A 57671-nucleotide genomic window follows, 5' to 3' on the forward strand; every position below is an offset into this window, starting at 1 on the left:
CAAAAGTTCTGCGTATGCGTTTCGGGATCGATATGAACACTGACCATACCCTTGAGGAAGTCGGTAAACAGTTCGATGTAACCCGTGAACGAATTCGTCAGATCGAAGCCAAGGCGCTCCGCAAGCTGCGTCACCCGACGCGAAGCGAACACTTGCGTTCGTTCCTCGACGAGTAAGCTGCACGTAAAAACCAAAACCCCCGGCATTGCTGGGGGTTTTGCGTTTCAAGGAATAAATTTCCGGCAAAGTGCCATCGTTGATCAGTCCGGCTACACTCGACGAATTGTTAACACTCAATCCTTGAGGCTGCCATGGTTTGGATGCCCACCATTGCTCTCCTGTGCTTTCTCATTCCGACTGCACTGCCCGCCCAGTCGCTGGCTCTCGATGAAAACATCGGGCAAGGACCGAGTCAGGCCTCGCCCACCGGCATATATGCCAAAAACGCACCTGCATCTGAGGCAACCGACGGCCCGCCTCCTCCGTTGATCACCAACCGCTTTGTCGGCGTCGACACCGCGCGCCAAGCCGATCGGCTCATCAACCCGGATGACACGCTACCCATATCGCCCGCAATCATCCAGACAAGCGAACACAGCAAGCTGTGGCAAGAGTTTCTGCTGATCGGGCTTCCTGGACTGCTGTTCCTCACAACTGTCTTGGCCATCGTGGTGCGAATCAACCGGCGCCTCAGCTCCGAAATCTCCAGGCGCATCGCGCTCGAGCAAGAGCTGCGAAGCAGTGAGTATCACTACCGCGGCATGATCGAGAGCCTTTCGGCTATCGCATGGGAGGCCAATACGCACGACTATTCCTATAACTATGTTTCGCCGCATGCGCAGGACCTGCTGGGCTACCCGCTGCATCAATGGCGCAGACCCGGGTTCTGGCAAAGCATCGTCCATCCGGATGACATTGCCGACGCTCAGGCCTATTGCGATCAGGAAGTAGCCAAAGGCAACGATCACAGCGTTGACTATCGCGTACTGACTGCGGACGGCAGAGTCGTCTGGATTCGAGACATCGTGAGCATGATCGGCTACGGCAGTGAGCCGGTAATGCGCGGGTTGATGATCGACATCAGCGAAGCCAAGCAGACCGAAGAAGCACTGCGCTTGTCGGAGGGCAAGTTTGCATCGGTGTTCGCCCAATGCCCCGACATGCTCGTCATTGCACGCCTTTGCGACGGCTGTCTTCTGGAAGCCAACCCGGCGTTCGTCGAGCAGATCGGCATGAGCCCTGAGGAGGTCGTTGGGCGCGTCCCCTCCGAGCTGAATATCTGGGGCATTCCGGACATCGGCCAGAGTCTGTTGCAACGGCTACAAAAGGGCAGCATCCGTAATCTGGAAATGCCGTTCCGGCGCAGTGACGGCCGACTCTTCACTGGGCTGCTGTCTGCAGAACCCTTTGACCTGGATTCCACTCCCGCCGTGGTGTTGGTGGTGAGGGACATCACGCCGCTCAAGGAAGCCCAGCAGCAGCTGCAAATGTCTGAAGAAAAGTTCGCCAAGGCCTTTCACTCCTCGCCCGATGGGCTGCTTATCACACGGCAGAGTGACGGCCTGCTGGTGGAAGTGAACGATGGTTTCAGCCGGATCACCGGCTACCACAGCTCACTGTCGCTGGATCGGACTACCCTGGACCTGGGCATCTGGGTAGACCTCAAAGAGCGAGAGGAATTGGTTGAACAATTGAGCCGTGACGGCTTTGTGAAGGACTTCACCAGCCACATCCGTCGCAGGGACGGTCAGATTCGACTGTGCGAAATCTCCGCGCGCCCGCTGCCGATTGCCGGCGAAGACTGCATGCTGACCATCGCGCGCGACATCACAGACCGCCAGCAGATGCAGGAAAAACTTCAACTGGCGGCGACCGTCTTCGAAAGCACCGCCGAAGGCGTACTGATCACCGACACCCGCCAGCGGATCAATGCGGTCAACCGGGCGTTCAGTGAAATCACCGGCTACAGCGAATTCGAAGCGCTCGGCGAGACGCCCCGGCTTTTGGCGTCCGGCGTTCACGACAGCGCTTTCTACGCAGCGATGTGGCACCAGCTCACAGCAGAAGGTCACTGGCAGGGCGAAATCAGTAACAGGCGCAAGAATGGCGAGGTCTACCCGAGCTGGCTGACCATCAGCGCTGTGCGCAACCGCGACAAACTCATCACCCACTTCGTCGCAGTGTTCGCGGATATTTCCAGCTTGAAGCAGGCTCAGGCTCGGCTGGATTACCAGGCGCACCACGACCCGTTGACCGGCCTGCCCAACCGGACACTGTTTGAAAGCCGTTTGCACGGCGCGCTGCTTCACTCAAGGGAGGCCCAAAGCCTGGGCGCTGTCCTGTTTCTGGATCTGGACCGCTTCAAACACATCAACGACAGCCTCGGCCACCCCGTCGGCGATCTGCTGCTGAAGAGCATCGCGCTGCGCTTGAAGGAGAGCCTGCGCGACATCGACACGGTGGCACGACTGGGCGGCGACGAGTTCATCATTCTATTGCCTGGTCTGCAGCATGCGAGCGACGCACAAGCTGTCGCCACCAAGCTGCTCAACAGCTTCGCAGCGCCCTTTCAGGCGGGCGAACACGAGTTCTTCATGAGCACCAGCATCGGCAGTGCGTTGTTCCCTACAGACGGGGCAGATGTCGCGACGCTGATCAAAAATGCTGATGCGGCGATGTATCGATCCAAGGCCAAGGGTCGCAACCGGGTCGAGCACTACACCCGCGACCTGACCGCCCAAGCCAGCGAGCGAATTGCCCTGGAGCATGAGCTGCGTCGCGCCATCGAGCGTGACGAGTTCACCCTCTCCTATCAACCCAAACTCAGCCTGCTGACACAACGACTCGTCGGCGCCGAAGCGCTATTGCGCTGGTTCCATCCCACCTTTGGCGACGTGCCGCCCGAGCGGTTTATTCCGCTGGCGGAAGAGAACGGGATGATCTTGCAGATTGGTGAGTGGGTGCTCGAAAAAGCCTGCCAACAAATGCATGAATGGAATCAGCGGTACGACGTGTTTGGCCCGTTGTCAGTCAACCTCGCAGGGGCGCAGCTGCGCCAACCCAATCTGGTTAACCGCATTGAGCGCCTGCTGCTTCAATACCAGCTGCAACCTGGATGCCTGCAACTGGAGATCACTGAAAACTTCATCATGTCGCAGACCGAAGAAGCGCTTTCGGTCCTGCATCGACTGAAGAAACTTGGGGTTCAACTCGCGATCGACGACTTCGGCACGGGGTATTCTTCGCTGAGTTACCTCAAGCGTTTGCCACTGGACATCCTCAAGATCGATCAGTCGTTCGTACGCGGCCTGCCCGATGATCCCCACGACGCAGCCATCGTGCGCGCGATCATTGCGCTGGGCCGCAGCATGCAGCTCACCGTGATCGCCGAAGGCGTCGAAACCTTCGAGCAGCAGCACTTCCTGGCGGACGAAGGCTGCGAACAGATCCAGGGCTACCTCGTCAGCCTGCCCCTGCGCGCGGATGAATTCAGCGCGACGTTTCTTCGTATGAGCGTTTCAGACTTTTCGGATAGCACAGCGAGTAAACCGTCGTTATAATCCGCGGCCTACTGAGGGCCTATAGCTCAGTTGGTTAGAGCAGGGGACTCATAATCCCTTGGTCCACGGTTCGAGTCCGTGTGGGCCCACCATACTCAAAGCCGCGCATTGCGCGGCTTTTTGCTGCCTGCGAAAAAACATGTAGACCAGTCCTATGGTCCACAGGTACAAAATCAGTACAGTGCCAAAACAACGGTACGTTTTTGGAGCAGAAATAACATGGCCACCATCGTCAAAACAGACGCTGGCACCTGGAAAGCCCTGGTGCGGAAAACCGGCTGGCCCGCCAACGCGAAAACCTTTCGCACCAAGCGTGATGCCGAAGACTGGGCCCGTCGCACAGAAGATGAAATGGTCAGAGGCGTGTACATCCAGAGAAGTGGGTCCGAACGCATGACTCTGGCCATGGCATTGAAACGCTACCTGGCTGAGATCAGTCCGACGAAGAAACCGACGACCCAGCGCGCTGAGGCAACCAAGGCTCAACAATTGATCAGCCATCTGGGGAAGTACTCGATGGCGGCGCTCTCTGCAGAGATCATCGCCAATTACCGAGATACGCGCCTAGCCTCGATCACCAATCGCGGCAAGCCAACAAGCAACAACACAGTGCGCTTGGAACTTGCCCTTCTGAGTCACCTGTACACCGTGGCAATCCAGGAGTGGGGGTTGGGGCTAAGTTTCAACCCGGTGCTGAACATCCGCAAGCCAAGTCCCGGCGAAGGTAGAGATCGGCGACTATCTGCCGAGGAGGAACGCCGGTTGCTGGCTGCAGTGAACGCGCACAGTAACCCGATGCTTGGCTGGATCGTTCGAATCGCTCTGGAGACAGGCATGCGCTCGTCGGAGATAACATCTTTGCGTCGGCATCAGGTTGATTTGAAAAAACGAGTGGTGCGCCTCTCTGATACTAAAAACGATAGCGCACGTACCGTGCCGCTGACCCGGCTGGCCACTGACACCTTCCAACTAGCGATGAGCAACCCTGTTCGCCCAAGCGACTGCGACCTGGTGTTTTTTGGGGAGCCTGGCAAAGATGGCAAGCGTAGCGCTTATGCCTTCACCAAGACTTGGGGCAAGCTGAAAACTAAGCTAGGAATGCCTGACCTACGCTTTCATGACCTTCGTCATGAAGCAGTCAGCCGTTTGGTAGAGGGCGGCCTTTCTGATCAGGAGGTGTCAGCCATCAGCGGGCACAAGTCGATGCAGATGCTGAAACGCTACACTCATCTGCGAGCTGAGGATCTGGTAGGCAAATTGGATAAGCTGGAGGCGAGAAACTCCAATTGAGTAATTGCATGGACTTGCCCACCCGTTTGCACTCGACGTGACTAGTCATTTGCGTTGCTATGACCGGGAGAACGACCCAAATCTGCTTTCGGGGAGGGCAACTAACGGCAACGAGCAGATAGTCGATGCTTCTGGCTCCGCCCGATCCGTAGGGCATTTGAGCTTGCGCTATAGACGACTATCGCTAACGGGAGAGTCGCGCGCCTATTTGGGGGCAATCACTTTCGCGATATTTTTTAAGCTGGCAGCCTTGTGAATCCAATCCCCTTGCTATCGCTTTCCAATAAACGAGCCGCCAAATAGATGGCTTTTGGCCGGATGGATGATTAACATCGGGATGCCTCGCCTGCTTGCTGGTGCAGCCGCCTCACCGCACTGAACCAAGTTTGACAGACGCCAGCCATCTCTCTTGGGAGGTTGCTGTCCGGGTCGCGACCAAGATCGCCGTTAAGGCTTCGCGGTCTCCCGAAGGTATAGAGCGCCACTCGACTGCTGCGTCAATAACCGTAACTCTGTCTGCACGTTGGGGTCACCAGACGGTTAGCAGCTTTATTTCCAGGGTGGGGCTCGGTGTTCAGCCGCATGGCGCGCGCTTGGCCGCAAAGCCCAAAAAGATGCGATTTGTGCCCCGGCAGGGTCTTTGAGGGAAAGTATGCACCCATGTAAAAACGTGCCAACCTGGCGCATGGCGCGGGATTGACCGCGAGGCCGAAAAAGCTACGATTTATCGTGTTTTGACGGAATCCTTGGGGGAAATCATGCGTTCATGCAAAAACGTGCCAGTTTGGCCCGAGCCGCATCACGGTTTGTCGTGACTGCGCTCAGCCTCGCCTGCTTGCTGGTGCAGCCGCCTCACCGCACTGAACCAAGTTTGACAGACGCCAGCCATCTCTCTTGGGAGGTTGCTGTCCGGGTCGCGACCAAGATCGCCGTTAAGGCTTCGCGGTCTCCCGAAGGCTGAAGGTCCTCTGTAGCAGTTGGGTGAGAGTTCGCTGGTGTCTCCCGACAAACAAGGAGTTTTTGTGGCCTCGCCGCTCTATCGTCGTATCTACAGCATGGAGTCGCTGCATTCAGCCTGGAGAAAGGTTAAAAGCAGCGCCCTTTCCTCCTCTTCAGAATCGATCCGAAATGAAGCCAAGGATTTCGAGAGTCGACTTCCCAAGTCACTTTCCGACATCCAGCGAGCGCTATCCAAGAAGACTTTCACATTCCAACAGCAGACCGGCGTGGCGAAGACCAAAGCCAATGGGAATTCGCGCCCAATTGTGCTTTCACCTATTCCCAACCGGATCGTTCAGCGAGCTCTACTCGACGTCCTGCAATCCCGCATCAAATTCGTAAAGGAAGCTCTGGCTACCCCCACGAGTTATGGGGGCATCCAAAACAAACGGGTCGCAATGGCGGTAACGGATGCCAAAGAAGCCATCTCCAAAGGGGCCGCCTTCCACACCAGATCGGACATCGCAGAGTTCTTCACGAGAATCGACAAGGCCCGCGTGATGGCACTTGTAGCCCCTCACATCAAATGCACAGATACAGTTGCTTTGTTCCAAGCAGCAATCACCACGGATCTTGCGAACATTGATGTGCTTCGGCGACAGAAACTCGATGACATTTTCCCCATTGGGGTGGAAGGGGTAGCTCAAGGGTCCCCCTTATCGCCACTCATAGCCAATTTGTACCTGCATGACTTTGACAAAACCATGAACGATGGTGAGGTCATCTGTCTTCGCTATATCGACGACTTCCTGATCCTCGGAAAAGACATGGGCTGTGTAGACCGCGCTTTCAACAAAGCGCAAGCCGAGCTCAAAAAACTTTCACTTCATGCGTACCAACCCTCGTCCACAAGCGATAAAGCATCAAGGGGGCTGACAGCTAACGGATTCGATTTCTTGGGCTGCTTTGTCTCGGCTGGCTTACTCCAGCCCTCTAAAGCCACGAGGGAGCGATTCAAAAAACGAATAAAATCCGATTTAGACGCATCGATCCGCGTGATGAAATACAGCATTGAAGCCGGAAATATTTCTCCAAAGGGGAGCTACTCAGGCGCGCTACAGAATCTGGATCGAGTGATCTTGGGATGGGGTAAGGCCTTCTCCTTTTGCAGCAATGGCCAGTGGATAAAGGGCTTGGATGAATACATCACAGAGGCTCTGACGCAGTATGAAGTAGATAAAAGGAGCCTCTTTCAAAGATCAAGTGGCACGGATCAGCGCAGGATGCTGGGAGTAAGACTGCTTGCAGCGGTCCACTCTGAGCGCAGAGAAACGGAGTGACCGCTTCTGACCGTTCGCGGAAGGCTGCTTTCGTCCTGCGGGCGGTCACAGGTCAGCTCGCTAACTGCTGCGATCAAAAAGAGTCTTGCCGAGAGGCGACTGCCCCCCCTACGCAGTGCGCTGGAGGCCATGCTATAGAAACTCGAGGCAGGCCATTCCCCCAGCTTCCCTTACGTGCACGTTCTAGATGACGACGCTGAACGCTGCATAGACAGCAGAAGGGCGCCAAAACGGCTTACTCCCAGGCCTTTGACTCAAGCAAGGGATGGTTTCAGGCTGATCCTCATCACTCTAGAGTCATTCAACATCTCGCCTTTCATCCACTGATTTTATTAAAAACAGGCGACGCGCAGTTTAAATTGAGTCAGACCAAGATCTCAGGCTCAATGGAAGTGGCTATCAAGTTGGAGATTTCCGTGTAAAGCCGTACATCTTCGCCCTCGGATGAGATAGATACCACTAGACTATACCTAGCTTGAGAATTGTATTTTCCTAGATGGTGACGATAGCGCCACCAACCGGAAACCGGTGATATTGCAATTTTATCTCTCGCAGCCAAGTCGATCGCGGGGCCCACCCAGACATCGCTATGAACTGATCCTGCAGAAACATGCTTCGAGCCAAACGTCCAATTATCATCGCTCTCTGTCTTTGGAGGTTTTTGCTCAAGAGACTCTAGCTTGTTTATTCGGTGACGGAATGCGGGTTCCGTTTCTGATTTTCGCTTCAAATCGAACCGCAGTCCAAACGACTGGTATCGAGCGGGTACGACCTGCGCTAACTCGCTGGGACTCGGCTCTATAAAGTACGACAGAGTTATTTTCAACTGAACAATACGGTTTTCAAGACGCTCCAGCTCTGCTTTTGGCCAAGGCAGATCATAATAGTGGACTTCATTGAAATGAGGGTCACCGCTTTCTTTTCCTTGGGCATCACAATCCTTCATAAAAGGTTGGATATGAGCTTCGGAAATGAGAGCCAAGTCGTGCTCAGCCGATGCGAGGGCACGTGCTAACTGCGGAACTCCATAACCAAAATGCCGAGCAAGCAAAATCCGCTCCTTTTTAGTCTTACCTCGCAGCTTTCCAAGCATAGCCGGTGTCCATTGCGCACTATGGATCATCAGCGCTCGAACTGTTTCTGGCCAAAAGTTCGGATGCTCTGCCATGATAGCTGCGGCCATCCCTGCAGCCTGGGCAGTTGCGGAGCTAGTCGCCCAAAACTCTTCAATCGGATTTCGTGTGAAGTGCTTGCCAGTTGTTAAGATCGACAGTGCTGGCACACCTGAGTAGAACTGTTGGCCATCTGGGCTCAAAGCTTTATTACCAGCTTCGAAAACAACCTCAGGTTTGATCGGGCAGCGGCCGTGTTCCCAATCTACCGATGATCGGCTGTAAGGACTATGGTCGCCAGCCTCTGCGAATGTACCCCATCCCTCATATCCAGGCTGCTCACCCAAGTCAGTTTTGTTGGTGAAGCCGCCTACCGCTATCGCATTCCAAGATTGCGCAGGATCTTCGATTGGAAAATCGTATGGGTCAGCTACATCCTCAGGGTTCGTTGTGTCGGGAATGTTGCCTGCCGAAAGAATAAAAAGGCGTTTTGGGCCGGGCTGACCTGCCTCGTCGATATCACCGATCATGGTGCCAGAACATACCTGGTCGATCGCAGAGCTCCAAGTTGTCGGGCGTTCGCCGGAAACATGCTCATTCGATACCGCCATACAGAACACTCGACCTCTATTTGGAGCCCTGGTCTCCGCTAGGCTGACGGCTGACTGAGTAATAATTCCATAACTTGCAGGGGTATTACGCGCCCATCCAGGCGGGGGGTAAAAACTTTATAGACTCCAGCTTATAATTAAGCGTTAAGTCTCTCCGATCAGCCATCGCATAGGTCATATCACCAAACAAAGCTGCCCCCGCCATATTAGTGCCATGCCCGTTATGATCATCGCTCCCCCACTCTTCGTTTACTGCCTGGCAATCATCAGCATGCAATGCTGGCTGCAACAATGGATGAGCGAAGCTTACTCCGTTATCTAAGATGCAGACTGCGGGGCTACTACTGTTAGGCGCGAGAATCCGTCCAAGTAAATCCCTACTCCAATCTTGTTGTTCTCGAGGCGCTAACCTTGTAAAGAAGTACGGGCTATCAGAAGCCCGGCGAAGCTCTTGGATACCGCAAGCGTTATCCACCAACATCGAAACCTCGACCGCGTTCGCATAAATTAGCAATACTACAGTGTCTGGAAAAATGAGCATATTCTCATTAATTCTCAGCCTAAGTTTAGTCGCTATGCGCCGTACGAGGTCGACTTGGGCGGAGCTGCACCAACACTCCCACCATAGCTGTTGCGTGCTGTTGGGGAACGGTCGAGAATCAGTCCAGAGGCTCTGCACGGAACCGAGAGAAAAATAGTTGAGTGAAGAAAATCTTGAATCGTTCTTCGGTTTGCCCCCTGGTGTTCTCTGCTCGGCATACTCAGCAAGTTTTTGATCAAAAAAAGGTATCGAGTTTTCAGGGAGGTACAGTGCACCAACAGTAACTCCGTCCTCTAGGACACGCAGAGCTGATAACCGGATGTTTTGAGTTTTCCAATTCAAGTCGGGCGGAGGAGCACCCGCCTCAATCTCCACATCGATGTAGACAGCACGCGGGCTTTCGCTAATTTCATTGCTAAAATAGCCGTTCTGCCCCGAATGAGCCGTTATAGAGAGGTCAAACCTCTCACGAAGACGCCGCCCGTGTCCGGCCTCTCGCTCATTGGAAGCAGAACTCATGTCCATCTGCCTTTTTTATAAGGCTGGCCGGATTTAAATCTCTCAAATCTGAAGTGCGGGAGTTCGTACGACGCCATGTTGGAATTTTTCCATAAATCCAGAAACCAAGACGCTTAAGGTATTAGCCAGGGCTTAAACCTACAAGAGTATCTTTGAGTACATGCCTTTGCTGAAGCGCAGCCGTTATTTGCTCTAAAGTTGCCTGCTTAGCATCGTGGAGAATTAAATCCTTAATGACTTCAGACACGGCCCGGCTGATCTCGGCTTGACTAAGGCCAGAGGCCACGGCGCCGATCTTGGCCCATGGCAATCTTTTCGGCAGATATGCATGCATACACATCTCGATGACGGCCTTTACGGCTTTAGCATCCGGTAGAGCATATTCAATTACTTCGTCAAAGCGCCGAAAAAGTGCTTTATCAAGCAGCTCTGGATGATTAGTGGTTGCCACAACTAGGCTATCCGTACTGTTAGGCTCTTCCAAAAACTGAAGGAAAGAGTTCAGAACGCGGCGCATTTCGCCTACATCATTGTCGGCGTTACGCCGCCCCCCAATCGCATCGAACTCATCGAAAAGGTAAACGGCCCGTACTGTGTTGAGATGATCAAAAATCAAACGAAGCTTGGACGCTGTTTCGCCCATGTACCTGGTTATGAGTGTTTCTAAGCGAATGGTAAATAGAGGCAGTTGGAGTTCGCCTGCTAATACAGACGCAGTTAAAGTTTTACCGGCGCCTGGTGGTCCTACTAGCAATATGCGCGAGCTAGGGGGCATGCCATGTGCTCTCAGTTTATCCCGCTGGCGCTGTTGATGGATCAACCTCTTCAGACGGTTGCTCTTCGACTCATCTAGAATCAACTCTTGAAGCTGAGTTCTGGGGTAGGCAGCCGATAGAAGGTTTTCCAACTCGCCGCGCGGTTTAGAGATAGGAATCGCGACCGACTCAGAGCGAAGCGCCTGATTCGATTTGCTCTGACCACGTTTACGTGCAGTATCAACGAGGGTTTTCAGCTCGGCCGCAATATCACTCCGACCGCGTCTAGCTTCAGCGGCGGCAACCTGCAAGGCTATCGATAGGAATTGCTCCTCATCACCTTGGTTGTGGCTGCTCAGAAGAGCAATGATTTGTTGAGCCGTAGCCATTTGAGCGATTTCCCTATCCTATCAGCGGGGCCACTGCATTTGATAGCATTCTAGTCTATTCACCCTTGCTTGGCCTACCTACGCCCATCTGATTCCACTCCTCACGGCTGCTCCATCATTGCTAACGTCTGCAGAGTCGATTTCAGCCGGTTACGACAGGCAGCTATCGGCCGATCTCTGTTAGTCGCCAATACGCCGTGCGCTGGTCAGACTGGATGCAAATGAGTGATCAAATGCAGTTACGCACCTGACCCGACACCATCGTCACCAATCAAACCTTCAGCCGCTTTTGCCCCGGCTGAAAATCCGCCGGGACAAAAGCGGCTAGCACTATGATTTCGCATGCTCAGAGATCCCCATCAGACGTACCAGTCCGTCAACTGTACCTTTGCTAAGCCCCACTTCCTTAGCGATTACCGTGATCGATAGCCCTTTCATGGCGGCATCCCTTATCGCCTTTCTAATTGGTTCTGGAACCTGCGCCTCGCCGGTTAGCGGGTTGATGTAGCTGCCTGCATGGTGCGTATTCATCAATAACTCTAGGCTTTTCTTGGCTTTTGATATCGCCTGACGCGATATTCCCAATCGCCTCGCCATCTCTGATTGGCTGATGCCCTCTTTGTGCATGAGCCAAACTTTTTCGCGTAGCCCAAGCGATGAGGGCTTACCTGTCGTCACAACGTGCAAGCCTGAGTGCACCTGGTCATAGGCGAGCTTTCTTATTTCCTGGATATCAGGGGAGCTGGGAGGCAGAAAATTGAACGCAAACTCAGATCTTCCCGACCTGCCGAGTGCAGAGAGATGATTATTAAACGCAGACTTGTAGCGTAAGTCAGCATGGTATTTAGCCGATCCGGGCTTGTGTACGGCGCAGTACCGGTAGCTTAGGTTCCCCGCCACGATTTTCTCGATACGAAACCGCTCGAATACGACGCGTAGCTTTGCAGCCTCTGCTTTCGATATCAAAGTACTGGATGGAGAAAGCTTGAGGCTGCTTTCCAGCATCCAAGCCTCTGCCAGCCTGGCGTCGTGTTCTTCAGCAGAGAGCTGGCACTGACCTGAACGGACAATTTCGCTGACCTCGTAACGCTGCTGGGCTGCAAGCTCCTGCAGCCTGCTGGACCGAATACTTAAACGCCAACAAAGCTCACAGTAACCGCCATCCTGTGGACGGGTCCGGTCATCTATAGCGGCATCAAAGTCCCTCAGTGCCTTTGTACGTAGGGGCCTGAAGTGGCGCATCAATCGAAACAAGTCACGTACAGATTCCAAGGCTCCGCAAAGCGGTTCCGCGCCTTCGAACGGCGCACCCTTCGGGTTGAGCAAGCTACGAATTGCGAACCTAATATTTGAATCCCAGCGATCCAAGTTCTGGAGCTGCCAGTCGATCTCCGGCATATTTTCTGGCCTAGCAGGTATCAAATCGCGAGCCAGAACATCTGCCGTCAGACCGCTTCCATCTATCTCAGGTCGTGCAACGTAAGGTGCTGCGTAAAAAGGTGGTGGGATATGGGCCATTTCCGACAGCCGAGCACCAATCAGCAAACTCTTGGCCCAGTCGCCCTTGTAGCCAGCTAGGCACTGATCAAACGGCCCATCCAAATTCGCCCTCACCAGAGGCCAGATGGGATAGCGCCTGGAGGTTAGGCTCGAAGATGCGTTAAGTCGACCTAACACCGCTCTGTAGCCAGAAGAAAACTGGGTTGAACAACGAGGATCGTGATCGTAAACATCGAGCAGATTCGTCAGGTAATCGAGGCGCGCCATGTCAACCTAGAAGTTAAAAACATTCGCCTCATTCTAGGCGTAATTACTCGTAATGTTCTACCTACATTACTCACTGTAGGCAAAGAAATATGACAACCGAAGAGCTAATTCTGACCAGCAACGGGGGCTCTCCCCTACTGTCACTATCGCAGGTCGCAGAGATCCTTCATCGCAGCCCTGAAGGGTTGCGCATAACATTATCGGGGGACAACGACATCGCCCGAAACTTGAAACCCTGCAGGATAAAAATTGGTCGGCGCGTTTATTTCCGCGTAGCTGGCATAGCTCGTTTTATCGACGAAGCGTAAGACTAGCCCGTGTCCGCAGTGACCAAACTATCGCGACTGGTGGAACGGGCTTCCAGGCTCCCACCCACTCCGACGGTGGTATCACTGGAACCAGACCGGTCTGAAAAGGTGCTGACGAGCTGGCCAGACGAAGTGCGAGGCGTACCCAATATCACTCTCCGGTCTGCGCTTTTCGGGTCCAGTCGCTCCGCTAGCAACGCATTCCTACAGCGCGCCGAAATTTACACTCAGAGGCCCACGCAAATGAGATACACGGGACCACGTTTAGACCAAGGCGATCTAGATGTCTGGATCACGTTGTTGCATACCGCTCGCCGAAAGCAGATGGGGAAATCGTTTAAAACCAGCGCGTACGAGCTTCTGAAACTACAAGGGAAGACGGATGCCGGGAATAATAGAAAAACGCTCTACAAGCGCCTGTTCCGCCTCGCAGCGGGCACGCTTGAGTTAACTGCAAAACGCCATTCCTATACAGGCGGCCTGATTGACTCGATCCATAGAGACGATATCGAGCAAAAGCTCGTCATCACTTTGAACCTTGAGCTTTCTTACCTGTTCGGACCAAATGACTTCACCCACATTGATTGGGCTGTTCGCAGAAGTCTGAACGCGAAACCACTTGCACAGTGGCTACATGGCTATTTGTCGAGCCATGCTGAGCCCTTCCCTGTGTCGATTGATACGCTAACGAAGATGGCCGGTAGTCTCGACAACTCTACATCAAGCCGTGAGCAAAATATTCGAAGGGCATTGGACGCACTGCAGCACGCAAGCAACCTGCACGAACAGCCGTTCAGCTACGAAATCAGCGGTGGCAACGTGTATTTCACAAAAACCCCGACTAATAGCCAGGCTAGGCACATTGCAAGGAAGAGCAGCGGCTCTAAAGCAAAAAATAAGTACCGTACCATTGGCTAGACAGCCCCGTACCGTTGGCTCGGATGTACCGTACCGTCGGCTAAAAAATACCGTACGGCTGGCTAAATTATTTATAAGCCTAAATGGCTGCAAGCCTCGCCACTGAAGGGCTGCGCGGACAACGCGCATCGCCTTAATCCTTTTATAATCATCTTAATACAGCTTGGAGACCATAATGATTGAGGTCGAAGCAGGCAGCGGCAACGTATACGCTGATATTGGCGACCCTGAAGCTAAGGAAATGCTGGCCAAAGCACGGACGGTTTCCTCGATCATCCGACTCATCGAGGAAAAAGGGCTGTCACTTGGTGACGCAGCACGACTGGCGGGCGTTCCACAGCTGCAGTTAAGCAAGCTTCTGATCGGTCGCTTTCAAACCAACGCCCTGATCGATTTGGAAGAGATGCGGAAAAAAATCCGGGATTGCAAAAACACATGACGAACGTACCTATCGAGCAGCCTAGCTACTGGCGAGACTATTTCATCGCCCTAGATAAAACCCCGCTCGGCCTTGCTGTCTGGCGAGGAATTTTCGACGATACGGAGCTTTGTGAAATCATTACGCTGCCAAAAGAATCCGTCGAAGATGCTCTTGAGAGACACCGGCGCAAGTTGCAAGCCATGCTGCACGCCCTTGAGGAACTCGATCTTCCTGAATTGGAGTGGCTACCGCCCAAAGTGCGGCAACAGCTAGAGATGTTATAGGCAAATCACGTCAGCGTTCGATATCTGCCTCACGGGAATCCTGCTCTTTCGCAAGACGACGTGCCTCGGCTTCGGACCTGATCTGCTCAAGCGTAATGGACGCGCGGGATTGTTCCTGATCGGGCTTTAGCGCCTGATCTTTAACGTGACCTCGCTCCACTGCCTTGGATCGCATCTGCTCAATGCTGGAAACGTTCTGACCATGTACATGGCCGCGACCTTCTGCGTTTCCAGTGCGTGCCGACGGGGCCTTCATCTGCTCCATCGCGCTAGGTAAGCAGGCACTTCCCTCCCCCCTATCCCGCTGCAGTTGATTAATCAAACGCTCTCCATCATCGCTTCGCGCTTGCTCCATTCTACGGATCTGGTCGCGGACCTCCTTCTCCTGGTCTGATCGCTCTTTTTGATCTCGCAATTCTTGAGCTAGCTTTTCCGCCTGCGGAATCATTTCGATGTGTCGCATGGTTTCAAGGTTCTCGCGGCGCTCATTCTTTTGGGAGAGCGCTGTGGCGATTCGTCCGGCCTCTTCTCTACTAATTCGCTCAGCTCTTTCTTTATTAGTAGGACTACGATTGGATTTATCTGACACGTCGCTTTGCCTCCCGCACCGGACCGGCCGCAATGATGGTCTGTTGCGGGCTACCACCCGAGTTTTTTTGCAATTGAGTTCGCCGTTCGCGCTCTTTATCGAGGCTAATAATCTCAGCTCCAGCGCTAGGCACTTCGCGCCGTAAATCATCACGAGAACGAGAAAGCTCGGCTCGGGCCTGTCGGAAGTCGATCACCTTTGCACGCAGCAACGGATCTCTCCACTCGCTAGGCAAATATTTCCGCTCTGGGGTTAACCCAGTGCCCCTTTCGGCATGACTGCGCATGTCGATCCTCTCTGCAAACCCTGCTCGCTGTAGATGTGTGTTGCAGCTCATCTCCCAGCGGTATCGCAGCTGACGTAACTCCGCTTTACGCTCAGCCGCACTCAGTGTGAGTCCAGCGCTTGGGCCATAGCCCTTACGAGCACCACCAATCGCTGGATTCTTGGAGTTATAGCGCTTGAAATACTGCTCAGGATCACGTTCGTAGCTATCACGCTGCCGCTCACTAAACATCAAATGCAGATGGGGCTGCTCTCTGCCGTCTGTTGCTTTAGGTGAGTGAATCGCCCATTGATAAGCATGGCGCGCCCCTATTTCTTGGCGCACAAAGTCACGCACCAGGTCAGCACGCTGCTGTGGTGAAAGCTCACGAGGTAGTGCTATTTCCATCTCGCGGTAAGTAGTGCCATTTCTGCGCTCATTCGCGTCCGCGGCATTCCAAAATTCTTGAGGACAATGCTGAGCCCAAGCCGGCATGTTCCCGGATTCGGTGGCTTCCAGTTTTTCATTTCTATCCAGTCGCGCGGCGTACTTACCCTCACGGGCGATGTAGGCCGCATGCGGTCCTGCCTTCCCAACTTTCCCTACCTTCATGCTTAGACGGCCAATAGCCATATGCGCATTACCTCTACGCTTCTGAATTTTCGCGCCCGCGAAAATTTGCTTTTGATTTTCGCTTCTGCCCCCGGCAGGGCGCGCTGTTTCTGAGGAACGAAGAAACAACTAAGCGCGCCTTCCAATACTGGAAGGATAAAGCAGTCCGCGCGCACATCAAACATATAATAGCTATAATTAAAACCCTAAAAACAAACTTAGCGTAATTAAGCGAAATGAAAGATAAATGGCTTAGCGAAAGAATTCTCCATATAAAAAATCTGAAATCACCAAGTGATCAACAGCGATTACTCCTGATGCTTTCAGAGAAAATCCCTCGAACAAGTGACGAGGAGCGAAAGCTCAGTTTTCTCATCAAGGCGGAGTGGGCAGAAGCCAAGGCACAGAAGGCCAGAAGCGATGTAGCTCGTATTGTTAATGCAGAGAAAGAGTCTGCACGTAAAGCCCGGGACCGCGAGCTCTATCAAGCAGCGGGACTACTCATATTGGCGGGCCTCGTCGATACGAAGACAGGAAGCCCGTTGATTGATCGCGGCGAGTTACTAGGCGCTCTGATTGGGGTTGAGGAAACGTCCGTCACCGATGCAGTGAGGACTGAGTGGAAGCGAACGGGAGACGCACTCCTCGCGAGTCGTGAGCGGCCAAGAAAAAATTAGCGGCTACCAGCGGCACCTTAATCACTTCTTGTATAGGCGATCATAATGAGCATTTCAAAAAATAGTTTTTTTGATGACCCTGTGTCAAAGACAAAGTACTGGCTTCTACATCACGAACAGGAACGAATGCGTACTGTCATCAGGCGCAAGTATGAGGGTGTGCTACACCCACAAGTTTACTGGATCAGCGGGACGGACACTGAGCATGATGGATTATCAAGTGATCATGTCGAAAGGATGGCTCAGAGGCTTTCGCTGTCTCAAATCGGTGTTTTTCTCGCGCAACGTATTTGGGCAAAACGAACTTGGTTGGTTGTTCCTGCGCTGATGCTCATTGGATTATTTTTCACTTATATTTTAGTAAACAAAGCAGGAACAACAACAAATGACACTCTCATCCCACTGGCGTTTACGATCACTGTATGGCTTAGCGTTTTGCTGTGTTGTTCTGCAACACTATTTGGCCCTCTGATCGCTCAAGTACTCCTGCCAAAAACACCAGTGCGTCAGGATGAAATCGACTCAGTGAAAAGCATAATTTCCCGGTGCGTTATTCGTGATTTGGAGCCAGGAACTCCACCCGATTTGGCAGACCGAGCGCGGCTTTTGGTGACAGACTCCAACGGCCAGTCTGTCACGGGACAAGTACTAGCCACCGACCTAGAGTTTTCCGCTGTTCGCTCTGAGTGGATGACCACCAAGGCTGTACTGTTCATGGTTGGCTTGGTAATGCTAACTCCGGCTCTCGCAATCTCATCGCCCATGCTTGCGGTCCTGGATTATTTCGCCCTTTTGGTGTGGAAACGTTTTGCCTTCTGGATTCCGCGAGATCAGGAAAAAGCACAACCGGCACAGAAGGAAACGGACCCGTCTGTATTCCTCCTCGTCATCAAAATAGTCATTATTCCAGCCCTGATTTTTGTGGGACTCTCGGCGTCCTATCGTGAACATCTCGACACATTCATTCGCCTGGATGCTCAGCTGATTAATTGGCTATACGTTATAGGTATGTGGGGTTTCGCAATCTATCTTACCTTCACGGCCAAATCTCCTCTTACGGTTCGCGCAATGCTGCTTGATCAAGCCGTGCGTGAAAGCGGTACCGAACTGTTAATCGACAAGGCCGGACGCGCGTATTTCCAGCACCTGGAGGAAGCACGGAATGAGCAGATTAAAAACGCCAAAACGGACAGCTCTCCTTTCATCCAACTCGGAACCAGTACTGGCTTGTTAGCGCAACGACGTGACCCGCTAGCGCCTACAGAAGCGGGTATACCGTTTGGCTTGTCGGTTACAGATCTGGCTACTCATGTCGGTGTGCTAGGAGCTAGCGGCACGGGCAAAACCTCAGGGGTCATTCGTCCGCTCACCAAACAGTGGATCGATGGCGATCTAGGAGGTCTTCTGGTTCTCGATGGCAAGGGTGCACTGCCGCTTGAGTTCCATGGTATCGACGGCTATACGCTCATCAGCCCAGACCACGGCCCATTCAATCCTATCTATGAGATGACGCCAGATGCTCTGGCTGATGTGTTGCCCGACGTTTGCGACGACGGGAAAGGAGATACCTTCTGGCGAGACTCTGCCCGCCTGATGCTGCGTATGGCGGCAATCCTAGTGGAAGCCCATCCTGATCTTCCCTATACGCTGACACAAATCCAGCAATTTTGCCTGGCAAGCCATCAGGAGCGAGCGGACTGGCTAGATTCCATCTCAAATGAGATTGACCATAGCGGGCGCCTGCTCGCAGCCGCTCACTATTGGTTGTTGGAGTATCCCGATTTCCCAGAGAAGACTGCAGGTTGCATCAGTAACATGCTGCGGACATGGTTGGGGAACATCCTGCTTCAAGAAAAGCTCGGGCCATGGGTCAATACAACTAATACTCAGTTCAGGGTTGAGGGTGTAATGACCGGCCAGAAAATCGGACTTCTATTACCGGAGTCGGAATATGGTATTGGCGGGGTTGCGATCTCGGCCCTATGCATGCGACGAGTCTACGACGCGGTGAAAAAACGCGGCGACAATTGGCAAAATCTGGAAGGCCACCGGCCCGTGCTACTTGCCGCCGACGAAGTTCAGAACCTATTGACCAAAGCAGACTTAGAGACTGTTCCTGTAGCACGCAGCCTTGGCCTGTATCTAATGTTTGCAACGCAAAACGTCGACGGTTTATACAAACGCCTGGAGCGCGATGGTGCGGTTCAGATGCTCGGTAACCTAGCCAGCATCATTGCTTTAGCACCTCGTACAGACGATTCAAACAATTACGTTTCCAAGCGCAGTGGCCATGTGTGGAAGGCCTCAACGCAAAGCTTCCAAGGACTACCAGACGCGGCAAGCGACCTTGGCCTATATGCTAACTCCGGCACGGATCAAGCAATGCAATCGACAACGCTGAATCGACAGGGTCGCTTTGGCGCGCCACGTCTGTCTTACGCTATCGGTCTCTGGCACCGTCAGTGGACTCCCAAAGCCATGAACTGGCTGGATGGGATGGTGGTGCCGGATGACTCAACTCAAGCACCGCAGCGGCCCTCGCTACAGCTAGAGCTGTCGCCCCTTATCCAGCCTGATGAGATTGATACGTTGCTCGCCATACCTGGTACTGCGATAGCAATCATCAATCGTGGACGTATTCAACGTCGTGACGTAATCCGGTTGTACCCGAAACAACACGGGAGTACTGCATGATGACTACTGAAATCCGAATGCCCGTGATGCGTGAAAAAGAGGGTCGCTGGTATTGGCCAGGGTCCACTTCTCCAGCCACCCTCCTTGCATTGGCCCTGCTTCTAGCTGCAGTCGTGTATGCCTACCGATACCCCGCTATGAAAGCTGACGAGGCCGTACAACGCCTTGAAGCAATCAATGCGCTAAGCGCCCAATCGGTGCAACACACTGAAGCAGCACTTTCTCGCCTGCAAGTTTTGATAGCGGACCAGCCTGAGTGGCTGCGAGAAGTTGCAACCCAACAAACGTCTACCCTCCAGGCCTAGCTGTCGCGTATCAAAGCTCCAAGCCAGGAACAGGTCCTTCAGAAAGCAGCGGCACAACAGGAAAAATACGATCAGGCGCAGCAGCTTATCGAGACATCACCGTTCAAAAATCTTACGAAACAACAGGTGCCGCTGAGCGTCGAGGGAAAATTATTTCTAAGCGCGCTTGAGGTCAAGCGGCCCTCCCGCTTCGACTATCAGCGCTTGTCAGATGGCGTACTTGATGCCCTGCCGGTGCTGCAAGAGGGATTCAAGCTACAGGCTCAGACTGAGAACCTGGTTCATCGGCTAGATGTGCAATTGAACGGCGATAAGGCAGGGGCGCTCGGGCCAGCAGCAGTGGCAGAGCAAACTTCCGATGATTACGATAGAGAACAGCCATCTGAGCGGAAGCAGCCGATATCTACACCTGCAGCATCGATTGACACGCTCAGCAGCGCGATCCGTAAAGCGGAGAGAGACGCAGAAAGGCAGGAGCAACAGGCAAAGTTAGACGCTCAGAATCAAGCACGTCAGGTAGAGCGAGACGCTCGACAGGCAGAGCAGCAGGCAGAACGTGAGCAACAGAAACTACAACGCCTGTCCATTCAACGCCAACGTGACACTGATCGCCAGGCCAGCTCAGCCGCCGAGGCTACTCGCCGAGTAGAGCAAGACTCCGAGCGCCGACTAGCGGCGGCAAAACGCCAATCGGAAGCTGCGGCAGCAGCGAAGCAAAGGGAATGTACGGCCAGCATCATGGCGAGAGCCAGATGCGCTGCCCAAGGCTACAACCCGCTGACGGGAGCTAAAAATTGATAGCCGTGACAGAACGCCGAGCTGTTTCTACTTCATCGAGGTCTCTTCATTTTCTCGCGCGCGAAAATCATGGACGGTTCGAAACCTCATCTGCGCGGTGAGCAAATAGTGCTTGGAGCTCGTTTGGACACTCAACACTGTGCTTCCAAACGAGCTGGTGAGAGCCAGGGTGACTTGTCGCGCTGGATCTCACCAGCAACCACAGATTTTCGCGCCCGCGAAAAAACGGTGACACTACCCATTTTCGCGGGCGCGAAAATCTGAACATTACGAGAAGTGAAGACAATGGCAGACCAAGCTACGAACGACTCTGAAATACCCAGACCAAAAACGTGGCACCTATTGTGGGGTAATCACGGTTTGGCACTGATGCCATGGCTGCTCATAGGCCCTGCCGTTTACGTGATTTACCGGCAGCTCGTTAAAATACTCATGGAGAATGTTCCCTACCTCACTCTGATAGGCTATGACGTACCCATTCTTTACGGTCCACCTGCAATTCTGCTTGTCGCAGTGCTATTGCTGCAGAAGCGACTCAGGCCAAACGACAGCTTATTGGGCACAATTAAGCGTCGCCATCTAGTAATTGGTCTTGTATCGGTGTTAGCAGCTTATGCAGTCAGTATCGGGGGTTCCATTTCTCTCGGATTTGGCAGAGAGCTGTCGATGCAAGGAATCGGATTTGGCAAAAGCGAGCCGCAGTACCTGATTATGGTCATCTCATTACTAATCCTGCCGCCTATCGTGGAGGAGATTGCATTCAGGCACTTTATCCTTGGCATGCTGCCGTTCAAGCACCATTTCCTCGTAGCTACTGTGGCAGTGACCCTTTCATCAATCTTTTTTATGTACGCGCACTTAGGCCGCTACGATTTCTGGCCCACACACGCGTTGATGTTTACCCTAGGGGTGATTTTTTCTGTGGCGAGGATTCAGACAGGCGGACTGTTGCTGCCTGTGGCTCTGCACAGCGCGGCGGTGGCAGTTGCTCTTACCGCTAACCTCTTCTGGGGCTCTTTGGGTGGGTGACCTTTTGCGTAGTCGTTATGAATGGTTCAAGACATTCCACCAGTGAAGGCGGTGATGAACAACTCCCATGTAGAAACGCAGATAGCCTCCGAATTCGTGAAACAGCGCTGGGGTCACCACCGGTATTGATTATGAGCTTCCGATCCTAGGCGTCCCGCCAGAATTTATCGACTGCCATCCGCTGCGTTGCCGCGAATAGACTGTGCCGAGATGTCGCCCCGCTGTCAGCAGCAGTAGATGTCATTTAAAAAATGATATCAGATTGACATCAATGATCCAATTTGCCATATACTGCCCATTCCCAACCTGTCATGACGAGCAATTGCTGGCTGATTAACAGGAGATTCTTATGTTTTTCAACATTGAATAGAATACACCTAATGTTACTGACTAATATGAAACTATAAACTGCAGGAGCTAAACATGAATGGAATCCGCCTGAAAGAAAGTTGCGGAACTTTCGTATACTTTTTTGTTTTCACACTAGCGCTGGCTTTTGTTGGTGCAAAATTCCCGCCGCTAGCACAAAATATTAGCGAAATAATGCAAGAACACATCGCAGGAAAGACCATAATGGTTTTTTCTGGATTGACTGTATTTTTTGCTTTTTTCTGCGCCACAAGTAGAATGATTAAACCAAGGGACTATGGCAAAACAGTAAAGCTGCTAGTTTTGGCTCCTAGTAATTTCATTATAACTCTAGCTTTTGTAGCAGCAGCAATGAACTGGGCAGTCGCAATTTCATCACCTTTTCTTTTTCCATCGGTCGTTAATGGAGAAGTATTTCTTCAACTTGCTCGCAACTCACTTGAAATCACCGGAATTGCATTGGGTTTAGGTCTGACTGTTTGGGTTTTGCACTGGTCCCCCGATCTGTACAAAAAACAGGCTCCCTTTGAAACACCGGGAACAAGCTTGTTCTGGATAGTTTATACAGTTAACACCATATTTTGGGGGTCGTTTTTTGCAACCCTAATTTTCAAGGTAATTTTTTAATAACGTTTCATTCAGTAGTTCGCTGTCAGTAAGGGATTACACTTTACCTGGCCATTTGCTTAGGAATTAGCTGCTTGGGGTCGCTTTCAGTTGACCCCAGCGTTCCGTGACAGTCGGCAATGGGCCAGTAGCAGTTATTATAATTTTTGAGAGCCGGCAGGCAAAAAAATCCAAAATCAATACCCGAGTCGGTAATCCAGAGGTTTCAAAGACTTGAATCAAAATGCGCGACGATGCCGACTCAGCTTAATAAATTCTACACTCATACTATTCGCAAGGGCATATATACGAATTTAGAGAAATCAACTTCTAGCTCATTTGTAAACGGCTCTTCGTACACCTTTGCATCGAACCCAGAGAACGTTAATCCATTCTTCTTCAAAGCGCAGAAGACCCTACAGGTTGCAGAAATGAAGATAGGCATAACGTTTACATAGATTTGTCCAATTGGATACCGTTGAGATTCTGCGTATGCTTTTATATCTAAAAATCCAAGATCGGAATTCATTTTTTCCAAAAGCGCTGTTCGTTTCGCAGCCCCCATTTTCTTTTCCAGATAAGGGGAATTTAAATCCCCATCCATCCGGAGATAAAAATCCTCAAGTTTGTAGAAATAACGCATCTTGGAGGGTACCCCTAGCACTGGGTAGTCAATCAAAAGAAATTCTGCTCCCAGATATTTTTTGAATTTATCATCCAGCGCCATTTCATGATTCCAACTCTTGAAAAGCAAGTGATCTCGATGATGGATCGCATTCCGCATAAGGATTAAAGACGCGGTATCTGCGCTTGAGAAATAGTCGATTTGATTTTTTGATACATCGTACAAACTATGAAAAGCTTCAAGCTTTGATTCAAATGCGCGATCTAAATTATCAATCGCCTCTTCTTTATCTATGTATTTCAGCCTCTGAAATTCGCAATGTGTCTCAACATAAATTCTCATCGAATTTGCGAGTTTCCTAACTGCCTGCTGTAAAATCTCCACGACACATTCCTTAGATATAAAAACCCTATTTTAGAGTGTAGCTCTAGAGTTTGCACTACATCCATCGATCAATCGGGTTTGGCGGCCATTGGGACGGAAGAGCGCAGTACTCTGAGCGAAAAAGTTGATATTGCGCAACTACCACATATCCCCCCATCGATCTCGGCGATAGATTACCCACCTACGTCTATAGCTCTTCCAGCCTCCATCACCGACGGCCGAAGGCAGCTATTCGTGAACAGCAGCTTTCGAGCCAGCGCAGACACCAACCAACAATTGCATCTTTTCAGAAGCGGGCTGTAATTTGTTCGCCAGTAGGTAAGCGCATACCATTATATTTTACGTGACTCATCCCCCCAGCAAACCAAACCCAACCCAACCCAACCCAAAAACTTGCCGATCTAGAAATCAGCACCTGCATTGTCAGTCAATTTGTACACGTACCAAAACAATAGAAGCTGGCCCTGGCATACGTAAGACTGAATGTTAGGATGCTTCTCGCGCCTAGAAAATGTCCTAATTACTATTGTTTCTATTAACTCTTTTTAGCACCTCATCCATCCCTGGCCACGGAATGTCGTCTTTTAGGTTCCCAGATTTTTTATACCAGCTATCAAAACTCTCTTTCTCCTTCTTTGTCATGACCTGATAAATTTCCAGCATCTCTGGAGTTAGTGAAGCTGCTTGAATGGCCATTTTGGTTCTGATCATATCAATGAATTCGCGGAACATTTCTGCTGTAATCGCGAGCGCACCAGGCGCCAATTTCCAAGCAAGGACCTCAAACTGATAACCGTTCTCGGGTATTGTGGACTTGTTATGGAGGATGCAGTGCCTAATTTTACGCAGATCCCCCATCAGCGGGGCAATCAGTGTGCTAGCTTCAACCCCAGCTGCTTTGGCTATTTTATGCCTATAAGTTTCGTCCCATAACGAATAAATGCTACAAAGTAAGGATTTGCAAATTTCATTAACAAAAAAACCATTTTTCTTTGATTTTTCGACAAACATCGAAATATCCATTCTGGCATGATATTTTGGGTTGGACTCCGTATCAGATGCTATCCAGACTTTCTGACCAGGCTTCGCTCTTTCCTTAGCGATGATATCTCCATTTGTTTCTATTCCCTTAGAGGCAAACATCAAGCAGAATAAGTATTCTCCGCAAGTTTCCTGAAACTCCCCCATTAAATCGTTAACTTCATTTTTCGATTTGTTTTCCATTCATGATCTCGACTACCAAAAAATACTTTATTTTAGCTACGCAAACTTTAAGTTATTGCGCATCATGTGTTGCATACGAAGCACAGTCGCATCACTGGACGCTATTTCTTGCCTTTATACGGTGATGGGAACAACGGAATAACTTGTATGGCAACGTGCGGAGATCCTGGCTATGACGCGCTATGGGACAGTCTGCAACCACGCCCACTGTGACAAAGCCTTCCCTTCCCTGAGGACACCGCATAGACCGTATTGCCAATACGGCCGTGTGCCTCGGCACAGAAAATTAGTAGGCCACAAAGCCTCGCTTCGAACCAGAAATATCTGCGCTACCTGAATCAGTTCCAGTTCATGGGGAGGACAAGGTATCCGGCTCTTCCTACCTTGGCTCTCGATCGCATGCTACGTTCCTATGACCTGAGCGAGATTGCTTCATCGGGCCAAGTGTACTTTATGGTAGTTGGTAGGCGCTTTTGGGAGCTGCGGCTAATGGGTGGTCAAGTCACTACCATTACCTATCTGAAGCTACGGACTTGTGCTGAGGTGGCGGCGTACCGGTACAACAGCAGTACAGTCATTACCTATTGCAGATTTCTGAAAACTACGCCAAACCCACGGTTTACGCCGCTTTAAGCTTTGCGTACCTACGTTACTCTACGGACGGTTTTATTAAGGTTGCAGCGTTTCTAGGCAACTCATAATCCCTTGGTCCACGGTTCGAGTCCGTGTGGGCCCACCAAATAAAAAGCCGCGCATTGCGCGGCTTTTTTTCGTTCTGGCTCAGCGCAATCCGTGAGTGGCTTGCGCACGCTACCGAGTCAGTCGATCACGACATGCGGAAGGAACCGGCTGCTGTCTTTGGTGATGAGGCTGTCGTCTTCACGAATGCCGATCCCCGACGCTGTATCGCCCACCACCCATGAGCCGATCAGCGTGTAGCTGTCACCGAAACGGGGGAGCGGGGCGAACGCTTGCAGGATGTAGGGCGCATCGTTGTAGGGGCCATCTTCGAAAATGACCTGGTCGTTGGGCGTCCGAATCTCTATGTTGGCGCCCTCCCGAGAGAAGTACGGCTTGCGAACCCAGCCTTTCGGCACCGCGGACTGCGGCTGTTTGTCGACGAAGGACGGGAGCAGATTGGGATGACCTTCGTTGTATTCCCACAGCAACGGCAGGATGCCCTTGTTGGACACGATGGCCTTCCACGCAGGCTCGATGAATTGCGTATCGCATTGCGGGATGGCCTGACCATGCGGCTCATGGAACACATGTTCCCAGGCGTGCAGCTTGAAAATGCGCTCGATCCAACGGCCCTGGAGATCGACGAATCTGCCTTCGGCGTTGAGGCCAATGTCCTCAATGTCGATATGGCGCGTTTCGATGCCTGCATGCTCGGCCATTTTGCGCAGGAACTCAGTGGTGCCTTTGTCTTCTGTCGAACCTGACATCGATGAGAAGTAAAACGGCCCGCCGTCCCTGATCGCCAGAAACGCCCGGACCAGGTCTTCGGCCATCGAGTTGAATTGTGAAGCGTGCGCGGGCAGAACGCCGCGCTGGATCTGCTCTTCAAGCCAGATGAGCTGAAACGCGCCGGCCTCGTAAGCCGACGTGGGCGTGTCCATGTTCGCTTCCAGCAGCTTGGCGGGGTTCTCGCCGTCGTAGCTGAAGTCGAAACGGCCATAAAGATGTGGGTGGCCTTCCTTCCAGGAAGTGCGGACCAGATCGAAAAACGCCGGCGGGATGGCAAGTCGCGTCAACAGCTCCTCACTCTCAACGACCTTCTCCACGACATCCAGGCACATGGCATGCAGTTCTTGGGTGGGCGCTTCGATATCGCGGGTGATCTGCGCTTCCGTGAACTGGTAATAGGCTCGCTCATCCCAATAGCGTTCGCCGTCGATGGTGTGAAAGTCGAACCCCTCACGCTCGGCGGTCTGCCGCCAGTCCGGCCGCTCCTCGATGCTGATCCTTTTCATGGGTAACGTCCTGTGTTATCCGCCGAAGCTTGAGCCACTGCTTTTGCCGCCCCAACCGCTGCGGGCGGTGGCCTGACTGCCGAAACCGCCACGGGACACGGACGATGAAACCGATGAATTTCGGCCCAATGTGCTTTTGGAGTACGTCCCGGTCGAGCTGCTTCGCGCCTGGCTGGAATTGCCGAAGGTTTTGCCGCGCTCGATCTGGCGAGACAACGTGGAAGTCTGGTAACCGCCGCGCGAGTCGCGTTCCTGGTAAATGGGTTGCGAGTAGTAACGACCACCGCCGCCGGTGAATCCGTTGACCATGTTGCTGACGAGCATTCCCATCAGGAAGCCGTTCACTCCTGAGCCGAAGCCACCGCCTCCGCCGCCCGATTGCTCGGCCTGGGACTTCGCGGCGTCGACCTGGGATTTGGGAAGCTCGCCAGAGAGCTCCAGCTGAAAGCCGCCCAGCTTGGGGGTGAACTTGCCATCGGTGTTCTGCTGGCAGTAATCAGGGACGAAATCCGCCTCACATGAAGCAGCGTCGTCATAGGTCGGGGCGATACGGCGGTGTTCCGCCAGCGCGCTCATGTAGGCGTCCGAGCAAATGTCTACCGGGACTTTCTGATCCACACAGGCCTGGACTGATGGATAGGTTTGCTGCGCAGAGACCTCAACAGTGTCGGACTTGCTGCATGCGCTCAGGGCCAGCGGCAGCGTGCCCGCCAGAACCAGTTTCAGGGAACTACGTCTCATCGATAACTCCTTTCGATCACAAGCGATCAGGTCGACGGCGTCATGCAGGCCGAGTTGAGAAAACCGACACTGATCGAGACGCTGGCCGCGTAGATCGCCGCGGCCAGCTCGCCCCGGGTGATGCGCGCGGACAGATCCTTCAAGACCATGCTGGTGGCGGTGAAGGCCAGCAACTGGACGAAAGCGGCGATGACTGCCCAGATGACCACATCCAGAACGCTGATGCTGTAGGCGATCACGTTGCTGGCAGGCAAGGCGAAGCCGATCAGCGCGCCACCCAACGCCACTGCGGCGGCAACATTGCCCTCACGGATCTGGACGAACTCCTTGTGCGGGGTCAGACGTGTGTAGGCCATCTGAAACAACGCGAACAATACGGCGGCCACAATGATGTAGACCAGAAAGCTCAGCACCGACTGGAAGTTGAGGGACATGCGAAGCGCGTCGAGCATTGTTTACTTCCTTTTAAATGACAGTGAAATCTGTGGACTGCAGGGTCACGCCGACAGATGTAGTGAGGGTAACGATACCTTCCTCATCCTCCTCGACAGACAGCAGTAGAAACTCGCGACGGTCCACCAGGCCGGTGTCCCGCGCGTACAACATGCTAAGGTGCTTGATACGGTAGGTACCGTCCGGACTGACAACGTGCTCATCCATTGGCGTGAGCTCGGTCTGGCCCTCTTCGGTGCCCCACTGACGGCCGTACTCCCAGCCGTCGTGCTCGTACACGGGTAGGCCCACTTTCGAGGCAGGCCCCACCAAACGCTTGAGTTCCGCCTCGCTGTTGATCGTCACGGCGCTGCTGTAGCCAAACAGGATGATGTCCTGAACGTCTTCAGCCGAAGGCCCGTTCATCATGACCTGCATCCAGTAATCTTCGTCCTCGAAGTAGAAGCGTACCAGCCGCACGGATTGTCCAAGGTCAACCTGCCCAACCGACCAGACCACTTCCTCGTTGGGGACAATCAACTCTGAATGACCGTCGAGCATCAGCTTCAGAGAGTCATCGAGGTCCAGCATTCGGCCAGTAGCCAACCCGAATGGATTAAGCAAATTGCTATTGGCAAGTGATTCGGAACCGGCCGATGGATTGGGTGCCGCAAGGCCTAACGCGCGTTTGATCCAACTCATGATTCAACTCCTTGAAGTCGCGCCGAGGCGATATGGAAAAATGCTGCAACTCAGCTCGCAGGGCCTTTTTCGAGAAGCCGCCGCGAGTGCATCAGCCAAGCCGTCACGATACCGGCAAGCGCGCCACACAGGTGTGACTCAATCGATACGCCAGGCACTGGAACGAAACCGAAGACCAGCCCGCTGTAACCCAGCAGGGTCACCAGGGCAATCGCGAAACTCGCCAGGCTGCGCTGATACCACGCTCGAGCCAGTAGATACGCCCACAAGCCGAAAATAAGACCACTGGCCCCCACGTGGATAACCGGTCGGCCGACAACCCAGACCATCAGGCCTCCCAGCACGACAACGAGCACCGCCACACGGATGTAACGTTGAAGCCCCTCGGTCGCCACCAGCCAACTCAGCACCACAAACGGCAGGAGATTGCTCAGCAAGTGACGTACCGAGCCGTGCAGGAACGGCGAGAAAAAGATGCCCTGCAGACCTGAAACGGTTCTCGGCACCAGGCCATGCGACAGCAGGCTGTTGGCGGTCAGCGAGTTAACCATCTGCACCACGATCATCACAGCGGCGAGTGAGAGTATCGTTCGTAGTCCATTTCCGATATTCATCTGCGCGCCCTGAAAATCGAAAAAAGGCAGCCGGTAAAAACCGACTGCCTTTGTTTAACGGTGCTTATTGACCCGCGTTACCGTTCTGGCTCTGCGCTTTCAAACGGGCGAGGACGTCGGCCGCGCCGCCTGTTTTTGCGCCGATGCCGGCATCCTGAAGACGACGCTCAAGGTCACCGCCATTGGCAGCCTCGGCGAGCTCATCCGCCGCTTCAAGCCTTGCGTCCTGCTCATCCTGACGCTGCTTGATGCGTGCCAGCGAACCCACTGCGGTCTCAAGCCGACCATTGGCGCCGCCGGTGGCCGCAGCGGCGTTGATTTGCGCTTTTTGTACGCTGTCTCGAGCCTTGGCCATATCGGTCTGCTGGCGCAGGCCCTTGATCTGGCTCTCAGCCTTGATGACTTGTGCGGTCAATTTGGCCACATGGACGCCGAACTGGTCGGCTGCAAGTTTTTCCTGATCACGCAGGGCGGTCAGTTCGGCTACTTTTTCAGCACATTCGAGCGCGAGCGCTTCTTCGCCCTTGTTCATTGCTGCGAGCGCTTTCTGCTCCCAGTTGGCGATGTTCTTGTCGTGTTCTTCGACGCGCTGTAGCGAAAGCTTGTGCTTGGCTTTGATCTGAATCAGTTGATTGCGCGCCGCCAGCATGGAGGCGTCGGCGTCACGGATTTCCTGGTCCAGGATTCGCAGCGCCTGGGCATCGACGATGGCTTCACCTACTTCGGAAGCTCCACCACGCAGGGCGGTTACCATTTTTTTCCAAAGGCTCATTGATGTGTCTCCCGGTTACTGTGAATCGGATTTGAGGAAATCTTCGTAGGCGTCGGCAGCGTGGATCACGTTTTCTGCCAGCGTGAGCACCTCGTGGACGATGACCGTCAGCGAAGAGGCGGCGCTCAGTGCGCCGAACATGTTGTAAAAGGTTTCGCCGTTTGGCAGGGTCTCGATGCCGATCGACGACAACGGAAAGAGCTCCCGGCTACGCAGTACGGCGTCATTGAAGGCGGCCGGGTCTTTGACTTCAGAGGCGTAAACCAGCACGGAATCGACCAGAATCTGGTCGCCTGCGATGGCGATGATGATCGGCAAGCCGCCAAACTGGTTCATCACCAGGCTCAGACTCGGCTCAGCGCCTTGAATGAGGGTCAGCTCGATGTCCTTGTCTTTAACCACGTCCAGCTCGGCGAACGCCGAATGAAGTGAGTTGATCGTCCAATTGCTATTCTCAGTCATGAATCCCTCCAGTTTGATCCGGTTACCCAAATAGGGTTGGCGCAACACCTTTTCGATGTCTCTCAGCACTTCCGCGTTTTCAGGAAGCACATACAGTTCTCGCTTTACATACCCGGCCGCCGTCAGCCGAGCGCGCATCTCGCGCATGTAATCGGTTGAAGTTTTCCGAGCCATTGCAGCCTCTGCCAAACATCACATGTGATAGCGATGCACCCTACGCGCAATCATCACCCTGCGCAATCTCTCACATGTGATGTTTTTGTTAAGCGCTAGAAGCTGGGTCACCGGTGCCTTTGGCTGCTTGCGGATATATTCATCATCCCGATGGTCTGTAACCCCATGAATACAGTGTCCCTCCCCTCATGGCTTCGTCGCCTACTGCGTCCACTGCTGGACCCCTATCGTCGTTACCGGCATGCCCGTTACATCCATGCCGGCCGTATCGTGGTCGGGCTGCTGGTGTCGATTCTCCTGACGACCGGCGTTCATCTGCCCCACGGGGAATGGGCCTCTGTGACGATGCTGATTGTCATTGGAGGGCTGCAGCATCACGGCAACATCGGCAAGAAGTCAGTGGAGCGCGCCTACGGGACATTGATTGGTGCAGCCTTGGGCCTTGCGGTGGTTGCGCAGGAAAGCTACCTGGGCATGCCGTTACTGACCTACGTAATCATGTCGCTGATCTGCGGCTTCTTCGCCTATCACGCGATCGGCAAGGGCGGTTATACGGCGCTGCTGTCGGCGATCACTTTATTTATCGTGGCGGGGCACGGCGATAACCCGATCACCGACGGGCTGTGGCGCACCGTCGACATCTTGATCGGGATTGCGCTCGCACTGGCTTTCTCGTTCGCCCTGCCGTTGTATGCGGTGTATTCGTGGCGCTATAACCTGGCGAGTGGGCTGCGGGACTGTGCAGTGGCCTACGAGCGGATCGCCAGCGGCCAGTCAATTACCGCCGACGAGCATGTGAAATTGACCGCAAGAATGGGGGCGACGCTGCTCCAGCTGCGCTCGCTGATGCCGTCGGTTTCCAAGGAAGTGAAGATTTCAATCGTCGAGCTGGATGCCATTCAAGGCCATTACCGCATGTGCCTGAGCCTGCTGGAAATCCTTTCGAACCTGCGTCCTGCAGATGTCGGGAGCACGGGCGTTACTGCAGAGCAGCGGCGCATTCGCCGCATGCTGATCGGCATGGCCCGCGCGCTGCAGACCGGGGCTACCGAGCGTTTGCAGCGCCCTACGGAAAGCCTGGCCATCGGGCCAGATGTGCCCACCGCCTCGACGGAATTGCTGGGTTACCAGTTAATGACTCGTCAGTTCACGCACAACTTGGAAAGCTTGCAACAGTGCCTGGCGAAGACAGCACCGGCGTGGAAGATCTGACCACACCGGGGCCCAGGTGCTGCACGGTGAGGATCAGTACACCGGCGGCACAACCATCTCGCGCGGCACGGGTGCGCGCAGGTAGTTAGCATTGTACTCGCGCTCCGGCAGCACCACTTGCGGCGTTTCCGTATCGCCGCGCGGGATCTGTTCCAGCAGGTGATGAATACAGTTGAGGCGCGCACGCTTCTTGTCGTCGGCCTCGACGATCCACCAGGGCGCGACGTCGGTGTGGGAACGGGTGAGCATTTCTTCCTTGGCGCGCGTGTAGTCTTCCCAGCGACGACGGGACTCAAGGTCCATCGGTGAGAGCTTCCACTGCTTCAACGGGTCATGGATGCGCATCAGAAAGCGCCGGTATTGCTCGTCATCGGTGATGGAGAACCAGTACTTGATGAGGATGATGCCGGAGCGCACCAGCATTTTTTCGAACTCGGGCACGGTGCGGAAGAATTCTTCGTATTCCTCGTCATTGCAGAAGCCCATGACCCGCTCGACGCCAGCCCGGTTGTACCAACTGCGGTCGAACAGCACCATTTCGCCAGCGGCAGGCAGGTGTGCGACATAGCGCTGGAAGTACCACTGGGTGCGCTCGCGCTCGCTCGGCGCGGTCAGTGCGGCGACCCGGCAGACCCGCGGGTTGAGCCGCTGAGTGATGCGCTTGATTGCACCACCCTTGCCTGCCGCATCACGACCTTCAAACAGCACGACCACTTTGAGCTTCTGGCTGACAACCCAGTCTTGCAGCTTGACCAGTTCACCCTGCAGCCGCAGCAGTTCACGGAAGTACAGGCGGCGATCAATCCCTTTGGGCACCTCCTCTCCCAGATCGGCCAGCAAGCCATCCAGGCGCGCGTCGTCGTATTCCATTTCCAGTTCCTCGTCGAAGCTGTCGAGGATATCGGCCTGGATGTAACGGGCGGTTTCGGAGAAATCCAGAGTCATGACGAGTCTCCCGAGTGCGTTCAAAAGGGTGGGGGGAGAATTTAGGCACGCCAGAGGTGACAGCTGAATGACAGAGCGGTGACAGCATAGAAATGTCCTACGACGAGACCACTCTTTTCGCGGGAGCTTAATGACAGCCAAGGCAATACGCGGCCTGGAAGGGTCAGCCGCAGTGATCTCAGGGACGAGATTAAACGCTGACCGTTTCTACGGTGATTTGCGGGTGGGCCTCAAAGGGTGCCACAAGGCTTTCATCGGCTTGGGCGGCAGTGATCAACGTCCACTCGCGCTCAATCGGCGTCCAGTGCTGCTGTCGCGCACGGCCAAGCTTGTCCGCGTCAGCCAGGACGAACACCTGAGCCGCGCGCTTGATGATGCATTCCTTCAGATAAGCCTGCTGGTCGCTGGCTTCGCACAAACCGAACTCGGCGACCACACCATCAGCGCCCAGAAATGCCTTATCGACGCTCAGCCGGCTGAGCGTCAATTCCGCAAGCGGGCCCAGTGTGCTCATGCTCGAGCCTCTGAGATCGCCGCCGATCAGCGTCAGGCGAATGCCCGGCGCATTCGCCAGCGTCATAACGGCCATGAGATTGTTGGTGACCACGTGGACGTTCTGCCGTGACGAAAGATGCAGGGCCAGCGCAGCACACGTCGTTCCGCCATCAAGAAGTACCGTGTCGCCGTCCTTGATGTGCAACGCTGCCGCCTGTGCAATGGCGTTTTTCTGGTCGCGCTGGGTCGCTTTGCGCTCCTCAAGCGAGGCCTCGGGCTCGTGTACGCCGATCAACGCCGTAGCGCCGCCGTGCGTACGCACCAGATGCCGCTGCTTGGCCAACATGGTCAGATCGCGACGGACTGTCGCTTCCGACACACCGAGGGCAGCGCTCAGTTGCTCGACGTTGGTGTCACGGGCGCGCACCAGTTCCAGAATGGCGCGGTGACGGTCGTTGGCTTTCATGGGCGGCCTCGTTGCAGAAAGGCCGCTGATCTTACACGACCCGGCCCGCTCACCTCACCCTCGCCGGGTGGCCAGCTCAGCGCCCTGGCGCAATGCTTCAAGCATGCTGCGCTCGTCCGCGATGCCCTTGCCGGCAATGTCGAACGCAGTGCCGTGATCCACCGAAGTGCGGATGACTTCCAGGCCGACCGTGACGTTGACCCCCGCTTCAAGGCCGAGAACCTTGACCGGGCCATGACCCTGATCGTGATACATCGCCACCACCAGATCGAAATCGCCACGCCCCGCCCGGAAGAACAGCGTGTCCGCAGGCAAAGGACCGGTGACGTCCAGGCCTTTGTCCTGCAGGACCTTGACGGCAGGAATGATCTTCTCTTCCTCCTCTCCATAGCCGAACAGGCCATTTTCACCTGCATGGGGATTGATGCCGCACACCCCGATACGAGGACGCTCTATACCCGCCTTGATCAGGGTCGCGTTGCCTCGCTCAATGGTGCGCTGGACCAGACCCGGTTCGATCTTGCGGATAGCATCAATGATGCCCATGTGCGTCGTCACATGAATAACGCGCAGCTGCGGCGCCACCAGCATCATCGAGACTTCATCGACATGGGTAAGGTGCGCCAGCATTTCGGTGTGACCCGGGTATTTATGGCCGCCAGCGTGCAGCGCTTCTTTATTCAGCGGCGCCGTGCAGATGGCGTCGATTTGCCTGGCTTCGGCCAGCTCGACAGCGCGGGCGATGAAACGGTAGGCGCCGTCACCAGCGACTGCGGACAGCTGCCCGAACGGCAGATCGGCCGGGATCAGATTCAAATCGATGCAGTCAATCGTGCCCGGCTCGTATTGAGCTTCTGACGCTTCCTTGATGCGGCGGATCTTCGCCGTGCCGTTGACGATGGTGTTGGCCAACTCCAGACGTCCGGCATCGCCGATGACCAAGGGACGGCACTGTTGGTAGACGACGTGGTGGTTCAGGCTTTTGACGATGACTTCCGGGCCGACACCGCTGGCGTCGCCCATGGTGATGCCGATGATTGGCAGGTAGTTGCTCATGATGTTTTACCTAGTAGCGCAGGATTCGTGACAGTGCCTGCGCCGTACTGCGCAGGCTCGATTGCGTTATTCAGATGCAGCCAGGCCGCATACAGGGCGTGATCCGTGCCGAACGCGCCGGCCTTGGTCACCACGCCGGGACGCCGCCCCGCCAGCGCAGTGATGGGACGCCCGAAGGCAACGCCCGCCTCGACCTCACGCAGAAGCTGCAGGCTGCCAATCCCGACCGCGCAAAGCAGGGCTCGGGCAGTTTCGCCGCCGGTGGCAATGACGCCGCCCGCCTGCGCAAAATTTGAACGAACCAGCGCTGCGAGCTCGGTCGAAAGATGGGCACCTTCTGCCGGATCGAAGGCGTCGTCGCGACCGATGCGCAGCAACAGGTCATCGCCCTGATTCAGGCACTGGCCGATGCGTGCTTCCCAGCTTTCCCAGTCGCCATGTTTCTTGCCTAGGCGCAGCACCGCTGGCGGCACCACGACCTCCTCGATGCCAGTGCGCTCTTTAAGCAGCGCACACTGACGCTCGGAAACCGCAGACAGGCTACCGACCAGCACCAGCGTCGGGGCGTATTTCTCATGCTCGTCGATAGTTTGCAGACTGGCTCCTGAGATGAAGTCGGGCAACAAGGCGATCTCCCGTGCCAGTCCACCCGAGCCTACCCAGAAACTTGCCTCCTTGAGCTGGGTGCTTGCGCAGGAGAGGATTTTCAGGTCTTCCGTGGTGACCGCATCAACGATCAGCGCCTGCGCCTCACTGCTCGCGACCTCGGCCATGTGCCTGGAGAGCGCGGCCGCATCGCCGCGCAACATCGGCAACGTCAGCCTGGCGACCTGCAGACCGGCCGCTTGCAGCATTGAGGTCATGTCCGCAGAGCGATCAGCGTGCTCAAGCCTCCACGTCTCGGTGGTTTCCAATGGTTGACCGTTGACCAGAACCTGGCCGTCGAGCGTCGTACGGCCTGTAGCCGGGAAGGCAGGAGCGACGATCGCCAGCCCCGCATGGGCCTGGAGCGCAGCCACCTCGTCAGCCCAGTTGCCACGCAGCGTCGAGTCGATCTTTTTGTACAGTTTTTGTCCGGGAGCAATCAGCGCCTGATAGGCCGCCAATGTCCGTTCCCCTGCCTGAGCACCTGTCAGACGTCGGGTGTCGGTGTCGATGGCGACCACGCGCGCATCGCCAGTGTCATGAGTCGCATCAAGCGTGACAACGGTGTTATGCCCGGCGCTGGCGAAGGCAATCGCGCAATCCGCCGCCCCTGAAAGGTCGTCGGCGATGATCAGCAGTGTCATCGAATAACCTCCCGCTGCGCCGTTGCCTCCGAGTGAGGTTTGGGATGGCGCGTGTTGTAGCGCTTGGCAATGGCTGCCGTAAGAATGGGCGACAAGACCGCCGTCACCACCACACAGGCGGCGACCAGCAGCGTCGCCGAGTTCGCTGCCTCGGTGTAAATCGGGTTGGCTGCCGCAACGAGAGCCGGGACCGCCGCCGCATTGCCCGCCGTGTTGGCCGCCGCCACCCCTGCTACCCCGGTGCCGCCGGAGACTCTGTCGGCGAAGTACAGCGGAATGCCGGTCAAGACGACGACCGCCAGCCCAAGGCCGATGCCCAATAATCCGGCCTGCCAGACCTTGTGCAAATCCAGACTGGCGCCCAGTGCCAGGGCGAAGAACGGAATCATCACCGGAACAGCCTTCGCCAGAAAGTCACGCATCTCACGGTCCAGATTACCCAGCAACATCCCCAGCAACAGTGGAAGGATCGCCCCGACCAGTGTCGGCCACGGAAAGGCTGCCAAGCCTGCGACACCCAGCGTCACCATGGTCAGAAAAGGGCCGGACTCCAGTGACATGACGGAGTACGCACCGACGTCTTCGGAGCGCCCGTATTGCCCCATCAACGCCATGTACAACCCGCCGTTGGTGTCGTTCATTGCGGCAACCACGGCCAACGTCGACAATCCGGCGAAGACGCCTGACGTGATGGGTTGCTCCCCCAGAAAATGGCCCATCATCACACCGATGACGATGGCCGTGCCGACCTTGGTAGCGAACAGCACCCCACCCTTTTTCAGCAGATACGGCGTGGCCTTGATGTCGATACTGGCGCCCATGCACACGTAAAACACCGCCAGTATGGGGAGCGAACCGGTGAACAGCGCGTTGGTAAACGAGCCAAAAAACTTGGGCATGTCGGGCAAAAACGTCGCCACGAGTGAGCCGATGAGCAGCGGCACGATCATCATTCCGCCCGGCACCCGCTCGATAGTACGTTTGATCGGAAATTGAGCCACAGGGAGCACTCCTTATTTTTATAGGGTGAGGCTTCGACAAGCCTGATTGAGCGAAACGATCAAATTCTTGATCACTTTGCTCAAATAAGCTTATTCCATCACCCAAAAATGCGCAAACCAATCAAGAACATGATTGATATGAGCAAAAAACGACCATTCAAGACAGTGCTTTAGGCGTTCTGCCTTTGCGCAGATACGGTCAAACGGCTTGAATATCGCCCCAACGCCAGAGGAATCTCCTAACATGCTCCGCTTGCCGAAGGAGACCCGCCTTGCCCGACACTCGCCCCCCAGCGCTTGATGACATCGACCGTAAACTGATCGCAGCACTGCAAATCAATGCTCGGGAACCCGTAGCCAACCTGGCGCGGCAATTGGGTATCGCGCGCACCACCGTGACCTCTCGGCTGGCGCGGCTGGAGAAAACCCGAGTGATTACCGGATACGGTGTGCGGCTGGGGCAGCGTCTTGCGGATGGCGGTCTGCAGGCTTACGTCGGGATTACCGTTCAGCCTCGTTCGGGAAAGGAAGTGCTGCGCCGGTTGAGCGCGCTCGCTCAGGTACAACAACTGTGCGCCGTGAGCGGCGAGTTTGATTACGTCGCCTGGCTGCGCACTGAGTCGCCGGAGCAACTGGACCAAATGCTCGACCTGATCGGCAGCGTCGATGGCGTCGAAAAAACCACCACTTCGATCATCCTGAGCAGCAAGATTGATCGCGGACAGCCGTCATAGAAGTCGACTGACCAGACAATCTGACGCCCCTCCTCGTCGAATTGTTATTAATTACTGCATTACGACGACACTTTGCGTCTTATTAACGTCTCCGCTGTTATCTAGACTTGTCCCCTTTCGCGCCTCAGTCGAACAAGGTCAGTCATGAAGAACAATCGCCAACCCGCCGACGGAAAAAAACCGATCACGATTTTCGGCCCGGACTTCCCGTTCGCGTTCGATGACTGGATTGAGCACCCGGCAGGCCTGGGCAGTATTCCGACGGAGAATCTGGGCAAAGAGGTCGCCATTGTCGGCGCAGGTATCGCAGGTCTGGTTGCCGCGTACGAGCTGATGAAGCTGGGCCTCAAGCCCGTCGTTTACGAGGCCTCGAAAATGGGCGGGCGTCTGCGCTCCCAGCAGTTCGAGGGCGCTGAAGGCATCATCGCCGAACTGGGGGGCATGCGCTTCCCGGTCTCCTCCACTGCGTTCTATCACTACGTCGACAAGCTCGGCCTGGAATCCAGACCCTTCCCCAACCCATTGACCGCTGCGTCCGGCAGCACAGTGATTGATCTGGAAGGCAGCACTCACTACGCACAAAAATTATCGGATCTGCCTGCGCTGTTTCAGGAAGTGGCTGACGCCTGGGCCGACGCGCTGGAAGAGGGCTCGCAGTTCGCCGACATTCAGCAAGCAATCCGTGATCGCGACGTGCCTCGGCTCAAGGCGCTGTGGAACACATTGGTGCCGCTGTGGGATGACCGCACGTTTTACGATTTCGTCGCCACGTCGAAAGCCTTTGCCAAATTGTCGTTCTATCACCGCGAAGTCTTTGGACAGGTGGGCTTTGGTACCGGCGGCTGGGACTCGGACTTCCCCAACTCGATGCTGGAGATCTTCCGCGTCGTCATGACCAATTGCGACGATCATCAGCACCTGATTGTCGGTGGCGTCGGCCAGGTTCCGATGGGCATCTGGCGCCACGCTCCCGAGCGTTGCACGCACTGGCCCGAAGGCACCAGCTTGTCGACGTTGCACCGGGGCGCGCCGCGCACGGGCGTGAAAGGCATAAGCCGCGCCGCCAATGGTCAGTTTGCAGTGACTGACAATCTAGGTGATGTCCGCCATTACGACGCGGTTCTCGCCACCTGCCAGAGCTGGCTGCTGACCACGCAAATCGAGTGCGAGGAGTCGCTGTTCTCGCAGAAGATGTGGATGGCGCTGGACCGCACGCGCTATATGCAGTCGTCCAAGACCTTCGTCATGGTTGATCGTCCCTTCTGGAAGGACAAGGACCCGGAAACCGGCCGCGACCTGATGAGCATGACCCTGACCGATCGCCTGACCCGGGGCACCTACCTGTTCGATAACGGCACCTACTCCAACGGTGTCGAAAAGCCGGGGGTCATTTGCCTGTCGTACTCCTGGATGAGCGACGCGCTGAAGATGCTGCCTCACCCCGTCGAGAAGCGCGTCAGCCTGGCGCTCGGCGCGCTGAAAAAGATTTACCCGAAGGTCGATATCGCCGCGCGCATCATCGGAGACCCGATCACCGTGTCGTGGGAATCGGACCCGCACTTCCTCGGCGCTTTCAAAGGCGCGCTGCCTGGCCACTATCGCTACAACCAGCGGATGTACGCGCACTTCATGCAAAAGGACATGCCAGACGAGCAGCGCGGCATTTTCATTGCCGGTGACGACGTGTCGTGGACGCCCGCGTGGGTGGAAGGCGCTGTGCAGACCTCGCTTAACGCGGTGTGGGGCATCATGACTCACTTCGGTGGCAAGACCCACGCCGAAAACCCGGGGCCTGGCGATGTGTTCCACGAGATCGGCCCCATCGTGCTGCCGGAATAAGGAGACCTTTATGCGTGTCGCCCTCTTTCAATGCGTGCCGCTGCCACTGGATGTCAGTGCCAACCTTCGCCGCCTCGAGAAACAAGCGGTCGAGGCAGCGACGCAGGGGGCTGCCTTGCTGGTGTGTCCGGAGATGTTTTTGACCGGGTACAACATCGGCGCACAGGCCGCACGGGATCTGGCCCAAGCCTGTGACGGCCCCGCCGCTGTAAGGATCGCCGAGATTGCGCGAGCGGCGGGAGTGGCGATCCTGTATGGCTACCCCGAGCTCAGCAGTGACGGGCAGGTGTATAACGCGGTGCAGTTGATCGACGCACACGGCGTTCGGCTCTGCAATTACCGTAAGACGCATCTCTATGGCGCGCTGGACAATGCGATGTTCAGTGCGGGTGACGAGCACTTTCCGGTGGTGGAATTCGAAGGCTGGAAGCTGGGATTTCTGATCTGCTACGACGTCGAGTTTCCCGAGAATACGCGTCGTCTGGCCCTGGCAGGCGTGGACCTGATTCTGGTGCCCACTGCGAACATGGCCCCTTACGATTTTGTTGCAGAGGTCACCGTGCGGGCTCGTGCCTTCGAGAACCAGTGCTATCTGGTTTACGCCAATTATTGCGGCAGCGAGGGCGAAATCCACTACTGCGGCTTGAGCAGCATCTGTGCGCCGGACGGCAGACAGATCGGTCTCGCAGGCCAGGATGAGGCGCTGGTGATTGCAGAGCTGGACCGTGAATCGATGGGCGAATCCAAAGCGATCAACACGTATTTCAAGGATCGTCGACCGGGCTTTTACAAGGGTTTGGGCAACAGCTGAGCGGCACGTAACTCATTCGCACGGCAGCCTGACTCCTGCCGTTAAAAGCTGCTGCTTGACCGTGTGCCGCGATCGCTGAGCCACGTCGGGTGACCAAGAGATACGCGCCGCGCCTGAGTATCCGCTAGCATGGCCAATCCATGATCACGCCATGCAAACACCCCATGCCCGATTCCATCGCCCAACGATCCGTGACCCTGCCAAACGGCTTGCGCGTGGTGCTCAGTTCAGTGCCACGGTTGAAGCGTTGCGCCGCCGCAGTGCGCGTGGCGGCGGGCAGTCACGACGTTTCGCCGCGCTGGCCGGGACTGGCGCATTTCCTTGAGCATTTGTTCTTTCTGGGCACCGAGCGATTCCCGGGAAATGAAAACCTGATGGCCTTCGTCCAGCGTCATGGTGGCCAGGTGAATGCCAGCACGCGCGAACGCACCACCGATTTTTTCTTCGAGCTGCCGCGAGCGGTGTTCCGTGACGGCCTGGACCGCTTGTGCGAGATGCTGGTGCGTCCGCGTATGACGATGGCTGACCAGTCGCGCGAGCGAGAGGTTTTGCACGCTGAATTCATCGCCTGGGTACGCGACGATTCCGCCCGTGAGCGGCTCAGGCTTCTGCAGCCGCTGTCCGCGGCGCATCCCCTGCGCGGCTTTCATGCTGGCAATCGCTACAGCCTGCCGGTTCCGCGCCAGACCTTTCAGCATGCACTGCAGGATTTCTATCGCCGCTTTTATCAAGCCGGGCAAATCACGCTTAGCCTCGCCGGGCCTCAACCTCTGGATGAGCTTGAGGCGCTGGCGGCAGAGTTCGGCGCCTATTTCGCCAAGGGTGAGAAGGTAGAGCAGCACAAGCCACCACCGTTGCTTGCCGGAACACCCCGCTCAATTTCCGAAGCCGACCTGCGTCAGATGCACCTGACGTTTGCCTGCGAGGACTTGCCGGGCGGGCATGAGCAAGCGGCTGGGTTTCTGTGTATGTGGATGAATGACGCGCAGGCGGGTGGGCTGGTGGCCGCTCTGCGTGGCCGAGGGTTGATTGAGTCGCTCAAGGCCGAGACGATCTATGGGTTTGGCGACCAGGCACTGATCGACATAGAACTGGCTTTGAGCACGCCAGACGCTGCAACACACGTCTCGACGCTGGTCTTTGGATGGCTCACCTTTTTCAGGTCGCACTACCGTCAGTTGCTCGATGAGCATGCGTTGCTGGAACAGCGCCGTCTGGCCGTGAGTGACGCGCTGGCGCTGGCCCGGCATTTCAGCGCGGGACTGGATTCGCACGGTCTGTCGATGGACGCTGTAGATGCGCTGCTCGACCGGCTCACGCTTCAGACCCTAGTGCGCGCAGAGACCCTATCCTCCGCGCATGCCCCTTCGAATTTCGAGTGGCACCTGCCCGCCCCCAATCCCTTCCTCAAGCAGACAAGGTCCACCGCTGCGCCGAGTTCGCCCCTGACTGCGTTGACATTCAGCGACGCCCTGCCAGCGACTGGAGAAGCTGCGGTCTACCTGCGCTGGACGCTGGCAACTGCGCAGCCATTGCTTGCGGGAACGCTGGAAGAGCGACTCAAACCGCTGATCCTCCAGGCCAGGCAAGCGGGCGTGACGCTGGCGTTCGGCAGTTACGGCAACTATTGGCAAGTGAAGGCCTCCGGTTTGGCAGAGCCGTTGCCTGCCGTGCTGGAAGAGGCGCTGCGCGTGCTTGGCGCGCCTGAAAGTCGTGATCGGGTACACCGTGGCGCGATGGACAGCGAGCCTGCAGCCATTCCGATCCGCCAATTGCTGAAGTCGTTACCTGATCATTATTTGAACAACCAGAACACCACTCAAGCGATAGGTCTCGAACGTGCCTGGTCTACGGCACGCTGGACCGGTTTAGCTACCGGTCTGGAAGGCTCGGCGCAAAGTGAGGTGTGCAGCGCCGCCCGCCTCATCCATGGCATTGCGGAGCATCCGCCTGGTACCGCGCCACGCGACACGGGCACGCGGTGGATAACCGAAGCGTCGGAATCTTCCGAAAGTGCGCTGTTGATGTTCTATCCGACGCCGTCGGCTTCACTCGACGACGAAGCTGCATGGCGACTCTTCGCACAGCTGATGCAGGCCCCGTTCTACCAGCGCCTGCGGGTCGAGTTGCAATTGGGCTACGCGGTTTTCAGCGGCTTCCGGCAAATTGCCGGCCATGGCGGGCTGTTGTTTGGCGTGCAGTCACCCAGCGCCAGCATCGGACAGATCGTGGCCCATATCGAGACGTTCATTGAGCGCCTGCCAACGCTGATTGCCGAGGCAGACGTACCGGCTCAGTTGAAAACGTTGCGCGCTCAACTTGATCTGGCCGAACTGGAGCAAGCACAGGCGGCCGAAATACTCTGGCAGGCGCATTTGGCAGGTCATGGGCGAGGCTACTTCGAGGGCTTGCAACATTCTCTAAAACATCTTGATCACCACGCACTGCTGACAGCCGCTGATCGGCTGGCCCAGTCGGGCCGTATCCGGCTGTGTCTCTCAAACCGCTCTAACCCGCCATAGCCGCAGGCCACAGCAGGCGTATCATTGCCGGTTACGCAAGGGTCTTTATCGGATATTTCATCATCGACCCTTCGATAATTTTAGTAACATAGCCCCCTAAGCATTTGAACGTCTCCTCGCGCAGGAGCACTAATGAATGTACTCACCCACCGCGGCACTAACCCAGAAGGAGTCAATAATGTGGACTAAACCTGCTTACACTGATCTGCGTATCGGCTTTGAAGTCACCATGTACTTCGCAAGCCGTTGATTGTTGCGCGGTGAGAAGCCTCGGTTCGCCGGGGCTTTTTTATTAACGCGATTCTGAATTCAGGGCCGAACCGGCCCGTCGCTATGGGGCTTACATGCACATCCAGATCCTCGGTTCCGCTGCCGGCGGTGGTTTCCCCCAGTGGAACTGCAACTGCGCCAACTGCGCAGGCTTTCGTGACGGCAGTCTGCGAGCGCACGCGCGCACCCAGTCGTCCATCGCGCTGTCGGACGACGGTGTGAACTGGATCTTGTGCAACGCCTCTCCCGACATCCGCGCCCAGCTTCAGGGGTTCGCCCCGATGCAGCCCAATCGCGGCCTGCGCGATACCGGCATCAGCGCGATCATCCTGATGGACAGCCAGATCGACCACACTACCGGCTTGCTCAGCCTGCGCGAAGGCTGCCCGCATCAGGTCTGGTGCACGGACATGGTCCATGAAGACCTCAGCACCGGGTTTCCGCTGTTCAACATGCTCAAACACTGGAACGGCGGGCTGGACTGGAACCGTATCGAACTGGAAGGCAGCTTTGTCATCCCGGCCTGCCCGAATCTGCGCTTTACGCCCTTCCCTCTGCGCAGCGCGGCACCGCCCTACTCGCCGCACAGATTCGACCCGCACCCGGGCGATAACATTGGTCTGATGGTTGAAGATCTGCGCACCGGCGGCAAGCTGTTCTATGCGCCGGGCCTGGGCAAAGTCGATGATGCCCTCATGCAGAAAATGAGCGGCGCCGACTGCCTGCTGGTGGACGGTACGATGTGGGACGACGATGAGATGCAGCGCCGTGGCGTCGGCACCCGCACCGGAACGGAAATGGGCCATCTGGCACAAAACGGTCCCGGCGGCATGCTCGAAGTGCTGGAGCGGTTACCGCAGCAGCGCAAGGTGCTCATCCACATCAACAACACCAACCCGATTCTGGACGAGGACTCGCCAGAGCGCGCTGAACTGGCCAGGCGCAATGTTGAAGTGGCGTTCGATGGGATGAGCATCGAGCTCTAGAAACGCTAAACAACCCCGCTGTGGGGCGAAGTTTGCTCATGAAGCTGCCAGGTCAGCCTGCCGATGCGGCACAGGTAGATGGCTTCAGTGAGCAAGCTCACCCCCCACAGGATCTGCGGAAATTCTTGACGAGAACTGCCGACATGAGCGATGCAACGCCGCTGTCCCCCGCTGAATTCGAACAGGCCCTGCGTGCCAAAGGCGCGTATTACCACATCTACCACCCGTTTCACGTGGCGATGTACGAAGGGCGTGCGACCCGCGAGCAGATTCAGGGCTGGGTCGCGAACCGGTTCTACTACCAGGTCAACATTCCGCTAAAGGATGCGGCGATCCTTGCCAACTGTCCTGATCGGGAAATCCGTCGCGAATGGATTCAGCGTCTGCTCGATCATGACGGCGCACCCGGTGAAGACGGGGGAATTGAAGCGTGGCTGCGTCTGGGCCAGGCCGTGGGCCTTGATCCTGACCAGCTTCGTTCGCAGGAACTCGTCCTGCCCGGCGTACGATTCGCCGTCGATGCCTATGTCAACTTCGCCCGCCGGGCCAATTGGCAGGAAGCGGCGAGCAGTTCGTTGACCGAGCTCTTTGCACCTCAGATTCACCAATCCCGTCTGGACAGCTGGCCGCAGCACTACCCGTGGATAGACCCGGCCGGCTACGAGTACTTCCGCACTCGCCTGGGCCAGGCCCGCCGCGACGTGGAGCACGGTCTGGCGATCACGCTGCAGCACTACACCACGCAGGAAGGCCAGCAGCGCATGCTGGAAATCCTGCAGTTCAAGCTCGACATCTTGTGGAGCATGCTGGATGCCATGAGCATGGCGTACGAGCTGAACCGCCCGCCCTATCACAGCGTGACGGACCAACGCGTCTGGCACAAAGGAATCGCCCTATGAGCTTCAATCGTGAACAGGTGCCCAACTGGCGCCGCGGTTACCGTTACCAGTTCGAGCCGGCACAAAATGGCCACGTGCTGCTCTACCCTGAAGGCATGATCAAGCTCAATGAAAGCGCGAGCGAGATTGGTGGCCTGATCGATGGTCAGCGCAGCGTCGGCGCCATCATCGCGTTGCTCGACGAAAAATTTCCCGGCGTTCCCGAGCTCGGCACCGATGTCGAGCAATTCATGGAGGTCGCCCGTGCAGAACTCTGGATCGAATTTGCCTGAGTCATTGAACACCGCAGCCAGCCCGTACATTCCGCCCACGCCTGCGGTCGGGCTGCCGCTGTGGCTGCTCGCCGAACTGACCTATCGTTGCCCGTTGCAATGCCCGTATTGCTCCAATCCGCTGGATTTCGCCAAGCAGGGGCAGGAGCTCACCACTGAGCAGTGGTTCAAGGTCATGGCCGAAGCCCGGCAAATGGGCGCGGCGCAGATCGGCTTCTCAGGCGGCGAGCCGCTGGTGCGTCAGGATCTGGCCGAGCTGATCGCCGAGGCGCGGCGGCTGGGCTTCTACACCAACCTGATCACCTCCGGCATTGGCCTTACCGAACAGAAGATCATCGATTTCAAGGAAGCGGGGCTGGACCACATCCAGATCAGCTTCCAGGCCAGCGACGAGCAAGTGAACAACATGCTCGCCGGCTCCAAAAAAGCCTTCGCGCAGAAGCTCGAGATGGCCCGTGCCGTAAAAAAGCATGGTTACCCGATGGTCCTCAACTTCGTGACCCATCGGCACAACATCGACAAGATCGACAAGATCATCGAGCTGTGTGTGGCGCTTGAGGCCGATTTTGTCGAGCTGGCGACTTGTCAGTTCTACGGCTGGGCTCACCTGAATCGCGTGGGCTTGCTGCCGACCAAAGACCAGCTCGTGCGTGCCGAGCACATCACCAACGAGTACCGCGCCAAGCTTGCTGCTGAAAACCACCCGGTGAAGCTGATCTTCGTTACGCCCGATTACTACGAAGAAAGACCCAAAGCGTGCATGAACGGCTGGGGCAATCTGTTCTTGACCGTGACACCGGACGGTACGGCCCTGCCCTGCCACGGCGCGCGGCAAATGCCGATTCAGTTTCCCAATGTGCGCGATCACACGATGCAGCACATCTGGTACGAGTCATTCGGCTTCAATCGTTTTCGCGGGTACGAGTGGATGCCCGAGCCATGCCGCTCGTGCGACGAGAAGGAAAAAGACTTCGGCGGCTGCCGGTGTCAGGCGTTCATGCTCACCGGCGATGCGAGCAACACAGACCCGGTGTGCAGCAAGTCGCCCCAGCACCACTTGATCACCCAGGCCCGCGACGAAGCCGAGTATGCTAGCCAGACCATCGAGCAACTGGCCTTCCGCAATGAACGAAACTCACGCCTCATCGCCAAGTCCTGACCTACTCTCTGCCGCCCAGGCCGTGGCGGCAGGCACCGATTTCGCCGAACTCAGCGTCAGCCCTGCGGGCCTTTTCTGGAGTGAATTCCGCCCGCAGGATGCCGCGACGCGCATCTGGCGCTGGCACGAAGGCAAAGCTCAGTGCCTGACACCGGAAGGCTTCAGCGCCCGCAGTCGGGTCTATGAATACGGCGGTGGTTCGTTCTGCCTGACCGACGATGCCGTGGTGTTCGTCAACGAAGCGGACCAGCAAATTTACCTGCAAGCCTTCGACTCTCCTTCACCTCACGCGCTGACCCGGGGCGACAAGCTCTTCGGAGATGTCCGGTATGCGCGCGGGCAGATTCTGGCCGTCGAAGAGGATCACGACACCCATCGGCTGGTCGCGATCGATATCACCGATGGCCACCGTCATGTGCTGGCCGAGGGCGCCGACTTCTATGCGTCACCGACGGTGAGCCCGGATGGCCAGCGTCTGGTGTGGATCGAATGGTGGCGACCGCATCAGCCCTGGACGTCGACGCGCCTGATGAACGTCGAGCGTCAGGCCGATCTTGCATGGGGTCGGCCACGCTGCCTCGCAGGCGGGCTAGGGCTGGAATCGTTGCAGCAGCCCCGCTTTGATGGAGCTGGCCGCTTGTACTGCCTCACCGACCGCGCAGGCTTCTGGCAACCCTGGAGTGAAACCCTCGAGGGCTTTGAGGCGCTGCCCGCCGCCCCTGCCGATCATGCCTCGGCGCCTTGGCAACTGGGCGCCGCGACGTGGATGCCGCTAGAGGACGGTGCCTATCTCGCCGCCTGGTTCGAGGATGGGAAAGGCCTGCTGGGCGTGCGTTCGGCGTCGGGCTCGGTGAACGATTTCACTGGGGATTACAGCCGTTTCCGAAGCGTTGCGGTGGATGCGGACTTCATCTATTGCATCGCGGCATCGCCCGTCAGTCCCTCTGCAGTGGTTGCCATCAGCCGTGCCGACAAGCGGGTCCGCGTACTCGCTGGCGGCGTGAGCCCATTGCCGGTGGAGCGCATCAGCCAGCCGCAAACCCTGACGTATCCAAGCGGTTCGAGTGAAGCGCATGGGTATTTCTATCCGGCCATGACGGGCGAAGAAAAGCCGCCGCTGCTGGTGTTTATCCACGGAGGCCCCACCTCAGCCTGTTACCCCGCACTGGACCCGCGTGTCCAGTTCTGGACGCAACGCGGCTTTGCCGTCGCAGACCTCAATTATCGTGGCAGCACAGGTTATGGCCGCGCGTATCGCCAGGCGTTGTTCCTGGAATGGGGCGTGGTCGATGTAGAAGATGCGTGCGCGGTGGTGGAGTACCTGGGCAATCAAGGCCTCGTCGATCCCCAGAACGCATTCATCCGCGGCGGCAGTGCCGGCGGATACACCACGCTGTGCGCGTTGGCATTCAAAGACGTGTTCCGCGCCGGCGCAAGCCTGTACGGCGTGAGCGATCCGCTGGCGCTGGCCGAGGCCACCCATAAGTTCGAGGCGGATTATCTGGACTGGCTGATCGGTGACCCCGACCTGGAGATGGTCCGCTATCGGGAGCGCACGCCACTGCTGCATGCCGCTCAGATCAAGGTTCCAGTGATCTTCTTCCAAGGAGAACTGGACGCCGTGGTGGTCCCCGCCCAGACCCGCGACATGCTTAACGCACTGCTGGAAAACGGCATACCGGCCGAAGGGCATTTCTATCCCGAGGAGCGCCATGGTTTCCGCAAAGCGGCCAACCTCGCCCACGCCCTGGAGACGGAATGGGCGTTTTATCGCAAGGTAATTGATGGGTGAGGCGTCACTGGCGCGCGAAGGGATGATGCACGTCGATCTGTCAGAGGCGGGAGGGCTTTAAATGGCGGGTCGCAAATCGAATGGTGGCTGGGATTCTGTAGGAGCCGGCTTGCTGGCGAAGGGATCGTAACAGGCGATGCACCCCAAACTGGCAGACGCCATTCGCCAGCAAGCCGGCTCCTACAGGTGGGTGTCTACAGCGGCTGAGCCCGCCGCCAAGATCAAGTGTAGGAGCGCGCTTGCCCGCGAATGCTTCGGGTCAGCCAGTTCGGAGGTGGCAGGCCTGCCCCGTTCGCCAGCAAGCCGGCTCCTACAGATCGCATTTTGATGCGAGCCCCGGCGTTACTTGCGACTGACGATGATGTAGATCGCGTGGATGATCCCGGGAATGTAGCCCAGCAGGGTCAGCAGAATGTTCAGCCAGAAGGCGCCAGCGAAACCGACTTGCAGGAACACGCCCAGGGGTGGCAGCAGAATAGCGATGATGATGCGGATGATGTCCATGGGTGGAGCTCCTGATTAATGGCCCGTTGGGGGCCGCACAGCTAATCGACCCTGGGCTGCTGCAGGGGTTCCGCCGCGCAAATCATCGAGCCGTTGCTGCACACACGCACATGAAGCGAAGCGGCTGACACTGGAGCATCTTTTCAGGAAGCAGAAAAAAGAAAACCCCGCCTAAGCGAGGTTTTCCAGACTGTTTCCCATGACTTCCATTTCTTCCCGCCATCCTGGCAGGCAATCCCTTACGTGTCCCTGTTATCTTTTTGCGCATCCTGCGCGACGTCCATGTGAAGTAGATTAAACTTGGATCCACTGAGGCGCTAGAGCCGATTGCCATCACGTCATGTAAGCAAATGCTTACATGGGTTTCGACGCGTCAGAACTGTGACGCCTCCAGCAAGTAAAGCGACTCGCTCCCCGCTTTGACAGAGGCCGAAAGCGACTGAATACGCGGCAGCAGGCGGGCGAAATAGAAACGTGCGGTGCCCAGTTTCCCGGCGTAGAAATCTTCCTGCCCCTCTTTTCCCCACGCCGCTTTGGCCATCATCGCCCACATGTAAGCGTAGGCCGTGTATCCGAAAGCATGCAGATACTCAACGGAAGCAGCACCGATTTCGTTCGGGTTACTGCGCGCGCGGTCGAGTACCCAGTCGGTAAGCTCATCCAGAGTAGTCAGCGCAGCGGCAAGCGGCTTGGTGAATTCACCTTGCGAGGCGTCAGACGCAGCAATGAACTGACGGACTTCTTCGGAGAAAAGCCGGTAGTGAGCACCGCCGCTGGCAACGACTTTGCGACCCATGAGGTCGAGCGCCTGAATACCGTTGGTGCCCTCGTAAATCTGAGTGATGCGCACATCACGCACCAGCTGCTCCTGACCCCATTCGCGAATGTAGCCGTGCCCACCGAAAACCTGCTGGCCGTGCACGGTGGTATCGAAGCCCATATCGGTAAGGAAGGCTTTGGCCACAGGCGTCAGCAATGCCACCAACGCGTCGGCGCGCTGACGCAATTCAGCGTCTTCGCTGTACTTGGCTGTGTCCAGTTGCATCGCTACGTAGGTGGAGAAAGCGCGCCCACCCTCATTCAGGGCCTTCATGGTCAATAGCATGCGACGCACATCGGGATGGACAATGATCGGGTCAGCGATGGTCTCCCGGGACTGCGCGCCCGTCGGGGCCCTGCTCTGCAGGCGGTCGCGGGCGTATTCGATCGCGTTCTGATACGAACGCTCGCCAGAGGCCAGGCCCTGAATGCCGACGCCCAGACGCTCGTAGTTCATCATGGTGAACATCGCCGCCAGGCCCTTGTTCGGCTCGCCGATCAAGTAGCCTTCAGCCTGATCGAAGTTCATCACGCACGTTGCCGATGCCTGGATCCCCATCTTGTGCTCAATCGAGCCGCAGAACACCGTGTTGCGCGCGCCCAGGCTGCCGTCATCGTTCACCATGATTTTTGGCACGAGGAACAGCGAGATGCCTTTCGGCCCTGCCGGTGCGTCAGGTAGCTTGGCCAGAACCAGGTGAATGATGTTTTCAGTGAGGTCGTGCTCGCCGCCTGTGATGAAGATCTTCGTGCCGCTGATCTTGTAAGAACCGTCGGCCTGTGGCTGCGCCTTGGTACGGATGATGCCGAGGTCTGTGCCGGCGTGAGCCTCGGTCAGACACATCGAACCGGCCCAGACACCGGCGTACATGTTCGGCAGGTACTTGGCCTTCAACGCTTCGCTGGCGTGGGTATTGATCGAGACGCAGGCGCCGGAAGTCAACATGGGGTACAGCCCGAATGCCAGGCTTGCAGAGTTGACCATCTCTTCGACCTGAGCCGATACCGCCTTGGGCATGCCCATGCCGCCGAATTCCGGATTTCCGCCTACGCCGACCCATCCGCCTTCTGCGTAGGTCTTGTAGGCCTGGATGAAACCCACAGGCGTGGTCACGACGGTGTCGTTCCAGTGACAGCCTTCTTCATCGGCTGCCCGGCTAAGCGGCGCAACGGATCTGCCAGTGACTTTGCCGGCCTCCTCGAGGATCGCCTCGACGGTCTCGGCGTCCACTGTCTCGGACAGTTCTGGAAGCGTGGCCCAAAGTCTGGAGACTTCGAACACTTCATTGAGGACGAAGCGCATATCGCGCAAAGGCGCTTTGTAGTCAGCCATGGCAAACCTCGTTTGAGCAGCAAAAACTCGTGGGATGAGCATCGCCACAGTGAATTTGCAGCGCCGATGCGTCAGTGGAACGAGTGTACCTGAACACCATTTGCGACACATAGGGTCAACGCGTGACTATTTCATCTTATCTAGTCACAACCATAAGCGGCTCAGCCGCTAGCCTGCCCGTGAGCAAAAACCCAAGGGCTTTTAAGACAAAAAGGGAGTGTTTAGCTGGCGGCAGCCATCCGCACCGCGCCACGCTTGCTGGTCTGCGCATGGCTGATGACGCAGTTACGGCCAGCACCTTTGGCAGCGTACAGGGCTTGATCGGCTGATTTTAAGACTTCATCCGGATTGCGGTGCTCAGGCTGACGCTCGGCCACGCCGATGCTGACAGTCACCGACACCGTTGATGCCTGAGAACCGGCCCGACGTTGGCGCCCTTGCTGGTCATCATTCGGGCGGCTGTCCTGATTGCGCAGGTGAATCTGATAACTGGCGATGGTCTCGCGAATCACCTCAAGGTGCGGCATGCACTCCTCAAGGGTCTTGCCTGCAAAAACGATGGCGAACTCTTCACCACCGTAACGATAGGCGCGCCCGCCGCCGTTGGTGATCTTCGACAGCTTGCTGGCCACCAGACGCAGCACCTGGTCGCCGACGTCATGGCCATGGGTGTCGTTGAATTTCTTGAAATGATCAACGTCGCTCATCGCCAGCACGTAATTGCGGCCCAGTCGCTGCATCCGTTCGTTTAGAGCACGCCGACCCGGCAAGCCGGTTAGCTCATCACGAAAGGCCATTTGATACGCCTCGTGCGCCACCGCTGCGGCAATCATCAGCATCACCTGACTGCACATGATGTTAAGGGTGAATGGCAGGATGAATGTCTTGGGCAAGGCCCAGAACAGCCCGAGCAACCCAACCAATTGGGCGGCGTGCAGGGGACGAGGCTTGTAGATGTATTGGGTCAGCAAAACAGCAAAGGCAATCAAAAACGTCGCGTAGGACAGCTGAATCAGGCTCATCCATTCGCCATGCAGCGCCGGCCAGCGGATGTCAGCCAGCCAGGCCAGTACCGCGCTTGGGAAACTCTGTTCCAGCCCCAGCGCGACGCTGCCCACCGCGAGCAAAACGGCTAGTCGCGCAACGAGGTCTTGAAACAAGTGGGTGCGCTCCTCCCAGGCTGCGAACAGTCCAAACATGACCGGCAGCAACAGACAGCACAGATGAAACACCACAGCAGCGTCCTCTCGGACTTTGCCGTTGTCGCGGTAGTAATCGGTCTGGGTGTCGAGCAGGAAATAAGCGATATACACCGTGATCATCAGGAACAGTTCACGCTGACGCTTGTACACGCCGCAATACGCTCCACCCAGCAACAGTACGAGGGTAGGCAGCACGTTGAACAGTGAAGTGAAAAACACGTTGAGGTCTTTCACGTACGCAGCCGCCAGTCCGGCAACAAGCAGCCCCAGAGAAGGTAGAAAATGACTGAGCCGTGCAGCGGAGGGGCGCAGCAAAAGGACTATCTCCTCACCGTATGATAAGAGGGCCGGGTAAATGGCATTGTGCCTGTATCGGCCGCGTCACGCATAGGATGAGGAGAATTTACGCAGACACAAAAAAGCCGCTTATCCCGAAGGACAAGCGGCTTGAGCAAACCGTCTGAAACTCAGTAGGCCAGACCGAAGTGTTCTTCGTTCATGTCCATGAGGTTGCTCGCGCCCGACAACATGGTCGCCACGTGGGTACGAGTGCGCGGCAGGATACGCTGGAAGTAGAAGCGTGCCGTTTGCAGCTTGGCGGTGTAGAAAGCTTCTTCGCTGGTGCCCGCCGCCAGTTTCTCGGCTGCCACACGCGCCATGTCGGCCCAGAAGTACGCCAGGCAGGCATAACCGGAGTACATCAGGTAGTCCACCGAAGCGGCACCGACTTCTTCACGGTCTTTCATGGCAGCCATGCCGACCTTCATGGTCAGTTCGCCCCACTCTTTGTTCAGCGCGGCAAGCGGCGTCACGAACTCACTGACCGCTTCGTTGCCTTCCTGCGACTGGCAGAACTTGTGAACGATCTTGGTGAAGCCCTTGAGCGCCTCACCCTGCGTCATCAGCACTTTACGGCCCAGCAGGTCGAGCGCCTGGATACCGGTAGTGCCTTCGTACAGCATGGCAATGCGGGCATCACGAACGTTCTGCTCCATGCCCCACTCGGCGATGAAGCCGTGGCCGCCGTAGACCTGAACGCCATGGTTGGCGGACTCGAAACCGACTTCGGTCATGAACGCCTTGGCGATCGGCGTCATGAACGCCAACAGGCCATCGGCTTGCTTCTTGGCTTCGGCATCGTCGCTGTACTTGGCGATGTCGACCTGTTTGGCGGTGAAGTACACCATTGCGCGAGTGCCTTCGGCGAAGGCCTTCATGGTCAGCAACATACGACGCACGTCAGGGTGAACGATGATCGGGTCAGCGGCTTTTTCGGGAGCCTTGGGACCGGTCAGCGAACGCATTTGCAGGCGCTCGCGGGCGTATTTCAGGCCGCCCTGAAAACCGATCTCGGCATGCGCCAGACCCTGCAGCGCGGTACCCAGACGGGCGGTGTTCATGAACGTGAACATGCAGTTCAGGCCCTTGTTCGCCGGGCCGATCAGATAGCCGGTGGCGCCGTCGAAGTTCATCACGCAGGTGGCGTTGCCGTGAATCCCCATCTTGTGTTCCAGCGAACCGCAATTAACTGCGTTGCGTTCGCCAACGCTGCCATCGGCAGCCGGCACGAACTTCGGCACGATGAACAGGGAAATCCCTTTAGTGCCGGCAGGCGCATCAGGCAGGCGAGCCAGCACGATGTGGACGATGTTATCGGCCATGTCGTGTTCGCCTGCGGAAATGAAGATCTTGGTGCCGGACACTTTGTACGACCCGTCAGCCTGAGGCTCGGCCTTGGTGCGCAACATGCCCAGGTCAGTGCCGCAGTGCGGTTCTGTCAGGCACATGGTGCCGGTCCACTCGCCCGAGACCAGTTTGGTCAGGTAAGCGTCTTGCTGCTCAGGGGTGCCGTGTTCGGAGATGGTGTTCATCGCGCCATGGGACAACCCTGGGTACATGCCCCACGACCAGTTGGCTTCGCCGACCATCTCGCTGACCGCCAGGCCCAGCGACTCGGGCAGACCCTGACCGCCGTGGGCGACGTCGTGGGCCAGGCTCGGCCAGCCGCCTTCAACGAACTGCTTGTACGCTTCCTTGAAGCCGGTCGGGGTTTTCACGCCGGACTCGCTCCAGGTGCAGCCCTCAATGTCACCCACACGGTTCAACGGCGCCAGGACCTGCTCACAAAACTTGGCGCCTTCTTCGAGAATGGCGTCGACCATGTCAGGCGTTGCGTCCTGGCATGCCGGCAGACTCTGATAGTGCGCTTCGTAGCCGAGCAGCTCGTCACGGACGAAGCGAATATCACGCAAGGGGGCCTTGTAGTCAGGCATAGCGATAAACCTCTGCTGGTGAATCCTGGAATTGGATGACCGTGTGGTCACTGTAGGGCGCGGCCCCGGCGCCGACGATTGGGGTTACGCGGCGATCAAACAGGTGTTTGAAACATACGTTTACGCCTATACCTTGTCAAGCGGTGGCACTCACCTTTCATCACCTGCCAGGGCACAAACGCCGGACGTGCGAATACGTCGCCAGTTGGCGTGAACCGGCACATTCGTTAAAGAAGTCTAAGGACGAAACAGCGCTGCGCACGCTTCGGAGGCGCGCGTGAATGACGTGTTATTCAGGAGAAGGGGAACAGTTGCGACGTGCGCCGCAGCGCACGAACGGAGGGCGTCAGGCGAAGGTGTCGATCAACGTGCCGAGCATTTCGTCGCTGGCCTTTTCGACTCTGGCGCCAGCCTGAACTTGAATCCGGCCTTGGGTCAGCTCAACCACATTGGTGGCCATGTCGGAGCGTTGCGGACGATCGACAGAACGCAAGCGTTCGAGTTGAAAATCGGAGGATTGGCTGCGGCCCGCCACTTCTGTCGCTGGGCTCGCCAGCTGTGTCGCCGCCTGATCGACACGGTCCTGCCCAACCTGCATGGCGCTAAGGCCGGGGTACACCGTGTTGTTCAATGAAATTTGCATGAGCACCCTCCTCCGTTCATGGCGAACCATTTGATTAAAGCAGCAAGGCAGCCCGATTACTTGCCCAAGCGACTAGTGGCACTGCGCCTTGTGACAGGGCTCACACTCTGAAGGCGGCAAGCGCTCAATCCAGCAACTCGAGATGCAGATGCTCGGCGATCATTTCCGCAGTGGCCTTTTTCAGGTAGGGCACGCGGCCCAGGCACGGCGCTGGCAGTCGCTCTGCAAGCGTGGCGAGATTTTCCTCGAGCCGCGAGGTTTTAGGGTCGATGATGTTAGCCACCCAGCCCGCCAATTGCAGGCCATCGTTAGCAATGGCTTCGGCTGACAGCAACGCGTGGCTGATACAGCCCAGCCGCACGCCCACTACTAAAATGACGGGCAGATTAAGTGCAATGGCAAGGTCAGAGAGGTTGGCTCGATCAGCCAGCGGAACACGCCAGCCGCCAGCGCCTTCAATGAGCGTGAAATCTGCCTGTTTGTCGAGGATGTGCTGCATGGGGGCCAGCAATGACTCGACTGTCAGCGCAACACCGGCCTCTCGCGCCGCCAGATGCGGGGCAATGGCGGGCTGGAACGCCACCGGGTTGACCTCGTTGTAGGTCAGTTGAATCGAACACTCGGCGCGCAAGGCAACGGCGTCCGAATTGCGCAACCCTTTGGGTTTGAGGTCGCAGCCGGAGGCGACAGGTTTGCCGGCCGCCGTGCTTAAGCCTGACTGCCGCGCCGCGTATAGAAGCCCTGTGGCAACGGTGGTTTTGCCAACGTCGGTATCGGTTCCCGTGATGAAATACGCAGCGCTCATCTTGGCGACCATCCGTTCAGATATTTCAAACTGTTGCCTGCTTAACTATAGCGCCCATGCGGCGAACGCCCACTTTATTGACCAATCTTTAATCAGCGTCAGGTTTCGTCAGAACGGCATACACCACCTGATACGTGGCTGGCAGGCCTTGCTCCTGGCGAAAGGCTTCGTATGCGTCCATCAGCGCCTCAATCCGCGCACGGCCGGTCAGGCCCCCCGGTCTGCCCGGGTTGATATTGTGGGCGCCGAGCGCCTTCAGCTCATGGGTGAGGCTGCGCACATCCGGGTAGTGCAACACATGCGGCAGCACCTCCAGGCTGCTGATGGCCAACCCGCTGGCAGCGCACAGACGGTGATAATCGTCGCGCTCGCGAAAGCGATTGACGTGAACCAGGCCGTCCACCGCCTGCCAGCTGTCGCGCAGCTCGAACAGCGTCCCTGCGCAAAGGCTGGCAAACGCAAACATACCGCCCGGCTTCAGCACGCGCCCCGCCTCGCTCAGCACCGCAGCGAAATCCGGGCACCACTGCACCGCGAGACTGGAGAACATCAGATCGACACTCGCGTCGCACAGCGGCAGGTTCTCCGCGTCGCCGGCCACGTAATGCGCGGCCCCGCCCGACGGCCGTGCATAGCGCAGCATGCCTTCAGCGAGGTCCAGCGCGACGCCTTCGCTCTGCGGGAAATTCTGTGCAAGCACGCGGCTGAAACAGCCCGTGCCGCTGCCCAGGTCCAGCCAGCGGGAGGGCGCCAGATCGGGCAGCCGTGATATCAGCGCGGTGCCGACGGCACGCTGCAGATCGGCCACGCTGTCATAGCTGGACGCAGCCCTGGAGAAGGAAGCCGCCACCTTACGCTTGTCCGGGAGCAGGTGCTGATCAGACGCTTGTTGCTGTTTCACGGCCTTGAGCACCGCGCAGTGGGAAAGATCAGTCATCACCGGACTCGTGTAAAAACGCATGAACTGCAGCGGCCACGCCGTGCGGATTTTCCAGAATAAAGGCATGGCTGGCCTGCTCGATCACACCGACTTCAATATCCGGTTGCAGGCTGAGCAGGTCCGCCGACGCCTCCGCTGGCACCAGTGCATCAAGGCCGCCGAACAAGTGCAGTTGCGGACCGCGGAACGCCTGCAGCGCTTTGCGAGTGTCCATCTGCTCCAGCAGTTTCAAACCTTCGATCAAACCGGCGCTTGTGCCGTGCGGCGCGCAGGCTTTGAGCTGCCTCGACAGAGCGCGGGGTTCTTCGGCGCCCTGCACGCATAGCAGACTGAAGCGCTTGAGTGTTGCATCCAGATCGGATTTACAGCCGCCGATGAACGCATCGAAATCCGTCTGCGCCATTGCGTTGGGCCATTCGCTGCGCGCCACGAAGCAGACGTTGCTGGCGAATGTCGCCAGACCGCAGCAGCGCTCGCCCCGGCGCGCCGCCAACTCAGCGGCCAGCATGCCACCCAGGGACCAACCACCGAGCCAGACATTGGCGGGCAATGTCGAATCAAGCTCATCGAGCCAGTCGTCGAGGTCATCGTTATCCATGT

At 56.4% G+C, this 57671-nt stretch carries 50 protein-coding genes, 1 tRNA gene and 2 pseudogenes (2 of these 53 cut by a window edge); 25 read left to right on the plus strand and 28 right to left on the minus strand.

All coding sequences use genetic code 11. The features are described 5' to 3' along the window. From rpoD to QRN48_RS15255, 5 genes and pseudogenes are all read left to right on the plus strand, one after another. On the plus strand, positions 1 to 176 hold the 3' portion of the coding sequence (gene rpoD / locus QRN48_RS15235) for an RNA polymerase sigma factor RpoD (RefSeq protein WP_191944551.1). It extends 1666 nt beyond the left edge of the window; 176 of the gene's 1842 nt are visible here — the last part of the coding sequence; the start codon falls outside the window, past its left edge; it ends in the stop codon at positions 174 to 176. A gap of 441 nt (positions 177 to 617) precedes the next feature. After that, positions 618 to 3560 (plus strand): annotated as a pseudogene (locus tag QRN48_RS15240) (sensor domain-containing protein); the annotation flags it as partial. Between the two features lie 15 nt (positions 3561 to 3575). Continuing rightward, positions 3576 to 3652 (plus strand) — tRNA-Ile (locus QRN48_RS15245). 127 nt (positions 3653 to 3779) lie between these two features. Then, complete coding sequence (locus QRN48_RS15250) at positions 3780 to 4850, plus strand: site-specific integrase (protein WP_285351470.1); 1071 nt, start codon at positions 3780 to 3782, stop codon at positions 4848 to 4850. 1022 nt (positions 4851 to 5872) lie between these two features. Further along, entirely contained in the window at positions 5873 to 7129 is a 1257-nt protein-coding gene (locus tag QRN48_RS15255) for a reverse transcriptase domain-containing protein (RefSeq protein ID WP_285351472.1), read from the plus strand. 364 nt (positions 7130 to 7493) lie between these two features. Here the strand turns inward: QRN48_RS15255 and QRN48_RS15260 are convergent. The 4 genes and pseudogenes from QRN48_RS15260 to QRN48_RS15275 all read right to left on the minus strand — a co-directional run. Then, a pseudogene (locus tag QRN48_RS15260) lies at positions 7494 to 8927 on the minus strand (S8 family peptidase); the annotation flags it as partial. 10 nt (positions 8928 to 8937) lie between these two features. Next, complete coding sequence (locus tag QRN48_RS15265; protein WP_285351474.1) at positions 8938 to 9912, minus strand: S8 family serine peptidase; 975 nt, start codon at positions 9910 to 9912, stop codon at positions 8938 to 8940. Between the two features lie 121 nt (positions 9913 to 10033). Further along, a complete protein-coding gene (locus QRN48_RS15270) occupies positions 10034 to 11056 on the minus strand; it encodes an AAA family ATPase (protein ID WP_285351476.1) in 1023 nt (340 codons plus the stop codon). A gap of 330 nt (positions 11057 to 11386) precedes the next feature. Further along, entirely contained in the window at positions 11387 to 12823 is a 1437-nt protein-coding gene (locus QRN48_RS15275; RefSeq protein WP_285351477.1) for a helix-turn-helix domain-containing protein, read from the minus strand. A gap of 89 nt (positions 12824 to 12912) precedes the next feature. Here QRN48_RS15275 and QRN48_RS15280 point away from each other — a divergent pair, with 89 nt between their 5' ends. The 4 genes from QRN48_RS15280 to QRN48_RS15295 all read left to right on the plus strand — a co-directional run bounded on the left by QRN48_RS15280 (position 12913) and on the right by QRN48_RS15295 (position 14754). Further along, a complete protein-coding gene (locus QRN48_RS15280) occupies positions 12913 to 13131 on the plus strand; it encodes a plasmid-related protein (protein WP_080479916.1) in 219 nt (72 codons plus the stop codon). Positions 13132 to 13239: 108 nt separating this feature from the next. After that, positions 13240 to 14049, plus strand: coding sequence for a plasmid replication initiator TrfA (trfA, locus tag QRN48_RS15285; protein ID WP_285351560.1), 810 nt, complete (start codon positions 13240 to 13242; stop codon positions 14047 to 14049). A 175-nt stretch (positions 14050 to 14224) separates the two neighbouring features. After that, on the plus strand, positions 14225 to 14488 hold the full coding sequence (locus QRN48_RS15290; RefSeq protein WP_285351481.1) for an XRE family transcriptional regulator: 264 nt from the start codon (positions 14225 to 14227) through the stop codon (positions 14486 to 14488). Continuing rightward, the gene (locus tag QRN48_RS15295; RefSeq protein WP_285351482.1) at positions 14485 to 14754 is read left to right on the plus strand and encodes a hypothetical protein; all 270 of its coding nucleotides are present in this window, start codon (positions 14485 to 14487) and stop codon (positions 14752 to 14754) included. Before QRN48_RS15290 ends, QRN48_RS15295 begins: the two co-directional genes overlap by 4 nt. 10 nt (positions 14755 to 14764) lie before the next feature. Here the strand turns inward: QRN48_RS15295 and QRN48_RS15300 are convergent, their stop codons facing one another. Both QRN48_RS15300 and QRN48_RS15305 read right to left on the minus strand, forming a co-directional pair. Further along, positions 14765 to 15343: a hypothetical protein gene (locus tag QRN48_RS15300; protein WP_285351483.1), complete on the minus strand. Its 579-nt coding sequence runs from the start codon at positions 15341 to 15343 to the stop codon at positions 14765 to 14767. After that, entirely contained in the window at positions 15333 to 16241 is a 909-nt protein-coding gene (locus QRN48_RS15305) for a MobA/MobL family protein (protein WP_285351485.1), read from the minus strand. The genes QRN48_RS15300 and QRN48_RS15305 overlap by 11 nt, the downstream gene beginning before the upstream one ends. A 215-nt stretch (positions 16242 to 16456) precedes the next feature. On the opposite strand from QRN48_RS15305, the gene QRN48_RS15310 reads away from it, so the two are divergent. The 5 genes from QRN48_RS15310 (at position 16457) to QRN48_RS15330 (ending at position 22719) form a co-directional block, all read left to right on the plus strand. After that, positions 16457 to 16897, plus strand: coding sequence for a conjugal transfer protein TraD (locus QRN48_RS15310; protein WP_285351488.1), 441 nt, complete (start codon positions 16457 to 16459; stop codon positions 16895 to 16897). A gap of 45 nt (positions 16898 to 16942) precedes the next feature. Then, positions 16943 to 19591: a type IV secretory system conjugative DNA transfer family protein gene (locus tag QRN48_RS15315; protein WP_285351490.1), complete on the plus strand. Its 2649-nt coding sequence runs from the start codon at positions 16943 to 16945 to the stop codon at positions 19589 to 19591. A 431-nt stretch (positions 19592 to 20022) separates the two neighbouring features. Continuing rightward, entirely contained in the window at positions 20023 to 20694 is a 672-nt protein-coding gene (locus QRN48_RS15320) for a flotillin family protein (RefSeq protein WP_285351492.1), read from the plus strand. Positions 20695 to 21063: 369 nt separating this feature from the next. Next, a complete protein-coding gene (locus tag QRN48_RS15325; protein WP_285351494.1) occupies positions 21064 to 21723 on the plus strand; it encodes a CPBP family intramembrane glutamic endopeptidase in 660 nt (219 codons plus the stop codon). A 423-nt stretch (positions 21724 to 22146) separates the two neighbouring features. Further along, positions 22147 to 22719, plus strand: coding sequence for a hypothetical protein (locus QRN48_RS15330; protein ID WP_285351496.1), 573 nt, complete (start codon positions 22147 to 22149; stop codon positions 22717 to 22719). 262 nt (positions 22720 to 22981) lie between these two features. Here QRN48_RS15330 and QRN48_RS15335 read toward each other — a convergent pair whose 3' ends face one another. The 9 genes from QRN48_RS15335 to QRN48_RS15375 all read right to left on the minus strand — a co-directional run bounded on the left by QRN48_RS15335 (position 22982) and on the right by QRN48_RS15375 (position 30804). Then, entirely contained in the window at positions 22982 to 23707 is a 726-nt protein-coding gene (locus QRN48_RS15335; RefSeq protein ID WP_285351498.1) for a hypothetical protein, read from the minus strand. Between the two features lie 516 nt (positions 23708 to 24223). Continuing rightward, complete coding sequence (locus QRN48_RS15340; protein ID WP_285351500.1) at positions 24224 to 24931, minus strand: hypothetical protein; 708 nt, start codon at positions 24929 to 24931, stop codon at positions 24224 to 24226. A gap of 818 nt (positions 24932 to 25749) precedes the next feature. Next, positions 25750 to 26907 carry a glutathionylspermidine synthase family protein gene (locus tag QRN48_RS15345; protein WP_285351501.1) on the minus strand — a complete coding sequence of 386 codons (1158 nt, stop codon included), beginning with the start codon at positions 26905 to 26907 and terminating at the stop codon, positions 25750 to 25752. Positions 26908 to 26922: 15 nt separating this feature from the next. Beyond that, entirely contained in the window at positions 26923 to 27648 is a 726-nt protein-coding gene (locus QRN48_RS15350; RefSeq protein WP_037019122.1) for a DUF1190 domain-containing protein, read from the minus strand. A gap of 26 nt (positions 27649 to 27674) precedes the next feature. Beyond that, positions 27675 to 28100, minus strand: a complete 426-nt coding sequence (locus QRN48_RS15355; RefSeq protein ID WP_037019121.1) for a DUF350 domain-containing protein — start codon at positions 28098 to 28100, stop codon at positions 27675 to 27677. Positions 28101 to 28113: 13 nt separating this feature from the next. Further along, positions 28114 to 28782 carry a DUF2491 family protein gene (locus tag QRN48_RS15360; protein ID WP_285351503.1) on the minus strand — a complete coding sequence of 223 codons (669 nt, stop codon included), beginning with the start codon at positions 28780 to 28782 and terminating at the stop codon, positions 28114 to 28116. Positions 28783 to 28832: 50 nt separating this feature from the next. Beyond that, entirely contained in the window at positions 28833 to 29396 is a 564-nt protein-coding gene (locus QRN48_RS15365; RefSeq protein ID WP_285351505.1) for a rhomboid family intramembrane serine protease, read from the minus strand. 64 nt (positions 29397 to 29460) lie between these two features. Next, positions 29461 to 30168 (minus strand): PspA/IM30 family protein, encoded by a 708-nt coding sequence (locus QRN48_RS15370; protein ID WP_037019115.1) that lies wholly within the window; start codon positions 30166 to 30168, stop codon positions 29461 to 29463. A 15-nt stretch (positions 30169 to 30183) separates the two neighbouring features. After that, positions 30184 to 30804, minus strand: a complete 621-nt coding sequence (locus QRN48_RS15375; RefSeq protein ID WP_285351506.1) for a YjfI family protein — start codon at positions 30802 to 30804, stop codon at positions 30184 to 30186. Between the two features lie 165 nt (positions 30805 to 30969). Between QRN48_RS15375 and QRN48_RS15380 the strand changes: the two genes are divergently transcribed. Beyond that, positions 30970 to 32016 (plus strand): FUSC family protein, encoded by a 1047-nt coding sequence (locus tag QRN48_RS15380; protein ID WP_285351507.1) that lies wholly within the window; start codon positions 30970 to 30972, stop codon positions 32014 to 32016. Between the two features lie 33 nt (positions 32017 to 32049). On the opposite strand, the gene ppk2 is transcribed toward QRN48_RS15380, so the two are convergent. The 5 genes from ppk2 to QRN48_RS15405 form a co-directional block, all read right to left on the minus strand. Beyond that, entirely contained in the window at positions 32050 to 32961 is a 912-nt protein-coding gene (gene ppk2 / locus QRN48_RS15385) for a polyphosphate kinase 2 (protein WP_497295084.1), read from the minus strand. 190 nt (positions 32962 to 33151) lie between these two features. Further along, on the minus strand, positions 33152 to 33922 hold the full coding sequence (locus QRN48_RS15390) for a DeoR/GlpR family DNA-binding transcription regulator (protein ID WP_285351509.1): 771 nt from the start codon (positions 33920 to 33922) through the stop codon (positions 33152 to 33154). Between the two features lie 54 nt (positions 33923 to 33976). Next, positions 33977 to 34978: a 4-hydroxythreonine-4-phosphate dehydrogenase PdxA gene (gene pdxA / locus QRN48_RS15395; protein WP_285351510.1), complete on the minus strand. Its 1002-nt coding sequence runs from the start codon at positions 34976 to 34978 to the stop codon at positions 33977 to 33979. Then, on the minus strand, positions 34975 to 36267 hold the full coding sequence (locus QRN48_RS15400) for a four-carbon acid sugar kinase family protein (protein WP_285351511.1): 1293 nt from the start codon (positions 36265 to 36267) through the stop codon (positions 34975 to 34977). Before QRN48_RS15400 ends, pdxA begins: the two co-directional genes overlap by 4 nt. Then, positions 36264 to 37268 carry a 2-keto-3-deoxygluconate permease gene (locus tag QRN48_RS15405; RefSeq protein WP_285351513.1) on the minus strand — a complete coding sequence of 335 codons (1005 nt, stop codon included), beginning with the start codon at positions 37266 to 37268 and terminating at the stop codon, positions 36264 to 36266. The genes QRN48_RS15400 and QRN48_RS15405 overlap by 4 nt, the downstream gene beginning before the upstream one ends. Positions 37269 to 37540: 272 nt before the next feature. Here QRN48_RS15405 and QRN48_RS15410 point away from each other — a divergent pair, with 272 nt between their 5' ends. The 10 genes from QRN48_RS15410 (at position 37541) to QRN48_RS15455 (ending at position 48552) form a co-directional block, all read left to right on the plus strand. Continuing rightward, on the plus strand, positions 37541 to 38002 hold the full coding sequence (locus tag QRN48_RS15410; RefSeq protein WP_037019104.1) for an Lrp/AsnC family transcriptional regulator: 462 nt from the start codon (positions 37541 to 37543) through the stop codon (positions 38000 to 38002). 144 nt (positions 38003 to 38146) lie between these two features. Then, positions 38147 to 39841 carry a flavin monoamine oxidase family protein gene (locus QRN48_RS15415; protein WP_285351516.1) on the plus strand — a complete coding sequence of 565 codons (1695 nt, stop codon included), beginning with the start codon at positions 38147 to 38149 and terminating at the stop codon, positions 39839 to 39841. 10 nt (positions 39842 to 39851) lie between these two features. Further along, positions 39852 to 40652 carry a carbon-nitrogen hydrolase family protein gene (locus QRN48_RS15420; protein WP_285351517.1) on the plus strand — a complete coding sequence of 267 codons (801 nt, stop codon included), beginning with the start codon at positions 39852 to 39854 and terminating at the stop codon, positions 40650 to 40652. Between the two features lie 164 nt (positions 40653 to 40816). Next, complete coding sequence (gene pqqF, locus QRN48_RS15425) at positions 40817 to 43174, plus strand: pyrroloquinoline quinone biosynthesis protein PqqF (protein WP_285351518.1); 2358 nt, start codon at positions 40817 to 40819, stop codon at positions 43172 to 43174. A 178-nt stretch (positions 43175 to 43352) separates the two neighbouring features. Further along, complete coding sequence (gene pqqA, locus QRN48_RS15430) at positions 43353 to 43424, plus strand: pyrroloquinoline quinone precursor peptide PqqA (RefSeq protein ID WP_008365141.1); 72 nt, start codon at positions 43353 to 43355, stop codon at positions 43422 to 43424. Positions 43425 to 43518: 94 nt separating this feature from the next. Next, positions 43519 to 44430, plus strand: coding sequence for a pyrroloquinoline quinone biosynthesis protein PqqB (gene pqqB / locus QRN48_RS15435; protein WP_285351520.1), 912 nt, complete (start codon positions 43519 to 43521; stop codon positions 44428 to 44430). A 143-nt stretch (positions 44431 to 44573) separates the two neighbouring features. After that, positions 44574 to 45329: a pyrroloquinoline-quinone synthase PqqC gene (gene pqqC, locus QRN48_RS15440; RefSeq protein WP_285351522.1), complete on the plus strand. Its 756-nt coding sequence runs from the start codon at positions 44574 to 44576 to the stop codon at positions 45327 to 45329. Beyond that, on the plus strand, positions 45326 to 45601 hold the full coding sequence (gene pqqD, locus QRN48_RS15445; protein WP_037019092.1) for a pyrroloquinoline quinone biosynthesis peptide chaperone PqqD: 276 nt from the start codon (positions 45326 to 45328) through the stop codon (positions 45599 to 45601). The genes pqqC and pqqD overlap by 4 nt, the downstream gene beginning before the upstream one ends. Further along, positions 45573 to 46760 carry a pyrroloquinoline quinone biosynthesis protein PqqE gene (gene pqqE / locus QRN48_RS15450; protein ID WP_285351524.1) on the plus strand — a complete coding sequence of 396 codons (1188 nt, stop codon included), beginning with the start codon at positions 45573 to 45575 and terminating at the stop codon, positions 46758 to 46760. The genes pqqD and pqqE overlap by 29 nt, the downstream gene beginning before the upstream one ends. Further along, the gene (locus QRN48_RS15455; RefSeq protein ID WP_285351526.1) at positions 46726 to 48552 is read left to right on the plus strand and encodes a S9 family peptidase; all 1827 of its coding nucleotides are present in this window, start codon (positions 46726 to 46728) and stop codon (positions 48550 to 48552) included. Before pqqE ends, QRN48_RS15455 begins: the two co-directional genes overlap by 35 nt. A gap of 342 nt (positions 48553 to 48894) precedes the next feature. Here the strand turns inward: QRN48_RS15455 and QRN48_RS15460 are convergent, their stop codons facing one another. The 8 genes from QRN48_RS15460 to QRN48_RS15495 all read right to left on the minus strand — a co-directional run. After that, positions 48895 to 49056, minus strand: a complete 162-nt coding sequence (locus tag QRN48_RS15460) for a YqaE/Pmp3 family membrane protein (protein ID WP_037019089.1) — start codon at positions 49054 to 49056, stop codon at positions 48895 to 48897. Between the two features lie 373 nt (positions 49057 to 49429). Next, positions 49430 to 51208 carry an acyl-CoA dehydrogenase C-terminal domain-containing protein gene (locus QRN48_RS15465; RefSeq protein ID WP_285351530.1) on the minus strand — a complete coding sequence of 593 codons (1779 nt, stop codon included), beginning with the start codon at positions 51206 to 51208 and terminating at the stop codon, positions 49430 to 49432. A gap of 221 nt (positions 51209 to 51429) precedes the next feature. Then, complete coding sequence (locus QRN48_RS15470; protein WP_191944567.1) at positions 51430 to 52725, minus strand: GGDEF domain-containing protein; 1296 nt, start codon at positions 52723 to 52725, stop codon at positions 51430 to 51432. A gap of 152 nt (positions 52726 to 52877) precedes the next feature. After that, on the minus strand, positions 52878 to 54683 hold the full coding sequence (locus QRN48_RS15475) for a phenylacyl-CoA dehydrogenase (protein ID WP_191944568.1): 1806 nt from the start codon (positions 54681 to 54683) through the stop codon (positions 52878 to 52880). A 346-nt stretch (positions 54684 to 55029) separates the two neighbouring features. Further along, positions 55030 to 55326, minus strand: a complete 297-nt coding sequence (locus QRN48_RS15480) for a hypothetical protein (RefSeq protein ID WP_037019078.1) — start codon at positions 55324 to 55326, stop codon at positions 55030 to 55032. A gap of 124 nt (positions 55327 to 55450) precedes the next feature. Further along, entirely contained in the window at positions 55451 to 56131 is a 681-nt protein-coding gene (gene bioD, locus QRN48_RS15485) for a dethiobiotin synthase (protein ID WP_285351534.1), read from the minus strand. Between the two features lie 88 nt (positions 56132 to 56219). Continuing rightward, on the minus strand, positions 56220 to 57068 hold the full coding sequence (bioC, locus tag QRN48_RS15490) for a malonyl-ACP O-methyltransferase BioC (RefSeq protein ID WP_285351536.1): 849 nt from the start codon (positions 57066 to 57068) through the stop codon (positions 56220 to 56222). Next, positions 57061 to 57671, minus strand: partial view of an alpha/beta fold hydrolase gene (locus tag QRN48_RS15495; RefSeq protein ID WP_285351538.1) — the 3' portion only. The gene runs 121 nt beyond the window's last position; 611 of the gene's 732 nt are visible here — the last part of the coding sequence; the start codon falls outside the window, past its right edge — the gene reads right to left on this strand; its stop codon occupies positions 57061 to 57063. Before QRN48_RS15495 ends, bioC begins: the two co-directional genes overlap by 8 nt.

This window comes from Pseudomonas sp. ME-P-057 (assembly GCF_030208975.1).
GTDB classification, from domain to species: Bacteria; Pseudomonadota; Gammaproteobacteria; order Pseudomonadales; family Pseudomonadaceae; genus Aquipseudomonas; species Aquipseudomonas lutea.

Bases quoted from the DNA above. Each gene is read 5' to 3' on its own strand.
- QRN48_RS15250 (WP_285351470.1), top strand. From the start codon at position 3,780: ATGGCCACCATCGTCAAAACAGACGCTGGCACCTGGAAAGCCCTGGTG.
- QRN48_RS15265 (WP_285351474.1), bottom strand. From the start codon at position 9,912: ATGAGTTCTGCTTCCAATGAGCGAGAGGCCGGACACGGGCGGCGTCTT.
- QRN48_RS15270 (WP_285351476.1), bottom strand. From the start codon at position 11,056: ATGGCTACGGCTCAACAAATCATTGCTCTTCTGAGCAGCCACAACCAA.
- QRN48_RS15275 (WP_285351477.1), bottom strand. From the start codon at position 12,823: ATGGCGCGCCTCGATTACCTGACGAATCTGCTCGATGTTTACGATCAC.
- QRN48_RS15280 (WP_080479916.1), top strand. From the start codon at position 12,913: ATGACAACCGAAGAGCTAATTCTGACCAGCAACGGGGGCTCTCCCCTA.
- QRN48_RS15290 (WP_285351481.1), top strand. From the start codon at position 14,225: ATGATTGAGGTCGAAGCAGGCAGCGGCAACGTATACGCTGATATTGGC.
- QRN48_RS15295 (WP_285351482.1), top strand. From the start codon at position 14,485: ATGACGAACGTACCTATCGAGCAGCCTAGCTACTGGCGAGACTATTTC.
- QRN48_RS15305 (WP_285351485.1), bottom strand. From the start codon at position 16,241: ATGGCTATTGGCCGTCTAAGCATGAAGGTAGGGAAAGTTGGGAAGGCA.
- QRN48_RS15310 (WP_285351488.1), top strand. From the start codon at position 16,457: ATGAAAGATAAATGGCTTAGCGAAAGAATTCTCCATATAAAAAATCTG.
- QRN48_RS15315 (WP_285351490.1), top strand. From the start codon at position 16,943: ATGAGCATTTCAAAAAATAGTTTTTTTGATGACCCTGTGTCAAAGACA.
- QRN48_RS15325 (WP_285351494.1), top strand. From the start codon at position 21,064: ATGCCATGGCTGCTCATAGGCCCTGCCGTTTACGTGATTTACCGGCAG.
- QRN48_RS15330 (WP_285351496.1), top strand. From the start codon at position 22,147: ATGAATGGAATCCGCCTGAAAGAAAGTTGCGGAACTTTCGTATACTTT.
- QRN48_RS15340 (WP_285351500.1), bottom strand. From the start codon at position 24,931: ATGGAAAACAAATCGAAAAATGAAGTTAACGATTTAATGGGGGAGTTT.
- QRN48_RS15345 (WP_285351501.1), bottom strand. From the start codon at position 26,907: ATGAAAAGGATCAGCATCGAGGAGCGGCCGGACTGGCGGCAGACCGCC.
- QRN48_RS15350 (WP_037019122.1), bottom strand. From the start codon at position 27,648: ATGAGACGTAGTTCCCTGAAACTGGTTCTGGCGGGCACGCTGCCGCTG.
- QRN48_RS15355 (WP_037019121.1), bottom strand. From the start codon at position 28,100: ATGCTCGACGCGCTTCGCATGTCCCTCAACTTCCAGTCGGTGCTGAGC.
- QRN48_RS15360 (WP_285351503.1), bottom strand. From the start codon at position 28,782: ATGAGTTGGATCAAACGCGCGTTAGGCCTTGCGGCACCCAATCCATCG.
- QRN48_RS15365 (WP_285351505.1), bottom strand. From the start codon at position 29,396: ATGAATATCGGAAATGGACTACGAACGATACTCTCACTCGCCGCTGTG.
- QRN48_RS15370 (WP_037019115.1), bottom strand. From the start codon at position 30,168: ATGAGCCTTTGGAAAAAAATGGTAACCGCCCTGCGTGGTGGAGCTTCC.
- QRN48_RS15375 (WP_285351506.1), bottom strand. From the start codon at position 30,804: ATGGCTCGGAAAACTTCAACCGATTACATGCGCGAGATGCGCGCTCGG.
- QRN48_RS15380 (WP_285351507.1), top strand. From the start codon at position 30,970: ATGAATACAGTGTCCCTCCCCTCATGGCTTCGTCGCCTACTGCGTCCA.
- ppk2 (WP_497295084.1), bottom strand. From the start codon at position 32,961: ATGACTCTGGATTTCTCCGAAACCGCCCGTTACATCCAGGCCGATATC.
- QRN48_RS15390 (WP_285351509.1), bottom strand. From the start codon at position 33,922: ATGAAAGCCAACGACCGTCACCGCGCCATTCTGGAACTGGTGCGCGCC.
- pdxA (WP_285351510.1), bottom strand. From the start codon at position 34,978: ATGAGCAACTACCTGCCAATCATCGGCATCACCATGGGCGACGCCAGC.
- QRN48_RS15400 (WP_285351511.1), bottom strand. From the start codon at position 36,267: ATGACACTGCTGATCATCGCCGACGACCTTTCAGGGGCGGCGGATTGC.
- QRN48_RS15415 (WP_285351516.1), top strand. From the start codon at position 38,147: ATGAAGAACAATCGCCAACCCGCCGACGGAAAAAAACCGATCACGATT.
- QRN48_RS15420 (WP_285351517.1), top strand. From the start codon at position 39,852: ATGCGTGTCGCCCTCTTTCAATGCGTGCCGCTGCCACTGGATGTCAGT.
- pqqF (WP_285351518.1), top strand. From the start codon at position 40,817: ATGCCCGATTCCATCGCCCAACGATCCGTGACCCTGCCAAACGGCTTG.
- pqqB (WP_285351520.1), top strand. From the start codon at position 43,519: ATGCACATCCAGATCCTCGGTTCCGCTGCCGGCGGTGGTTTCCCCCAG.
- pqqC (WP_285351522.1), top strand. From the start codon at position 44,574: ATGAGCGATGCAACGCCGCTGTCCCCCGCTGAATTCGAACAGGCCCTG.
- pqqD (WP_037019092.1), top strand. From the start codon at position 45,326: ATGAGCTTCAATCGTGAACAGGTGCCCAACTGGCGCCGCGGTTACCGT.
- QRN48_RS15455 (WP_285351526.1), top strand. From the start codon at position 46,726: ATGAACGAAACTCACGCCTCATCGCCAAGTCCTGACCTACTCTCTGCC.
- QRN48_RS15460 (WP_037019089.1), bottom strand. From the start codon at position 49,056: ATGGACATCATCCGCATCATCATCGCTATTCTGCTGCCACCCCTGGGC.
- QRN48_RS15465 (WP_285351530.1), bottom strand. From the start codon at position 51,208: ATGGCTGACTACAAAGCGCCTTTGCGCGATATGCGCTTCGTCCTCAAT.
- QRN48_RS15475 (WP_191944568.1), bottom strand. From the start codon at position 54,683: ATGCCTGACTACAAGGCCCCCTTGCGTGATATTCGCTTCGTCCGTGAC.
- QRN48_RS15480 (WP_037019078.1), bottom strand. From the start codon at position 55,326: ATGCAAATTTCATTGAACAACACGGTGTACCCCGGCCTTAGCGCCATG.
- bioD (WP_285351534.1), bottom strand. From the start codon at position 56,131: ATGAGCGCTGCGTATTTCATCACGGGAACCGATACCGACGTTGGCAAA.
- bioC (WP_285351536.1), bottom strand. From the start codon at position 57,068: ATGACTGATCTTTCCCACTGCGCGGTGCTCAAGGCCGTGAAACAGCAA.